Here is a 53,188-nt window from a genome sequence, read left to right on the forward strand (position 1 = left end):
CGGGGCCGCTCAGGCGCAGGGTCACCGCGCCGCCATGGTCGTCCTGCGTGCGCACCGGGCGGAGGAAGGACAGGCCGCCGTCGTCCGACACACCGAACACGGCCGGCTCCACCGCGAGCCCCCGGCTGCTCGCGGCCTCGGCGAGGAGCGAGTACCCCCACAGCCGCGTCTGGCCGCGCCCTGACAGGAGCTGGAAGGGAGCACCCAACCGGCGCTCGCGCACGGCGGACACGCCGAGGGTGGAGTCGCGCCAGCGCGCCCAGGCCTCACCGCCCACGGAGTCGCGCGGGTCGCCCGTGTGCAGCACGGCGTAGTCCACGACGAGCACCGGCTCCGGCGCCTGGGTGAGCGCGTCCGTGCGCAGGAGCGACGCGCCGGTGAGGAACGACAGCGGCCGCGCGAGGAGGATGCGGCCCGCGAGGTAGTCGATGTCGTAGTCGCGCCCCCGGATGAGGTGCTGTTCGCCCAGCGGCAGGCCGGTGATGCCGTCGCGCACCTCCACGCGCACCAGCTCGGAGCCCTCCGCCACGGAGCCGCCGCCCAGGGAGTAGAGGCTGCCGCCGGTGGCCCGCAGCTCCTCGTGCGCGGGCGTCGCGGCCAGGCCGCGCGTGGGGTCCACCAGCCCCCCGGCGAACGCGTCCAGGCCCACGCTCACGGAGCCCAGCTGCTCGCGCAGCTCCGCGTAGGGGCCGAAGAGGGGGTGGTGGTAGCGGCCCACCTCCCGGTCCTGAAGGAGCGCGCGGTAGGTGCCGAAGCCCGCGCGGCCGTACTGCTCGTGCCGCGCCTCCAGGCGCAGGCGTCCCTCCGCGGGGTTGGGCGTGAGGGACACGGAGGTGTCGCCCCACTCCGCCGGGGCGAGGTCGGGGTCCGCCCAGCGGTCGAAGCGCTCGGGCATCCGGGGACGCAGCCAGTCCGCGAGCGGCGCGTCGTCCAACTGGCGCAGGTCGGTGTCGGTCAGGTCCAGCTCACCCACCACCTGCACGGGTCCCAGCTGGGCCTCGCCGTGGACGGCGCCGCGCCCGCGCAGCCGGAGGCCCCCGCCGGCCGGAGCGAGGCTGGCCTCCACGTCGAGCAGGCCCACGACGAAGGGTTGGGCGCGCGCCTCGACGGTCACGGACACGCTGCTCCCGGGACGCCGTGGCGGGGCCAGCGAGAGGGGGACGGTGTTGCGCCCTGGCGCGAGCCGCACGGGCACGCGGACCTCGCCCTCGGGGCCCGCGACGAGCTGGGCCTCCGGGGTCGTCACCTGGGTGCCCGGGGCCACGTCCAGGCGCAGGAAGGTGTCTCCCGTGGGCAGGGGCGCGCCCGGGGCCAGCCCGCGCACGGCGCCCAGGCGCACCTTCGCGCGAGGGATGACGAGCCAGCCGTGCTCACCGCGGCGGACCACGTCGAAGGACTGCTGGGTGAACTCCACCGCGCCGTCGGGCGAGGTGGTGGTGATGCCGACGACGTTCTGGCCTGGATACAGCGGCACGGTCGCGAGCCACGCGCCGGAGTCCTCCACGGTGGCGTCCACGTCGCCCGCGCGGACCCGGTCTCCGGGAGTGGCCTGGCCGCTGATCAGGAAGCGCAGCTTCCCGGGATCGGCGGCGCGCGCTTCGGGGGGACGGCTGGCAGCGGGAGTGGGGGCCGCGTGGGGGAGCGTGGGCGGCGGGCGCACCGCGAAGTCCTGGAGGACGGCGGCGCCCCAGGGCACCTCCACGGTGGCGACGCGGGGGACCACCTGACTGGCGGATGGCAGGCTGCGCGGATCCACCTTCAGCGCATGGCGGCCGGGGCGCAGGTGCGGGCCGCCGGTGAGGTCCGGCACGCGCGAGTCGACGCCGGTGAGGTGGTAGCGGCCGAAGGCGTCGGTGCGCACCTCGCGGCCGGTGGCCAGCACCAGGCGCACGTCCGCGAGCCCGGGCTCGTCGGGTCCACAGCGCCCGTCTCCGTCCGCGTCCACGCAGACGCGCCCGGCGATGGTCGACGCCTGCGTCGCCGGATCCGACGACAGCGACTGCGCGGACGCCACGGACGCCAGCAGGAGCAGCGCGAGCAGGAGGCTCACGGTGACGCCGGAGCGCGCGACCCGACCCCGCGCGTGTCCTGTCCGGTCCGTCCCGGTCGCGTGCGCATCGCGATGCCCCGCGCGCACGTGCCTCAAGGGCTCACCTCTTCCACGGCCGTCACGCCGGTGCGCACGTCCGCCACGGACACGCTCACGGGGCCCTTCGCGCCGCGCACGGTGAAGCGGGTGAGCCCGTCCTGCACGGACAGGTCCCCCTTCTCGCCCTCGGACAGCGCGACGTGCACCGGGCGCTCCTTCAGCACCCGTCCGCTCGGGTCCTCCACCCAGCACGTCACCCGGGCGCCCTCCACGCGGACCCGCACGTTGACCGGCAGCGGCGGCGCCAGCGTCACCTGCTCCCGGATGCGCACGGGCACCAGCGGCGCGGACGCCGGGAACACCGGCCCCTGGGGGCCCAGCACGTGCACCGTGACGTCGAGCCCCGGCCATACGGCGTGCGACACGCGCACCTTGCCGGGCACCAGCTCCCCCACGGACAGCGTCCCGTCGTCCCCCGTCACCCGCTCCGCGCCGTTCACCCGCAGCGGCTGACGGGGCACCGGCCAGCCCGCCAGGTCCACCACGCCCGCGACGAGCCCCGCGTCCGCCCGCCACACCCCGAGCCGCGCGGGCTCCGTCCCGAGCGGACCATACGCACGCACCGTCACGCCCGTGTCCACCTGGGCGCTGTTCTCCGGCGCGGTCCAGGGGACGGTGAACGTCCCCGGCGGAGCCTCCACCGCCGGCCCCACGGTCCCCTCGGGCGAGGTCACCTCCACCTTCGCCTCCGGACGGGGCTGGCCCGCCGCGTCCCGCGCCGTCACCACCACGCGCGCCACCGAGCCCGCGTGCACCATCGGCTCGGACAGCGACACCGCCACGTCGCGCACCGCGCCCTGCACCAGCTGCATCGGCAGCGACTCGCGCGACCCCGGGCCCCGCTGCGGCCACGCCGCGTCGATGCGCTCATCCGCCGCGAGCGTCCGCGGCGCCGTGTAGCGCCACTCCAGCATCCCGTTCGTGTCGCGCACGGGCCCGTCCAGCCGGCCGTACTTCGCCTTCACCGTGACGCGCGCATCCGCCACGGGGAGCCCCTTCGGATCACTCGTCGCGCACAGCAGCCGCGCCTGGGACACGCCGTCCGCGGGCAGCCGCTGCGGGTTGAGCACGCACGCCAGGCCATCCGTGGGCGGCAGCTGGAGGTCGATGGCGATCCGCTCCACGTGGCCCGCTTCGTCCTTCACCTCGCCCCGCGCCAGCGGGTAGCCGGGCGGCACCACCAGCGGCAGCACGAAGCGCCCCGCCGCGTCCACCGGCACGGGCCCGAAGCGCGTCCCCGCCACCTCCAGCGACACCTGGCCTCCAGGCTCGCTCCGGCCGGGCAGGTTCACCGACGTCGCCAGCGGCACCAGGAGCCGCCCGTATGCGCCATGCACGGACTGGGGATGCGGCCACGGGGACAGCGCGACGAGGATGGCGGCCTCGGGCAGGCGCGTCGGGGGCAGCACGTAGCGCGCGGTGTACGTGCCCGGTCCCGCGCGCTGGAGCCCCTCCACCTGACCGGTGCTCGCGCGCAGCACCGGCGGCGCGCCGCTGTCATCCGGGGCGCCATCCGGCCGCAGCCGCCGCACCGTGAGCGTCGCCTCTCTGTCGCGCCCCTTCACGGGCAGCGCCGGGTCCAGCGACAGCTCCATGCGGCTCGCGGGCGGCCCCACCGCATAGCGGGCCTGCGCCTCCTCGCCGTCGCCCTTCACGCGCACCACCACCTCACGCGCCCGGGCCTGGGGGACCACGACGTAGGTGCGCAGCGGCGGGGACTCCGGTCCAGGCCGGAGCTCCGCGCCCTCCGCCGTCGCCGACGCCGGAGTGAACGCGACCGGCTGGCCCCTGGCGTCCCGGCGCACCACCGCGACCGTGAAGCCCTCGGGTGGCACGGGCGCGTCCGGGCCGAGCAGCTCCAGCGAAGCCGCCCAGACCGGGGCACAAATCAAGACGATCGCGGAGAGCAGGAGACGGTTCAGGGCTTCCCGACTCTACAAGGCCCTCCGCCGGGACTGCACCTCTTTGCTGCCACGCGCCGCGGCAGGAGGCCCCTCGACGGACCCGCGGACACGTCCGACCCGCCACCACACCCGCCAGGTGAGCCCCATCACGCACGACCCGGGAGCCGGTCCGGCGGATCAACGGGAGGGCCGCGACGTCCTACCAGAGGCCCCCGGTCTCAGGCTTGAAGATGATCTTCTCGTAGGTCAGGTCCCGCTGTTCGCTCTGGCTCGCACCGCCCACCCCCTGGGAGGTCACCCGGACGGTGTTGGTGCCCTCCTTGAGCGAGAGGTTGAGCGTGAACGCCCCCTTGTCATCCGTGGGCACGCTGACGCCATCCACCATGACCCGGCTGCCCGGCTCCGTGCGGCCGACGACGGTGACCTCGGGCTTGCGCTGCTTGCCCGTGGGCCACGCCATCTTCACGAACACGGTGCTGGGGATCGGCTCGGGCGCGGAGGGCTCCTGGCCGGGACGGACGATGGACCGCTGGCCGGCGCGGACGATGACGTACCGGCCCCGCTTGTCGGTCAGCTTCACGTCGCCCTCGCGCGTGCCCACGCTCACGGTGCCCTTCCCGTTGTTGCTCATGGTGAAGGTACCCTGGGACGTGCTGGCCTCCGCCTCCGTCTCCTGGCTCTCGATGTTCTTCGCCTTCAGGACGAAGGTGTGGCGCACGTTGGGGCGCCCCCGCACGGTGGCGGTGGCGAGGCCGCTGCCCAGGAGCACCTTCGACAGCTCGTCGGACAGCTCCTCCACGGAGATCTCCGTGTCGGCCTCCATCCGCAGCTCCACGGCCTCGCCGTTCAGCACCACGGCCCAGGACCCGCGCCCGGTGCGCACCATGTCCGTCGGCCGCAGCGGCATGCCCTTGCTGGCGGGCTCCCACGGCCCCTCGCCATGCTTCACGTCCACGGTGCCATCAAAGGTGCTCAGCACCAGCTCCACGACCTTCTTCGCCTCCTCCGCCTGGACGGCCGGGCGCGGAGGCTCGGGCGGCGGCAGCGGCGCGGGCGGCTCCCGCAGGAAGACGAACCAGCCCACCGGCAGCGCGGCCAGGATGAGCACGAGCCCGATGAGGAACGGCGCCTGTCGCCTGCGGGAGGGGGGAGCAGCCATGCGAAGGACCTAGCTACCACACGCGCCGGGCTTCATGCCCGGGGCAGCACCACCGTGAACCGGGCCCCCTGCCCTTCCTCCGAGCGGACCTCCAGGGTCCCTCCAGCCTCCGTGACGATCCGCCACGCGACGCTCAGCCCCAGGCCCACATTGGACCAGACGTCCTTGGTGGTGAAGAACGGCTCGAAGATGCGCGGCCGCAGGCTCTCCGCGATGCCCTTGCCGGTGTCCTCCACCTCCAGGGTGCACATCCCTTCGCGCTCCCCCGTGCGCAGGGTGAGCTTCTTCACCGGCGTCTTCAGCATCGCGGTGCGCGCGTTGGACAGCAGCGCCAGCACCACCTGCGACAGGTGCCCGGGGTCCGCCTTCACCCGAGGGAGCTCCCCGCTCAGCTCCGTCACCAGCTCGATGCCCTCCCCGCGCGTCTGGTTCTCCGTGAGGCTCAGCGCGTCACGCACCACCGCGTTCAGGTCCACGGGCCGCAGGTCCGGGTGCTCGCGCTGCTGGGAGAAGCGCAGCAGGTTCTGGGTGATGTCCTTGCAGCGCTTGGCGCTCTGCTCGATCTTGCGCAGCGTCTCGAAGTCCATGTCGTCCGGCGCCCGGTCCAGCAGCAGGAGCTGCACGTTGCCCAGGATGCCGGCCAGCGGGTTGTTGATCTCGTGCGCCACGCCCGCGCCCAGCTGGCCCACCGCCGCCAGCTTCTGCGCCTCCACCAGTTGAAGCTGCGCCGCCCGCAGCTCCGCGGTGGCCTCCTCCACCCGGACGCGCAGGTCGTCGTTCCAGCTCATCAGCCGCGCGCGGGCCGACTCCAGCTCCTCGCCCATGCGGTTGAAGGTGGTCGCCAGCTCGCTCAGCTCGTCCTGGCCCTCCACGCGCAGGCGGCGCTCCAGCTCTCCGCGGCCATAGGCCTCCGCGCCCTGCACCACCTCCGAGAGCCGCCGGTCCAGCCGCCGCGTGAAGAGCGCGCCCAGGGCCAGCAGCACCACCAGCGCGCCCGCCACGGACGCGAGCACCGTGGTGCGCAGCTCCCGCACGGGCGTCAGCGCCAGGGCCTCGTCCTCCGTGACGACGACGCCCATCTCCAGCGTGTTCACCCACGCCACGCTCACCCGGCGCGCGGGGTCCCTCAGCTGGAAGCTGCGCCCGCCGTCCGCGCCCAGGGAGGACTCCAGCGCCTCGCGCAGCTCCGGCTCCAGCTCCGCCATGCGCCGCGCGGGCTGCGAGCTGGCCACCACGCGCCCCTCGGCGTCCACCACGTCCAGCCGCTGCCCGTCGCTCGCGCGCCGCGCGAGCAGCGCCTCCAGCTGGGTGAAGACCAGCTCCGCGACGGCGTAGGGCGCGTCCTCCGCGGCCCCCAGCTTCACCGCCACCGCCACGGCGGCCACGCCCGAGCCCGGGTGCGCATACGCGCTGCCCAGCGCCGCCTGGCCCTTGCCGCCGTCCCGGAACTGCTCCACCGGCACCGCGTGCGCCAGCTGGGGGAGGTTCGCGGCGTCGAAGGCGGGGTGGCGCTCGAGCGGCTCCGCGCTCCGGAACACCGCGGGCCCCAGGGGCCGCCCGTTCGCGTCCGCCTGGATGACCGCGCTCACCGTGGTGGACTGACCGTAGAGGAGCAGCAGCATGCCGCGCACCTCGTCCGCCGTCGCGTGCTCCCAGGGCAGCAGCTCCGCGGAGCGGGCCAGGCCGTTGACGACCTCCATCAGGTTCGCCTCCACGGCCTCGGCGGTGGCGGTGGCGAGCGCGCGCTGCTGCTCGTCGATGCGCTGGGCCAGCGCGTGCTCCGAGCGCGACAGCAGCAGGAAGCCGACGATGGCCAGGGGCAGCACCGTCGCGGCGAGCATGAAGAGGATGAGCTGCTGGTAGAGCCTCATCCAGTGACGGGCCGGACCACGCGCTCCGGGTCGCTGCGCAGGTAGACGGAGCCGGGGATCGCCTTCGCGCGCTTCTTCATGTCCGCGGCGCGGCGGGCCAGCTCCGCGTGGTCATGCGCCACGCCGTCCGTCATCACCGCCACCACGGACACGCTCATGATGGGGAAGTGGCGCTTCTCCCCGAAGCGGTCCTCCGCCTCGATGTGGCCGCGCTCCCGGTCCCGCCGGTCGTAGTAGAGCGGGATGAGCCGGTCGAACGCCTCGATGGCCCGCTGGCACACCCGGTCCACGGACTCGACGGAGGTGATGAAGACGAAGTCGTCGCCGGCCACGTGGCCCAGGAAGTCCCCCGCGGCGCCCTCCTGCTGGAAGATCTCCCGCATCAGGTCGCCCGTCTGGCGCACCACGCCGTCCGCCTTCGCGAAGCCGTAGTAGTCGTTGTAGGCCTTGAGGTTGTCCAGGTCCAGGTAGCAGAACGCGAACGGCTGGCGCGCGGACAGCCGGCGCTGCACCTCGCGCTCGATGGCGGTGGAGCCCGGCAGCTGCGTGGTGGGCGACGAGGACAGCTCCTGCTCCTTGCGCCGCAGCATGCTCTCCACCCGCGCGCCCAGCTCCAGCGCGTCGAAGGGCTTGGTGATGTAGTCGTCCCCGCCCAGCTTCAGCGCGCGGACCTTGGACGACGTCTCCGTGCGCGCGGAGATGAAGATGACGGAGATGTGGCCGCTGGCGCGCTCGGCCTTGATCTCCTCCAGGAACGCGAACCCGTCGCCGTCCGGCAGCGTGACGTCCAGGAGCACCGCGTCTGGCCTGCGCTCGCGCAGGGAGCGCCGGCCCTCCTCCACGCCGTGCGCGACGCCGACCTCGAAGCCCAGCCCCTCCAGCACCTCGCGGCAGATGAAGGCGATCTTCACGTCGTCGTCCACCACCAGCACGCGCCCGTGACGTCCCCCGCCGCGGCCGCGCGCCAGCGAGTCCACCGTGGCCAGCAGCTTGTCGCCCGCCAGGGGGCGCACGAGGAACGCGTCCGCGCCGGCCCGGAAGGCGCGCTGGCGCTCGTCGAACGCGGAGGTGAGCAGCAGCGGCGCGCGGCGCGTCTCCGGATCATGCCGGAAGATCTCCGCCAGCCGCAGGCCGTCCACGCCGACGTCCGGCAGCCGCACGGACACCAGCACCACGTCCGGGTGCATGTTGCGCGCGGCGGAGAGCCCCTCCTCCGCGGAGGCCGCCAGGCGCACCCTGTAGCCCCGGGCGCTCAGCAGGGCCTTCATGATGTGGCCCACCTCGGGCTCGCCCTCGATGATGAGCACCTTGCCGCGCGAGTCCGCGCGGATGGGCTGCGGCGCCGGCAGCAGCGTGTCCACCGCCGCCTGGGACAGCATGTCCTGGGGCGGCTCGGTGGGGAGCACGGCGATGAAGCGCACGCCGTCGTGGGAGGGCTCGGACCAGATGCGGCCGCCGTGGGCCTCCACGATGTTGCGGCAGATGGGCAGGCCCAGGCCGGTGCCGCGCACGGTGCGGTTGGCCTGGGTGCGGGCCTGCTCGAAGCGGTCGAAGATGCGCTCCAGGCTCTCTTCCGGGATGGGGTCGCCGCTGTTCCAGCAGGACAGCACCACGTAGCCGGGCAGGCTGGACGTGGCGCGCAGCTCCACGCGCACCTCGCCGCCGTCCGGCGTGAACTTCACCGCGTTGTTGAGCAGGTTGTTGAGCACCTGGTTCACGCGGTTGGGGTCCACCGTGGCGCGCAGCGGGTGCTGCGGCAGCAGCGGCACCACGCGGACGCGCTTCTCCGCGAAGGCGGGGCCGTACTTCTCCACCACGCGCTGGACGAGCTCCTCCAGGTAGATGCGCTCGAAGCTCATCTTCAGCCGGCCCTGCGCGAACTTCGACAGGTCCAGCAGGTCGTCCACGATGCTGTTGAGCTTCTCCGCGGAGTCCTTGGCCAGGGTCAGGTAGCGGTGCTGCCGCTCGTTGATGTCCCCCGCCATCCGGTTGAGCACCAGGTCCAGCGCGCCGGTGATGGAGGTGAGCGGCGTGCGCAGCTCGTGGCTCACCATGGAGACGAAGGTGTCCTTGCGCTCCTCCAGCCGCTTCTGGTCGGTGATGTCGCGCAGCACCACGCACACGCCGCGCAGGGTGCCGCGCGCGTCGTTGACGGGCGTCACGGTGGTCTGCACGGTGCGGTCGAAGAGCTTCACGTCCTCGCGCAGGACCTGGTGGCCGCTGTACTCCAGGTTGCGGACCAGCTGGAACGGCTGGAAGCCCAGGCGCTCCTCCAGGAGCCGGTTCGAGGGCCCCTGCCCCTCGTCCCCCGCGCGCAGGATGCGGCGGGCCGCGGGGTTCATCACCACGATGTCGTTCTTCTCGTCGGTGAGCACCACGCCGTCCGCCATGGACGCGACCATGCGCTCCATGCGGTGGCGGGCCTCCTCCTCCGCCGAGCGCAGCGACTGGATGGCGTCCGCCGTCTGGTTGGCGAGCACGTCCAGCAAGAGCCCGTCGTCCTCCGTGAACGCGTCCGCGCGGTGGGAGAACAGCGACAGCATGCCCACGGGCTTGCCGGCGGCGGTGAGGTTCACCGTGAGCTGGTTGGGGTAGACGACGGGGGACGCGGAGTCCTTGGTGGTGGTGCCGGTGACGCGGGTGATGACCCGGTCCTCCGGGAGCGTCAGGCCGCTGCTCTTGCGGTACGCGCCGAGCATGGACTCCTTGACGCCCAGCAGCGCCTCCTCGCCCACGTTGCCCACGCAGCGCAGGCGCAGGGTGGCCCCGCGCTGCCCGTCCGGCGCGATGAGGGCCGCGCCGCAGTCGTATGGCAGCACGCGGGCCACGGCGGTGAGCACGCGGTCGATGATGGCGTCGTAGCTGGCCGGGTCGTTCGCGCTGGCGCGGCTGACCTCGTAGAGGACGAAGAGGGCCTCCACCCGCTGGTGCAGCTGGCGGATGAGCTTCTCCTTGTCCTTCTTGAGCTGGGCGAACTCCACCGCGTTCTTCACGGTGATGAGCAGGTCGTTCACGTCCCAGGGCTTGGTGACGTAGCGGTACACCTGCCCCTGGTTGATGGCCGCGATGATGTCCTGCGGATCCGTGTACGCCGTGAGCAGGAGCGTGGTGACGTCGATGCCCTCCGCGCGCGCCGCGTTGACCAGGTCGATGCCGGTCATCTCCGGCATGCGCTGGTCCGTGACGAGCACGTCCACGGACTCGGTTCGCAGGATTTCCAGGGCTGCCTTGCCGTGGGGGGCGGTGAGGACGCGATAGCGCCGCTGGAACATCCGGCTGAGGATGTCCAGGACGTCGGCCTCGTCATCGACGAAGAGCAGCGTGTGGCGGAGGTCGGACACGGCGGCGCCAAGTGTACGCCGAGATCATCGCGCGGCCTCAAGCCGCGAGAAAGACAGGTCCGGGGCCGCACGGCGGGTACGGGTGGGGGTACTGAACAGATTGACTCTACACGTATGTTCAGGGAGCATGGGCCACTGAAATTCTGTTGCCCACCCCGCCAGGGCAGGCGGGCGACCGAGCGAAGGAGTTGCGGCCATGGAAGAGCTCACGGAGCGCCAGCGGGAGATCCTGACCTTCATCGTGAAGGAGACGGAGGTCCGAGGCTTCCCCCCGACCATCCGGGAGATTGGGGAGCACATGGACATCCGCTCGACCAACGGGGTGAACGACCACCTGAAGGCCCTGGAGCGAAAGGGCTACCTGACGCGCGGCGAGCAGCAGAGCCGCTCGCTGGTGCCCACCAAGCGGGCGAGGCTGCTGTTGGGCCTGGGGATGAAGAGCCGGGAGTCCGGCATGGTGGAGATCCCCCTGCTGGGCAAGGTGGCGGCGGGCGCGCCGGCGCTGGCGCAGGAGCACATGGAGGACTCGGTCAAGATCGACAGCTTCCTGCTGGGCGGGGTGAACGGCCGGGAGGTGTTCGCGCTCCGGGTCAAGGGCCAGTCGATGATCGACGACGGCATCCACGACGGGGACTACCTCTTCGTGAAGAAGACGCCGTCGGCGCAGCCGGGAGAGATCGTGGTGGCGCTCATCGAGGACGAGGCGACGGTGAAGCGCTACTACCCGGAACCCGACCGGATCCGCTTCCAGCCGGCGAACGCGACGATGCAGCCCATCTACGTGAACCGCTCCGACTTCCGCTCCACGATGATCCTGGGGCAGGTGGTGGGCGTGTACCGCAAGCTGCAGGGCGGCCGGACGTAGGCAGCCGGTGGCGCGGTTCCGCCCGGGCGCGATGAGCCCGGGCGGAGAGGTCAGACGGGGATGAAGCGAACGCCGGTGGCGCGGATGCGCTCCAGGGCGAGCTTGATGTCCTCGGAGACGATGAGGGCGATGGACCCGCCCTGATCACGGGCGTACTGCATCCCGCCAGGGAGAAGCAGGCCATCCCCCCACGGCGCATACCTAGGGGCACTTCACCACGCCACCATCCGCCGCGGCCGCGGCCACGCGGGCACACGCGGCCTGCACGGTGGCCGTGTCCTTCAAATCACGCGCAAGCCTCGCGGTGGACAGCTGCAGGTCCACGTTCTTCGCGTGCCCCGGCTCCGCGCCCAGGCTCGTCAGGATGCGCAGGGCGTCCTGCTTGCGCCCCATCGCCGTGAGCAGCTCCGCCACCTCCTGCATCTCTCCCACGTCCGCGCCTGACACCGAGTCCAAAGCCTTCTGCAGCTCCCCCTCCGCCGCCACGCGGTCGTTCACCGACAGGTGCGCCCTCGCGAGCGCCACGTGCACGATGGCGCGGTCCTTCACCTTCAATGACTCTCCATAGGCCTTCAGCGCCTCCTCGCGCTTGCCCAGCTTGAGCTGGATCTCCGCCACCAGCTCCCACAGCGTGGGGTCCCTGGGCGACTTCTTCGCGGCCTCTTCGTAGGCCGCCGCCGCCTCCGGCAACCGGCCCGCGCGCACCTCCGCGTCGCCCAGGGACGTCAGCACCTCGGGCGTCCGCACGCCCTGCCCCGTCACCTTCCGCAACAGCCCGAGCACCTCGTCCTGCCGCCCCTGCGTCGTCAGCACGTCCACCGCCCGCACCAGCAGGTCGGACTTCGACGCGTCCGGCGCGGCCTCGGCCGCCTGCGTGAAGTCGCGCACCGCCTCGTCGTGGTCGCCGCGCTCCTCGGCCAGCTCGCCCAACTGCTCCAGCGCGTTGAAGTCCTTCGGATGCAGCGCCAGCGCCTTCTGCAGCGACTGCCGGGCTTCGTCCTTCTTGCCCAGCTGCGCCTGGATGAACCCCAGCCGGCTCCAGTTCGTGGAGCGCTTCGGATCCAACCGCAGCGCGACCTCGAACTCCTTCTCCGACTCCTCCAGCCGGCTCATCGACAGCAGCACCTCGCCCCTCGCGGCGGGCAGGCGCGGGTCGCTCGGCGTCAGGGCCTTCATCTCATCGAAGGACTTGAGCGCCGCGTCGAAGTTGCCCTTGAGGTACTCGGAGTTGCCCTGGAGATAGAGCCCCTCCGCCTGGTCCTTCGGATCGAGCTTCGGCGTTTCAGTGCAGGCCCCGGAGGCCAGCAGGGCGATGAGCGGAAGGGCACGCAGACGCGAGGACATGAGGGGCTCCAGACGACTCAGAAGTGGTACGCAATGCCGGCGTTGACATCCAGGTTGAGGCCGCTGCCCGCGCCGCCGTCCGCGAGCCCCAGCACCGCCTGCGCGATGTTCGTCCCCAGCTCCAGTTGGAAGGCCACGTGGCCCACCAGCAGGTACTCCAGCCCCACGAAGCCCACCACCGACGGCAGCGGGCCCGTGCTCTGGAAGATGCCGTAGTCACCGAACGACAGCTGCACGCCCAGGCCAAAGCCCCAGTACGGCCGCAGGGACTTCTCCAGGCGGTGGTAGTGCCTCGCGCCCACGATGCTGGGCAGCACGCTGAGCTCGCCCTCGTCGTCGCCCCCGGCGTGCACCCACGTGAAGCCGACCTGGACGAAGCCCTGCCACTCCGGGTGGAACCAATAGCCCACCTCCAGGTCCAGGCCCGGGTTCAAGGACGACAGCTTGTCGATGAAGCTGTTGTTGAAGCGCAGCCCCAACGTGAGCCCGCCTCCCGGCGACGACACGGCCGCACCGCCCAGGAGCGGCCGGGGTTTGATGGACGGACCGGGCGACTCCAGCGCGACCCCCAGCTCGTCGGACACGGCGACGACCGTGCGCACCAGCTCACCGTCGTTGGAGGCCTCGGCGCGCGGACGGCCGATGCTGTGGCCGTCCTTCGTGTCCATCAGGGTCGCGGAGAGCAGGTACTGGCTCCCGAACCGGTCCAGGCGGCCCGTGAGGATGTAGCGGGCGCCGGTCAGCGACGTCAGCACCTGGAGGCAGTCCGCCTCGTCGCAGGACGTGCTGCCCACGAGCTCCCGCTGGCGCTCAGGGTCGATCTTGGACTGCACCTCACGCTGGGACAGCACGCGCAGCCTGGGCGACTCCGCGAGCCGGCTCGCGATGAGCGACGTGATGCCGGGCGCGGCCTCCTCCGCCGCCGCGTTGGCCTGGAGGGGCAGCACCGCCACCGTGAGCGGCGCCGGGTCCATGGACAGCGTCGAGGTCTCCGGGGCGACAGCCGTCCGCTCCTGCGCGAGGACAGGCGACGCCAGCGACACGAGGCACGCGATGAGGAGCCGGGGGAGGCGAGACACGCCCGACACTCTACCCTCCTCCCCGCCCGCGCCCAGGCCTTCCATGGTCGCCTCCCCGCCCGCTCAGCCCCGCTGGTTGAGCTTCGCAGCGATGGAGCGCACCACGGCCCGGGGGCTGAGCCGCAACGAGAAGGCCGCCAGCCAGTTGAGCATCCCGTGGATGGCGACCACCCGCCCCTGCATCATCGCCGCGTAGGCATGGCCCGCGACCTCGGGGGCTTCCGCCACGCCCGGCCGCTGGAAGAGGCGCGACTCCGCGTTGCCGGCGCGCTCGGCGAACTCCGTGCGGGTGGCGCCCGGGCAGTGGCAGGTCGCCGTCACGCCCGTGCCCTTCAGCTCGACCGCGAGCGCCTCCGTGAACGACAGCACGAACGCCTTCGTCGCGTAGTACGTGGCCATGTACGGCCCCGGCTGGAAGCCCGCGGTGGACGCGATGTTGAGGATGCGCCCCTGCTTGCGCTCGCGCATGGGCCGCGCGAACAGGTGCGTGAGCTTCAGGAGCGCGGTGCAGTTGACCTCCACCATCTCCGCCTCGCGCGCGAGGTCCTGATCCAGGAACGCCCCGGAGGAGCCGAACCCCGCGTTGTTGACGAGGAAGTCCACCGCGAGCCCCAGCTCCTGGACACGCGCGAAGAGCTGCTCCGGCGCGGAGGGCTGTCCCAGGTCCGCCGGCAGCACGTGCGCCTTCACCCCGTGCGCCTGCTCCAGCCTGCGGGCCAGCTCCTCCAGCTTCGCCGCGCCGCGCGCCACGAGGATGACGTCGTGCCCGTCCTTCGCGAACCGCTCCGCGAACTGCACCCCGAGCCCCGCCGATGCACCGGTGATGAGCGCCACGCTCCGCGACATGGTGATGCCTCCCGGCTGGCCGGTATAGCAGAGCGCCGGGGAGCCGCGTGCCGGGCCCCCTTCGATGGAGGAGGTGCCTCCTGGAAGCAGCAGGCCCCGAGCCCGCGCACAAAGCGGTTGCCCGGGAGGATCCGCGGCCCTATTCGGAAGGGGACCCCCGGGGACGTGGAGGCCGACATGGAGCGGGTGGACACCCTCGAAGCGCTGCTCGCACGCGGACGGACGGAGGACGGAGCGCTCGGTGCGCCCGGCAGGCAGGGCATGACCTACGGCGCGCTGCGGGAGCACACCGCGCGCATCCGCGGACGGTTGAACGCGTGGGGGCTGGGCCAGGGAGACCGCGTCGCGCTGGTGCTCCCCAACGGCCCGGAGCTGGCGGCGGCGTTCCTCGCCGTGGCGAGCGCCGCGACGACCGCGCCGCTCAACCCCGCCTACCGCGCGGACGAGCTCACGTTCTACCTGGACGACCTCCAGGCCCGGGCGCTCGTCGTGCTCGAAGGAACGGAGGAGCCGGCCCGCGAGGTCGCGCGCGCACGCGGCATCCCCCTCATCGAGTTGAGCCCGACGGTGGACGGGCCCGCGGGGCACTTCACGCTCAAGGCCCGACAGCCCCCATCGAGCCAGGCGCACCGTCCCGGTCCTGCCCAAGGTGACGACGTCGCGCTGGTGCTGCACACGTCGGGCACGACCGCGCGGCCCAAGCAGGTGCCGCTGACGCACGCGAACCTCAGCGCCTCCGCGAATCACATCGCCACGCAGCTGGACCTCGGGCCCACGGACACGTGCCTCAACATCATGCCGCTGTTCCACATCCACGGGCTCGTGGCGGCGGTGTTGTCCAGCCTGGGCGCGGGAGGCCGCGTGGTCTGCCCCCCCGGCTTCAACGCCCTGCGGTTCTTCGCCTGGTTCGAGGAGGCCCGCCCCACCTGGTACACGGCCGTCCCCACCATGCACCAGGCGCTGCTGGAGCGCGCCCACCGCAACGAGGACGGCCTGAAGGACCACCGCCTGCGCTTCATCCGGTCCTCCTCCGCGTCGCTGCCGCCGCAGGTGATGGAGGAGCTGGAGCGCGTCTTCCGCGTGCCCGTCATCGAGAGCTACGGCATGACGGAGGCCGCGCACCAGATGGCCTCCAACCCGCTGCCGCCGCGTCCCCGCTGCGCGGGCTCGGTGGGGCTCGCCGCCGGGCCCGAGGTCGCCATCATGGACGACGCGGGCACGCTGCTGCCTCCGGGGGCGACTGGCGAGGTGGTCATCCGCGGCCCCAACGTCATGTCCGGCTACGTGAACAACCCCGAGGCCAACGCGCGCGCCTTCACGCACGGATGGTTCCGCACGGGCGACCAGGGCACGCTCGACGCGCAGGGCTACCTGCGGCTCACGGGCCGGCTGAAGGAGCTGATCAATCGCGGCGGGGAGAAGGTGAGCCCGCTGGAGGTGGACACCGTGTTGCTGGATCACCCCGCCGTGCGGCAGGCCGTGACGTTCGCCCTGCCCCACCCCAGGCTCGGGGAGGAGGTCGCCGCCGCCGTCATCCCGCGAGAAGGCCACCAGCCCACCGAGCGCGAGCTGCGCGACTTCGTGGCGGCGCGCGTGGCGGACTTCAAGGTGCCCCGCCGCATCGTCTTCCTCACGGAGCTGCCCAAGGGCCCCACCGGCAAGGTGCAGCGCATCGGGCTCGCGGCGCGGCTGGGGCTCACGTCATGAGGGTCGCCATCTTCGGCGCGGGCGCCATCGGCGGGTTCCTCGGCGTCAAGCTGCTCCAGGCCGGCGCGGACGTCACCTTCATCGCGCGAGGCGCCCACCTGGACGCCATGCGCGCCCACGGCGTCACGCTCACCAGCGGCGGCGAGACGGTCACCGTGCGGCCGCGCTGCACGGACTCGCCCGACGACGCGGGCCCGCAGGACTACGTCTTCCTCACGCTCAAGGCCCATGCCCTGCCCGCCGCCGCGCCTCAAATCGCCCGGCTGCTGGGCCCGGAGACGGCGCTCGTCACCGGCGTCAACGGCGTGCCCTACTGGTACTTCCATGGACTCGAAGGCCCCTACGCGGGCCGCCACATCGAGAGCGTGGACCCCGGCGGCGTGCTCCTGCGCACCCTGCCACCCGAGCGCGTCATCGCCACCGTGGTGTACCCGGCCGCGGAGGTCGTCTCGCCCGGCGTCATCGTGCACACGTACAACGACCGCGTGACGCTGGGCGAGCCCGACGGCAGCAAGAGCCCGCGCGTGCAGGCCCTCTCGCGGATGATGATGAAGGCCGGCCTCAAGTCCCCCGTGCGCCCCCGCATCCGCGATGAACTCTGGGTGAAGCTCTGGGGCAACCTCGCCTTCAACCCGCTGTCGGTGCTCACGGGCGCGACGCTCGACGTGCTCACCCGCCAGCCGGACCTGCGCGCCGTGGCGCGCACGATGATGCGGGAGGCCCAGGCCGTGGCGGAGGCCCTGGGCACGCGCTTCCTCATCGACGTGGACCAGCGCATCCAGGGCGCGGCCCAGGTCGGCGCGCACAAGACGTCCATGCTCCAGGACCTGGAGCGCGGGCGCCCCATGGAGATCGACGCGCTGCTGGGCGCCGTCGTGGAGCTGGGCCAGCTCACCGGCAAGCCCATGCCCACCTGCGAGAGCCTCCTCGCCCTGGTGCGCGAGCGCGCCCGTCACACCGGAGGCTATCCACCCCGCGAAACCCCGCCCGCCCCCGAAGCCACCTAGTCGGACGCGGACGGCATCACGCCCAGGTACTCCAGCGGATCCACCGGCTTGCCGTCCACGCGCACCTCGAAGTGCACGTGCGGGCCGGACGTGCGGCCGGACTCGCCCACCGTGGCGATGACCTGCCCGCGCCGGACCTTCTGCCCCGTCTTCACGCGCAGGTCGCGGTTGTGCGCGTAGAGCGTGATGAGCGGCGACGCGTGCTCCACGATGACGATGAGGCCGTAGCCCTTCTGCTCGCCCGCGTAGAGGACGGTGCCCTCCTGCGCCGTCTTGATGGGCGTGCCCGCGGGCGCCGCCAGGTCGATGCCGTCGTGCGGCTCCCGCCCCTTCTTGCCGAAGCGGCCATACAGCACCCCTCGCAGCGGCCAGTCGAGCATCCCCTGCGTCGCGAGCTTCGGGCGCGACGGCGCGCCCGGACGCCCCGACACCACGCGCGCTCGCGGCGGCTCCTCCCGGCGCGACACCGCGGGCACCGAGCGGCGCGGCGTGGACACCGGCGGCTGCCCCGGCTTCGAGAGCACCAGCTCCGGCTCCTCGTCGGACAGCGGCCCCGGGTCGCCGTACTTCGGCGGCTCACTGCCCGGGATCAGCAGCTCCTGGCCCACCGCCAGCTCGCGCGGGTCCTTGATGCCGTTGACCTGGGCCAGCTCCTCCACCGTGATGCCGTACGTCTTGGCGATGCGGTACATCGTCTCGCCCGGGGCCACGCGGTGGCGCACCGCCACCAGCTCCGGCTCCTCGTGCGTGGGCCGCAGCGCGAAGGACAGCGGCTTGCCGCTCCCCTCACTCTCGGACAGGGCGGAGGTCTCCAGGTTCGAGGAGGAGGCGGCCTGGGTGCTCGCGCAGCCGCCGCACAGCGCGGCCGCGAGCAACCCCCAGAGCGCCCTGCCCGCTCGGCTGGAGCCGCCCCGCCCCAACCTCAGGCACCGCCGCCCGGACCATGCTGCTTGAAGCCCTGCACGTTCCACCCCGAGAGCTCCGCGATGCGACCGTGGTCGGTCATCTCGAAGTGCAGCGGCGTCACCGACACGCGCCTCTCGTCGAAGACGGCGTTGCAGTCGCTGCCCGGGATGTTCTCGTGCGCGTACTCCGTGCCGCCAATCCAGTAGTACTTGCGGCCGCGGGGGTCCTCCTTCTCCACGACGTTGTAGCCGTAGGAGTGCCGCCCCTGCCGGGTGATGACGTAGCCGTCCGGCTCCACGCCCCCCGGGATGTTCACGTTGAGGAGCATCTTCGGCGGCAGGGGCCGCGACAGCGCTTCGGTGACCAGCGCCCGCGCGAAGCGGCCCGCCGGCCCGAAGTCGAACGGCCCCCGCGTCACCAGGCTGAACGCGATGGCCGGGATGCCCAGGAACGCCGCCTCCATGGCCGCCGCCACCGTCCCGGAGTACGTGACGTCGTCCGCCAGGTTCGCGCCGTGATTGATGCCGGAGACCATGAGCTGGGGACGATTGTCCTTCAGCAGGTGGTTCACCGCCAGATACGAGCAATCCGTCGGGGTGCCGTCCACGGCGAACCACCGCTCGCGCACCTCCTTGATGCGCAGCGGCCGGTGCAGGCTGATGGCATGGGAGGCGGCGCTCTGCTCGCGGTCAGGCGCCACCACCCACACCTCGCCCAGGGGGCTGACCGCCTCCACCAGCGTCTGCAGCCCTTCGGAGAAGTAGCCGTCGTCGTTGGAGACGAGGATGCGGGGACGCGAAGTGCTCACGGTCACTGCTTCTTCGCGAGCGAGCGGAAGGCGGTCCGGCCCGCGTACCGCGCCCCGGCCCCCAGCTCCTCCTCGATGCGCAGGAGCTGGTTGTACTTGGCCACGCGGTCCGAGCGCGACGCCGAGCCCGTCTTGATCTGCCCGCAGTCCAGCGCCACCGCCAGGTCCGCGATGGTGGTGTCCTCGGACTCGCCGGAGCGGTGGCTCATGATGGACGTCATGCCCGCCTTGTGCGCCATGCGCACCGCGTCGAACGTCTCCGTGAGCGAGCCAATCTGGTTCACCTTCACCAGGATGGAGTTCGCCGTGCCCGTCTCGATGCCCCTGGACAGGCGCTCCACGTTGGTGACGAAGAGGTCGTCGCCCACGAGCTGCACCTTGTCACCCAGCGCGTCGGTCAGCTTCTTCCAACCCTCCCAGTCATCCTCCGCCATGCCGTCCTCGATGGAGATGATGGGGTACTTCTGGGTGAGGCCCCGGTAGTACTCCAGCAGGCCCTGCGAGTCGTACTCCTTGCCCTCGCCCTTGAGCTTGTACTTCTTGGAGCCCTTGTCGAAGAACTCGCTCGCGGCCACGTCCAGCGCGAGGAACAGCTGCTCGCCCGCCTTGAAGCCCGCGGCGTCGATGGCCTCCATGATGAGCTTGAGCGCCTCCTCGTTGGCCGGCAGGTCCGGGGCGTAGCCGCCCTCGTCGCCCACGCCCGTGGCCAGCTTGCGGCCCTTGAGGATCTTCTTGAGCGCGTGGAACACCTCCGCGCCCCAGCGCAGGCCCTCCGCGAACGTCTTCGCGCCGGCGGGCACCACCATGAACTCCTGCACGTCCACGCGGGTGTCCGCGTGCGCGCCGCCGTTGAGGATGTTCATCAGCGGCACGGGCAGCGTGCGCGCCTGCAGGCCGCCCACGTAGCGGTACAGCGGCAGGCCGTGCGCGTCCGCCGCGGCGCGCGCGGTGGCCATGGAGACGGCGAGGATGGCGTTGGCGCCCAGCTTGGACTTGGTGGACGTGCCGTCCAGCTCGATCATCCGCTGGTCCACGGCGACCTGCTCCACGGCGTCCATGCCGATGAGCGCCGGCCCGATGGTGTCGCGCACGTGGTCCACGGCCTTCTGCACGCCCTTGCCCAGGTAGCGGCCCTTGTCGCCGTCGCGCAGCTCGTGCGCCTCGTGCTCGCCGGTGGAGGCGCCGGAGGGCACCGTCGCGCGGCCACGCGAGCCACCCACGAGCAGCACTTCGGCCTCCACGGTCGGGTTGCCACGGGAATCGAGCACTTCACGCGCCAGGATTTGAGCGATCTCGGTCATAGGCCGCCGTTTCTACGAGGCACGGCCAGAACGGGCAAGCACGCTCGCAAGGGCCGCCTGCTACAGTGTCCAGCCGCCGAATGCCTCCTCCTCCCAAGCGACGCACCCCGGGCCCCGACCCGTTGCCCGGCCAGCGCGCCCGAGGGGCCCTCCTGGGCCTCGCCATCGGCAACGCGCTCGCCGTTCCCACCGCAGGGAGGCCCTTCTACGCGCCGGCCTTCCCCCAGCTCGCCGAGGGGCCGTACCAGGGCATGCACGGAGGCGGCCCGCACGCGCTGCGCAAGGGCCAGGTGACGGAGCCCACGCAGCTGGCGGTGGCGCTGGCGCTGAGCCTGCGCGACATGAAGCGCTACGACGCGACGGACGCCCTCAAGCGCTACCGGGCCTGGCAGTCGCACGCCATCGCCGTCAGCGAGCCCATGAAGGAGCTGTTCCAGGAGTGTGACGCCAGCCCCCCGCCCCTGGTGAAGGACTCCGGCAAGCGCGTCTGGTTGAAGAACTTCCGGCGCCTCGCTCCCGCGGGCGCCCTGCCGCGCGTCGTCCCCCTCGGCATCCACCTGGCGAAGGACGCCTTCGCCCTGGCGAAGGCGGCGCTGGAGGACACCGCCCTCACCCACTTCGACCCGCGCAGCCAGCTGGCCAGCGCGGGGCTGTGCGCCGCCATCGCCAAGGCGGTGACGGGCGGCCCGAACCTGAAGGCCGCGGACCTCGTCCCCGCCGCGGAGGTGGGCATCTCCCTGGCGGGCGCAGCCCTGGGGAAGCAGGAGAAGGACTACGTCCAGGAGGTGGCCAGGGCCGCGGAGCTGCTGCGCGAGGACCTGGCCCTGGCGGCCAAGGACGACCCGCAGCTCTACGGGCCGGAGCTGCACATGCACCGGCCCGGCAACAACGCGGTGCGCGCCGCGTTCCGGCTGGCCTTCTGGGAGCTGCTCCACGTCCCCACGGCCGAGGCCGCGCTCCTGGACGTCGTCCACCGGGGCGGCGACACGGAGGTCCACGCCGCCGTCACCGGGGCCCTGGTGGGCGCCTTCCACGGCGAGGGGGCCCTGCCAGAGGAGTGGCGCCAGAAGGTCCTCCTGGCCCTCCAGCCCTACAACCCCCTCCAGAAGGGGCCGGTGCTGTGGGAGGTGTACCACCCCCGGCACCTCCTGCTCCTGGCGCCGGCGTAGGGGAGCCCGCAACGACGAAGCCCGCGGGAGCCGTCCGGCGAGGGACGGCCCGTCCGCGGGCTCGAAGACACGCCGTGGCTTCGGGGCCACGGGTGGGATGGGTCATCAGGCGCGAAGGTCGATGACGACAACGCCTCGCGACGGCTTCTCGTCCTCGGTGTCCGTCCGCCGGTGGGGACGGTCATCGGGTGCTGGCAGTGGGAGCTCCACCACCGGCCGCTCGTAATCCTCGCGGCGGAGCCGCTCGCGGCGCTTGATTTCTTCAATGATGAACGCGTCGAGCATGGGTTCGGTTTCTCCCTCAGCCTACGTACCCCAATGTACGCCCGCCGTCCCGCCCCCTTACCACTTCCACATCTCTTTGATGCAAATTAAGAACCCCGGTTTCTTTCTGGGGATGGCACCCGGATTCTGCATGGCTGCTCGTCCAGCGCCCGACATCCGGGACAGGGCCACCGTGCCACGGATGTCAGGGCGGGGCCCGTGGACGTTCAAAATTCGCCTGATCCTAATGCGCCCACCGCGCGCCGCAACACGACTCATTTCAGGTGGCCCCCCTGCCCTCGCACGGCACGGCTCCGGCCGAAAAGGGCCCGCCCGCCCTCCTGCTCCCTTGCACGGCGTGGGCCGGTGGGGAGGACAGGCAGGCGGGCGGCGTTTCAACGCGGCACGTCAGGGGTGAGGGGCGCCGTCAGGGCGCTTCCGCGCGGCGCTTGAAGGCGTCCAGCATCTTGGGGAGCTGGGTCTCCGTCAGGGTGTTGATGATGGCCTTGGGGATGAGGGCGCCCAGGGCCATCTCCACGTTGTAGGTCGCGCGCGTCTTGCCCTCGCCCTCGGGTTCGAGGGTCCAGCTGCCCTTGTTGTCCTTCATCACCTCGCCCTCGACGAAGGACCAGGACATGCGCTTGGGGCGCTCCTCGGTGACGCGGATGGTGTAGCGGATGCGCTTCACCACATCGACCTCGTAGTGCACCTGGACGGTGTTCCCCTGGCGCTGGGAGGTGGAGATCTTCTTCACCTCCGGGAGGAAGTCCGGGTAGCGATCGTAGTTGGTGATGACGTCGAAGACCTTTTCGACGGGGGCGTTGATGGTGATGGTGCGCGTGGCGCCGGCCATGGCGGTGTCTCCGGGAGGCGTGGGGAACGAAGGCTGCGGGACAGCTTACGGCGCGTAGCCCGGCTTCTTGTCGAACTTGTGGATGGACTGGATGAAGCGGACGGTGCCCGTCTTGCTGCGCATGACGACGGAGTGCGTCTCGCAGCCGCCGCCGAAGAAGCGCACGCCCTTGAGGAAGTCTCCGCTGGTGACGCCGGTGGCCGCGAACATCACCTCGCCCCGGGCGAGCTCCTCCGCGGTGTAGATCTTGTGGATGTCGGTGATGCCCATCTTCTTGGCGCGCTCGATCTCGCCCTGGTTGCGGGGCACGAGCCGGCCCTGCAGGTCGCCGCCGGTGGCGCGGATGGCGGCCGCGGCGATGACGCCTTCCGGCGCGCCGCCGATGCCCATGAGCACGTCCACGCCGGAGCCCTCGAAGCAGGTGGCGATGGCGCCCGCCACGTCACCGTCCTCGATGAGGCGCACGCGGGCGCCCGCGGCGCGGACCTCCTTGATGAGGTCGGCGTGGCGCTCGCGGTCGAGGATCATGACCGTGAGGTCCTCCACGTAGAGCTTCATCTGCTCCGCGATGGAGCGCAGGTTCTCCGTGGGGGACTTGCGCAGGTCGATGGCGCCCCTGGCGCGCGGGCCCACGGCGAGCTTCTCCATGTACGTGTCGGGCGCGTTGAGCAGGCCGCCCTGGCTGGACATGGCCACGACGGAGATGGAGCCCGGGCGGCCGTAGGCGCACAGGTTGGTGCCCTCCAGCGGGTCCAGGGCGATGTCCACCGGGGGGGCGCCGTCCTCGCGGCGGCCCACCTTCTCACCGATGTAGAGCATGGGCGCCTCGTCGCGCTCGCCCTCGCCGATGACGACCGTGCCGTCGATGTGCAGCGCGTCGAAGGCGCGGCGCATCGCGTCCACGGCGGCCTGGTCGGACTCGTCCTTGTTGCCGCGGCCCATGAGCCGGGCGGAGGCGATGGCCGCCATCTCGGTGACGCGCACGACCTCCATTGCCAGGTTGCGATCCATTGTCGGGTGCTCCTCGTTCGGGAATACGGGAAGGGAAACAGGTCAGGTGTCGGTGTCGTCCGCGGCCTTCAGGCGGGCGATGGCTTCGGGGAGCCGCTGGGGTCTGCCGTCACGCCCCACGCAGGCGTGCATCGTGCGGCCGGTGCACAGCAGCGCGGGCGAGTCCCCGTCGCGCAGCAGCTCGTAGGTGAACACGAGTGACGCGCGGCGCAACTCGCTCAGGGTGGTGCGGATGAGGAGCAGGTCGTCATAGCGCGCGGAGGCCTTGTACTGGGCGCTGGCCTCCACCACGGGCAGCAGGAGCCCGGTGCTCTCCAGCTCCCGGTAGCTGCCGCCATGGGCCCGGAAGAACTCACTGCGAGCGAACTCGAAGTAGCGGAAGTAGTTCGCGTAGTAGACGACCCCCATCTGATCCGTGTCGCCGTAGATGACGCGCAGCCGTGCCTCGACCATTGAGGCGCCCATATCAGGGCGGGGTGACGTGTCCAAGCGGCGGGCGCGCATGTTGGTTGCTTCTGTTCATCCGGCCGGAGAGGCTGCCGCACCATGTCGCGTCTGCTCGCCGCCCTCCTCGTCCTGTTCGCCCTGCCCGCCGCAGCCAAGGCCCCGAGGCTCACGCTGTTCATCAGCGTGGACGCCATGGGCAGCGACCTGCTGCTCCGAAGCCGTCCCCGCCTCACGGGGGGGCTGGGGAGGCTGCTCTCCACGGGCGCCTACTACCCCTACGCCCGGTACGCCTACGCGGAGGCCCGGACGGCCCAGGGCCACGCGACGCTGGCCACGGGCGCGAACCCCTGGCGCCACGGCATCGTGGACAACGACATCTACGACCGCGCGGCCGGACAGGCGGTGCAGGTCTACACGGACCCGACGCATCCGGTGTTGAACGCGGAGACGCCTCCGGGGTCGGACACCAGTCCGGTGAACCTGATGGCGGAGACGCTGGCGGACCGGCTGCGCGTGGCGACGCAGGGCCGGGGCAAGGTGGTGGCGCTGTCGTACAAGTCGCGCGCGGCCATCCCGCTGGCTGGGAGGCAGGGGCAGGCCTGGTGGTTCGACGAGGCGACGGGGCGGATGGTGACGAGCACCTGGTACGCGAAGGAGGAGCCCGCGTGGATCAAGGCGTTCAACGCGCGCAAGCTGGCGGACGCGGGGTTCAGCAAGACGTGGGAGCTGTTGCGTCCGCGCGCCGAGTACGTGGGCAACGACGATCGCCCCATGGAGCCGGAGGCCTACGGCATGGGGCGCGTGTTCCCGCATGCGCTGAAGGGCGGGCTCCAGGCCCCCGGGCCGGCGTCGTACCGGGCGTTCACGGTGTCGGGATACTCGCATGACCTGCTGGTGCAGGCGGCGAAGGCGGCGCTGGAGGGCGAGGGCCTGGGCAAGGACGACGTGCCGGACATCCTCGCGGTGAGCTTCAGCGGGACGGACGCGGTGTTCCACGCGTTCGGGCCGTACTCGTGGGAGATGCAGGACACGATGCTGCGGCTGGACCAGGCGATGGGAGCGCTCATCGCCGCCGCCGAGCGCGCGGCGGGGGGCAAGGCGAACCTGGTCATCGCGCTGTCGGCGGACCATGGCGGCGCGGAGATTCCGGAGGCGTGGGCGCAGGCGGGCGTGCCCGCGGCGCGGCTCAACCCGGTGGAGGCGGCGAAGGGCCTGGCGCAGGAGCTGAAGGCGAGGTTCGGCGTGGACGTGACCGTGAAGCTGCTGGAGCTGGACGTGTACCTGGGCGGAAAGGCGCTGGAGTCCGGCCAGGTGGACGCGGTGGCGGTGCGGCGCGCAGCGGCGGCGTGGCTGGCGAAGCAGCCCTACACGGAGTGGGCGGTGGCGAAGGACGACCTGGACACGGCGTCCAACGCGGGAGGACTGATGGCGGCGATGCGCCGTGGCTACTACCCGGTGCGCAGCGGTGACGTGGTGTTCATGGCGAAGCCGTTCCAGGTCGTCAGCGACTACCCGCGCGGCACGAACCACGGCACGCCGTACTCGTATGACACGCAGGTGCCGGTGGTGTTCGCCGGCAAGGGCGTGAAGCCGGGGCTGTACCTGGAGGAGATCGACCCCGTGGACGTGGCCCCCACGCTGTCCGCGCTGTTGGAGATGGGGATGCCCGCGTCGGCGGAGGGCAAGCCGCGCGCGGAGGCGCTCACCGGGGCGCGGTGAGCCCTCTTCACGGATGAAAGCAGAGGGCAGGTCGAGTCGGCCTCCACCGACCCGCCCTGCCCTTCGAGCGACACGGACTGAAAGCCGTGCCTCAGCCCTGCGCAGTTCGGGGCTTGCGCGCGGCCTTCTTCGTCGTCTGGATCTCCAGCGACAGGTCCATGGCCCGCGCCGAGTGCGTCAGCGCGCCCATCGACACGAAGTCCACGCCCAGCTTCGCCAGCCGCGGCAGGCGGTCCAGCGTGACGCCGCCCGACACCTCGATGGGGACTCGGTTCGCCGTCAGCTTCACGGCCTCGCGGATCTGCGCGTCGTCCATGTTGTCCAACATGATGACGTCCGCGCCCGCCGCGAGCGCCTCCTCCAGTTGCTTGAAGTTGGTGACCTCCACCTCGATCTTCACCAGCCGGGGACCGTTCAGCTTCGCGCGGCGCACCGCTTCGGTGATGTCGCCACCCACCGCCGCGATGTGGTTGTCCTTGATGAGGATGCCGTCGAAGAGGCCGAAGCGGTGGTTGGACGCGCCGCCCATGCGCACCGCGTGCTTCGCCAGGCCACGCATGCCCGGCGGCGTCTTGCGCGTGTCCAGCACCCGCAGCTTCGATCCGCGCACGGCCGTCATCGCCTGCTGGGCCAGCGTCGCGATGCCCGCGGCGCGCTGCACCAGGTTGAGCGCGGTGCGCTCCGCGGCCAGCAGCGAGCGCAGCTTGCCATGGACCTTCGCGGCGACGACCTTCGGCTTGATCTCCTCGCCATCGCTCTTGAGGACCTGCACGTCCACCTCCACGTCCACCATGTGGAAGACGCGGACGAAGGCGTCCAGGCCGGCGATGATCATCTGCTCCTTCGCGACCAGCTCACCGCTGCCCTCCGCATCGGCGGGGACCACCGCCAGCGAGGTGACATCCCCCGCCGCGCCCAGGTCCTCGTCGAGGGACAGCGCGATGAGCCGATCGAGATAATCCTGCTGCACCTTCCGCCTCCTACCGGCGCGCCTTGCGAGCCGGCTTGCCCCGAGTGGACTTCTTCGCCGCAGCCTTCTTCGCGGAAGCCTTCTTCCCCGCCAACTTCTTCGCGGAGGCCTTCTTCGCAGGGGCCTTCTTACCCGCGGCCTTCTTCGTCGCCGCCTTCTTCGCGGAGGCCTTCTTCGCAGGGGGCTTCTTACCCGCGGCCTTCTTCGTCGCCGCCTTCTTCGCGGAGGCCTTCTTCGCAGGGGGCTTCTTGCCCGCAGCCTTCTTCGCGGCGGTCTTCTTGCCCGCAGCATTCTTCGCCGGAGCCTTCTTCGCGGCTGGCTTCTTACCCGCAGCCTTCTTCGCCGGAGCCTTCTTCGCGGGGGCCTTCACCGACTCCGCCGCGCCCTCGGGCGCCTCGCGGGCGTCGCCCCCCTCCTTGGCCCGGTCGAACTCGCGCATCGCGTCGTCCACGAGCCCCATGCTCATGTACGCGACGCCCAGGTCGTGGTGGTCCGCCGCGGACAGCCCTTCCTTGGTGCCCTCGCGCAGCTTGTTGAGGGCCTCCTCCACCACCGGATCCGCCGCCTGGGGCGCCTGCGAGGCCTCTTCCGCCTCGATCTCACCCTTCAGCTCCTGGCCCAGGTTCACCTCTTCGTCCTTCGGCGCCCGCGGCTCGGTGGACACCTTCACCTGCGCGCTCCCGGGCGCGGGGGCTTCGGACGCTTCAAGAGCTTCAGGGGCTTCGGACTCGGTGCTGCCCGGCAACGGCGACGGCGTCTCGGACATGGGGGGCTCCGGGGCGATGCGCTGGAGGTGATCCTGCAGCTTGACCGTGCGCTCCTGGAGCTCCGCCACCCGGGCCTTGTCCTTCTCCACCACGTCGGGCGGAGCGCGGGCCACGAAGTTCGGGTTGTCCAGCTTGCGCTGCAAACCGGCGAGCTCCTGCTCGGCGCGGGCGATCTCCTTCTTCAGGCGGTCGCGCTCCGCGTCCAGGTCCACCAGGCCCGCCAGGGGCACGTAGATCTCCAGGTTGCCGCTCACGAACGCCGCCGCCTGCGGAGGCTTGGCGCCCGGGGGGCCCACCACCACCTCGGACAGCCCCGCGAGCGGCATCAGGTACGCGCGCCAGCGCTCCAACAGCTCGCGCGTCGTCGCGTCCGGGCTCTGAACCACCGCCTTCACCTTCGCGGACGGCGGCAGGTTGCTCTCGCCGCGCAGCGTGCGCACGCCCTCGATGGCCGCGATGACCGGCGCCATCTCCGCCTCCGCGGACGCGTCCACCCGCGCCGCCTCCGGCTCCGGGTACGCCGCGATGCAGATGCTCTCCGTGGGCCGGGACATCGGCAGCTTCTGCCAGATCTCCTCGGTGATGAACGGCATGAACGGGTGCATCAGCCGCAGGATGCGGTCCAGGCACGTCACCAGCACCGCGCGCGTGGTGTCCTTGGCCTCCGCGTCGTCGCCGTACAGCGAGCCCTTGGCCAGCTCGATGTACCAGTCGCAGAACTCCGCCCACAGGAACTGGTACAGCGTGGACGCCGCCTCCGCGAAGCCGAACGCCTCCAGCGAGGCGCGCGTCTCCGTCGTGGCCTTCTGCAGCCGCGAGAGGATCCACCGGTCCGCCAGCGTCAGCGCGCGGCCCTCCAGCGGCGTCGTGTCCAGGCTGAAGTCGCCCATGTTCATCAGGGCGAAGCGGCTGGCGTTCCACAGCTTGTTGCAGAACGCCTTGTAGCCACCCAGCCGGTCCATGGACAGCTTGATGTCCCGGCCCTGCTGCGTGAGCGACGCGAGCGTGAAGCGCAGCGCGTCCGCGCCGAACGCGGGCATGCCCTGCGGGAAGCGGTTGCGCAACGACGGCTGGAGCGACTCCGCCTTCGCGCCGAGGATGACGTCCAGGGGATCGATCACGTTCCCCTTCGTCTTGGACATCTTCTCGCCCTTCTCGTCGCGCACCATCGCGTGCAGGTACACGGTGCGGAAGGGCACGTCGTTCATGAAGTGCAGGCCCATCATCATCATCCGGGCGACCCAGAAGAAGATGATGTCGTGGCCCGTCTCCATCACGGACGTCGGGTAGAAGGTCTGGAGGTCCGCCGTCTGCTTCGGCCAGCCCAGCGTGGAGAACGGCCACAGCGCGGACGAGAACCAGGTGTCCAGCACGTCCGGGTCCTGCGTCAGCTCCTTGCCGCCGCACTTCGGGCAGGACTCCGGCGCCGTGCGCGACACGATGACGTCCGCCGTGTCCTTCGAGCGCTCCTCCGCCGGCGTGCACGCCGTGCAGTACCACGCGGGGATCTGGTGGCCCCACCACAGCTGGCGGCTCACGCACCAGTCGTGGATGTTGCGCATCCAGTGGAAGTACGTGTTCGTCCACGACTCGGGGACGAACTTCGTGCGGCCCTGCTCCACCGCCTCGATGGCCGGCTTCGCCAGCGGCTCGATCTTGATGAACCACTGCGGCGACAGGCGCGGCTCCACCACCGTGGCGCAGCGCTGGCAGGTGCCCACGTTCAGCTTGTGCGGCTCCTCCTTCTCCAACAGCCCCTGCTCCGTCAGGTCCGCCAGCACTTGCTTGCGCGCCTCCGCGCGATCCAGGCCCGCGTACTTGCCGGTGTCCTTCGTCATCCGCGCCGCTTCGTCCAGGATGGACAGCATCGGCAGCTTGTGGCGCAGGCCCGTCTGGTAGTCGTTGAAGTCGTGCGCGGGCGTGACCTTCACCACGCCGGTGCCGAACTCCATGTTCACCAGCTCGCCGTCCGCGATGACCGGGATCTCCCGGTCGGTGAGCGGCAGCGCCACGCTCTTGCCGATGAGGTCCTGGTAGCGCGGATCCTCCGGGTGCACGGCGACGGCCGTGTCGCCCAGCAGCGTCTCCGGGCGCGTCGTCGCCACGGTGAGGAAGCGCTCCGTGCCCTTCACCGGGTAGCGGATGTGCCAGAGCGAGCCGTTCTTCTCCTCGTGCTCCACCTCCAGGTCGGAGAGGGCCGTGCGGCAGGACGGGCACCAGTTGATGAGCTTCTGGGCCCGGTACATCAGGCCCTCTTCGTACAGCCGGACGAACACCTCGCGCACCGCGGCCGAGGACTGCTCGTCCATGGTGAAGCGCTCGCGGCTCCAGTCCAGGGACGCGCCCAGGTAGCGGTGCTGCTCGCCGATGCGTGCGCCGAACTTGCCCTTCCACGTCCAGACGCGCTCGAGGAACGCCTCGCGGCCCAGGTCGTGGCGGCTCTTGCCCTCCGCCTTCTTGAGCTCCTTCTCCACGACCATCTGCGTGGCGATGCCCGCGTGATCCGTGCCGGGCAGCCAGAGCGCGTTGAAGCCGCTCATCCGCTTCCAGCGCGTGAGGATGTCCTGGATGGTCGCGGTGAGCGCGTGGCCGATGTGCAGGCTGCCCGTCACGTTCGGCGGCGGCAGCACGATGCTGAACGGCGGCTTGGCGGAAGGGGCCTCGGCGCGGAAGTAATCACGCTCCAGCCAGTGGTTGTACCACCGCGCCTCCACCTCGGAGGGCTCGTAGGCCTTGGACAGTTCAGTCGTGTCAGTCATTGCAAGCGGCCGGCCCCCGACGGGGCCGGCGGGGAATCAGAGGGGACTGCGAATCAATGCTGGGTCTCGCGGTCCTTGATGAGCCGCTCCAGCTCCTCCCGGATGATGGTCTCCGCCAGCTGCGGGACGACCTCCCAGGCGATCTTCTCGATGACCTCGCGCGACGCCTTCGAGAGGGCCTCGCGAAGCAGCGCCTCGCCGCCATCCGCGGCCGGACGGGCCCGCGCCGCGGGCGGGGCGGCCGGCGCCGGGGGCCCGCCGATGTCCAGGGAGATCTCCTCCGCGCCGCTGGGTTCGGGCAGCGAGTCCTCGATGCGGATGCTCTCCGGCCGGGCCTGCGCCGCAGGCGGGGCGGTCGGAGCGCCCAGCCCGAACGGGTCCCGGGCCCGGGCAGCCGGCGGCACCGCGGCCGGAGGCGGCGCGGACGGCAGCGGAGCGGCGCCCGGAGGACGCGGGAAGCCGCCCGGAATGTTCGGGGCGCCAGGACCCGGAGGACGCGCGGCCATGCCCGGCGGCGGCGCACCCGGCGGACGCGCGCCCGGCGGCACGGCACCCGGCGGAGGACGCGCACCCGGCGGCATCGCGCCCGGCGCACCCGGAGGACGCGCACCCGGCGGCATCGCGCCCGGCGGAGGACGCGCGCCCGGCGGCATCGCGCCCGGCGCACCCGGAGGACGCGCGCCCGGCGGCATCGCGCCCGGCAGCGGACGCGCCGCGCCCGGCGGCGGGGGCACACCGGCGCCCGGAGGACGCACGCCCGGCGGCACGGCGCCCGGCGGAGGACGCGCGCCCGGCGGCATGGCACCCGGAGGCGGCGCACCCGGCGGACGCGCGCCCGGCGGCGCGGCGGCGGGCGGAGCACCAACCGGAGCGCTCGGAGCGGCGGTCTGGGGCAGCACGCGCGTCGCGGCGGACGCGGGCATCGTGTTGGACTTCTGGCCCACCAGGGCCTTCACCTTGTCCAGGAGGATCTGGCTCTCGAAGGGCTTGGTGATGTGGTCATCCGCCCGGGCGGCCTTCGCGCGGTTCTCGTCGAACGCCTCGAAGGTGCCGGCCAGCAGCAGCACCGGGATGCCCTGCGTGGCGGGGTCGCTCTTGAGGGCCTCGCAGACCTCGTAGCCGCTCTTGCCCGGCATCATCACGTCGGCGAGCACCACGTCCGGACGCAGCTCGCGCGTGCGGGAGATGGCGTCCAGCCCGTTGTCCACCGCGGTCACCTGGAAGTCTTCCGTCGCGAAGATCATCCCGATCACCTTGCGGATGGTGAGCGAGTCGTCGGCGATCAGCAGATTCTTGGGCATCGGCTCCGGCCTCGGGGGGCGCATACCCCCCTGAATTCGTTTGAGATTTCGGGCGAGCAAGCCTGCCTGCACGCCCTGTGTCAATCGGAGAAGCTTAGGATTCGCGCTTTGGGCCGATCAAGAAAACATGCGCTGCAGGTCCAGTAACATCACCGGATCCGGCAGCCCTGGCGCCCGGAATGTTCCGGGCAGCTCGGCCGGCTTGAATTTCTGCAGCACGCCAAGCACCCGGGTGGCCGCCAGCCCCACGTTCCGGCCTGACAGCTCCGTGAGGACGAACAGCTCCTCCGCCCGGGCCGGGGCCCCCAGGAGCGCTGGAACCGAACAGATGGGCCACAGCGCCTGCGCGTGCGGATAGACGCCCGCCACCGGCCCGCTCTGCACCGGCAGCACGCTGAAGGCCTCCCCCCGGGGCACCACCTGGGAGACGCAACCCAGCGGCACCCCGAAGAGCACCCCCTGCGACTCCAGCACCAGCGCCCGCTCCGGGGGCGCGTCCACCCAGTGCACGGGCCGGGGCTCCGGCGGGGTCGCCCGGGGGCCCGCCCGGTGCGGCAGCGCCTCCACGATGAGCTCCAGGTACAGCCGGTCCTTGTGCAGCACCGCGCCCCGGCTCAGGGGCGCCAGCGAGTCCGCCAGGCCCGGGGGCAGCAGGAAGAACGGATCCCTCGCGACATCCCCGACCTCCACCACGGAGCGCACCCGCACCGCGAGCGTGGGGCTCACGTCGAGGACCACGACCATGCCCGGCACGTCCTCAGGCGGGCCGCCGAGCAGCGCGGAGAGGTCCTTCACCTCCAGTACGCCGCGCAGGCTGGCGCCGCGAGCGCCCGGCATCGCGACCTCGATGACGGAGGTGGCCTCCACCGCGTAGCGAGTCTCACCGGCCTCCACCAGCAGGCAGAGTCGCCGTCCGCTTTCAAAGGGCACGGAGCGGGACCCTAGCAGCGTTCCGGCGTTGGGTGCTAAGCCGTGAACAGTCATGGCGCGACTGCTCCTCGTCGACGACGAAAAGATCGCCCGCAACCTCTACGGCGACTACCTCACGGCCGCGGGACACTTGGTCACGGCCGTCCCTGGCGTGGCGGACGCGAAGGCCGCCCTCTCCGCGGAGCGGTTCGACGCGGTGGTGACCGACCTCATCCTCCCCGGCGGCGACGGCATGGAGGTCTTGCGCCACGTGCGCGAGCGCTACCCCGGCGTGGAGGTGGTGGTCATCACCGGCCTGGACAAGGTGGCCCCCGCGGTGCGCGCCATCAAGAGCGGCGCGGCGGAGTACCTCGTCAAGCCCGTGGCGCCCGAGGCCCTGGAGCACGCGCTGCGCCGCGCGCTCACCACGCGCGACCTGATGCGCGAGAACGCCTCCCTGCGCCAGCACGTCGCGCTCCTGGAGGCGGGCCAGCGCATCGCCACCACGCTCGACCGCGAGCGGCTGGCCAACGCCACCTCCGACGCGCTGGAGTCCATGGCCAACGCCTCCGCGGTGATGCTCCTGGAGCGCGACCCCAACGGCGCGGGCTTCCGCTCGCACGGCATGCGCGGGCTGCCGGTGGACCTGCACGAAGCGCTCGTCCCGCAGCTCATCGAGCGGCTCTCGGGCACGCGCGCGCCGCTGGCGCTCGACGGCCTGCAGGTGCCGTGGCCGCGCACCCTCTCCTTCCCCGCCGTGGACGGCGAGCTGGTGCTGGGCCACGCGGTGCTCTTCCACGACAGCGCGCCCGCCGAGCACCACGCGGAGACGGTGGGCTTCCTCGTGCGCAACTGGGCGCTGGCCCTGCGCAACCTGGGCCGCTTCGCCGCCGTGGAGGACCTGGCCTACGTCGACGACCTCACCCGCCTGTTCAACACGCGCTACCTGCACCTGGTGCTGGACCGCGAGGTGAACGAGGCCCTCCAGACGGAGCGGCCCTTCTCCCTGCTGTTCCTGGACCTGGACCGCTTCAAGGCCATCAACGACACGCACGGCCACCTGGTGGGCTCGCGCGTGCTGGTGGAGGCCGCGCGCGTGCTCAAGGGCTGCGTGCGCGACCCGGACGTGGTGGCGCGCTTCGGCGGCGACGAGTACGTGGTGCTCCTGCGCGGCACGGACTCGGGCGGAGCCCTCAAGGTCGCCGAGCGCATCCGCCGCACCATGGAGACCCACCAGTTCCTGGGGCGCGAGGGGCTGGCGCTCAAGCTCACCACCTGCATCGGCGTGGCCAGCTTCCCGGAGCACGCCCAGGACAAGGACCACCTGCTGGACCTGTCCGACCGGGCCATGTACCGGGGCAAGCGCGGCACCCGGAACGTCGTCTACATGGCGGCGCAGGACCTGGAGGCCACCCCGGCCGAGCGGCGGCAGAACCCGCCTCCTCAGGGCCAGGGCTGAAGCGCGGGCCCCGCGCTACTTGCGCAGGCTGCCCACGGTGAGGTGCTTGGGCAGGTCCACCTCCACGGGCTCGGCGCCCTCGCCCACCGCCTCCACCTCTTCGTGAGAGGCGCCGGTGGTGATGAGGCGGTACTTCTGCGACGCCTCGCGGTCGTGCTGGGCCTGGGCCGGATCCAACCGCGCGATGAGCTGCCAGAACAGGGCGGCGTGCTCGCGCTCCTCGTCCATGACGTGCCGGAGGATGGCCTTCGCCTCCTCGTTGTCCGTCGCGTCCAGGTGCGCGGCGTAGAGGTTGATGGCGTCCAGCTCCGCCTCGATGTTGAGCCGGATGGAGCGGGCCAGTTCGGAGTCCGTCAGCTTCCGGGGCACCAGCGAGTGGAACGGGTTCGTCTGCGGCATGAGGGGCCTCTGCGACAGGGAGGGTCCCCAGCAGGCGGGCGGGCACGGCGCGTCCCGTCGGGCCCGGCTGGAGGGCGCTCGCGAGCATCCGTGCGGCCGCGAGCGCGGTCAACCGAATCCCGCCGGGGGTGCGTTGCGCGTGAACACCCGCCTCCGCCATGCTCCCTCGCATGGAGACCCCCTCGCCGCTCACGCAGCTGCTCCAGGCCCTGGACGCGGGGGACTTGGAGAAGGCACGGCTCGCGGCCGTGGCGCTGCAACGCGCGAACGCCCACACCCACCAGGTGGCCGCGGAGGTCCTCCACGAGCTGCGCCAGCCGCTGCTGGGCGCCAAGGCCTACGCGCAGCTCCTCGCCGAGGAGGGCGGCGCCAGCGGCCCGCTGAAGCTGCTGCTCGCGCAGGTGGAGCGGATGGAGCAGATCGTCTCCGACTTCATCCGCCTGGCCAGCGAGCGGCCGGCCCCGCAGCAGCGGCTGTCCCTGGCCGCGCCCATCTGGGCGGCGGCGAAGGTGTTCAGCGTCAACCCGGACTCGGCGCGCATCTCACTGGAGGTGGAGGCCCCCGAGGACCTCACCGTCCAGGGCAACGCGCGGCTCATCGAGCAGCTCACGCTCAACCTGCTCAACAACGCGCGCGACGCCATGTCCGGCCGGGGGCGCGTGAAGGTGACGCTCGCGCGCGAGGGCGCGTCCGCGGCCCTCTACGTGTCCGACTGGGGACCGGGCATCCCGGACGACCTGCGCACGCGCATCTTCGAGCCCTACGTCTCCGCCAGCAAGCGCGGCACGGGCCTGGGGCTCGCCGTCTGCCGGCGCATCGCGCAGGAGCACCAGGCGCAGATCGCCCTGGTGCCGCCCACGACACTGCGCGAGGTGCCGCCCCCGGCCACGGTGTTCCGCGTGCTCTTCCCGCCCACGGACGCGCCGCGCCCGCCGCGCAAGCGCCTGCTGGTGGTGGACGACGAGGCCATCATCCGGATGGTCTTCAAGGACCTGATGGACAAGGAGTGCGAGGTCATCGAAGCGGCCACGGGCGAGGCCGCGCTGGAGCTCCTCCGCGCGTCGCGCGTGGACCTCATCATCACGGACAAGAACCTGCCCGGGCTGTCCGGCCTGGAGCTGGCCCAGCACGCGCGCAAGCTGGACCCCACCTCGCGCGTCATCCTGATGACGGGCTACCCCTCGCTGGTGACGACGCAGCAGGCCCTGCAACTGGGCGTGGTGGACTACCTGCTCAAGCCCTTCGACGACATCCGCCAGGTGCGCGCGCTCCTGCGTCAGGCGCTCTACACGCCGGCCGCGCCGCCCGCCCCGGTCACGGCCGCCGCCGGGCGCCGGGTGGACGTGCTGGAGGACAACCCGGCCACAGCGCGGCTCATCTCGGAGGCGCTGGGCCAGCTGGGCCTGGAGGCGCGCATCGTCTCCGGCCCGGAGGCGCCCACGCTGGAGCCGCCCGTGGGCGTGGTGGTGTCGTGGGACTTCGCGCCGGCCTACGGCAAGAAGGCGCTGGAGCTGGCGCGGGGCATGAGCCAGGGCGCGCCCTTCGTCGTCCTGGCCGAGCACCTCACCATGGAGACCGCGCTGGCGTCGCTGCGCGCCGGGGCCGCCGCGTGCCTGCCCAAGCTGCTCTCCGACACCGCGGCGCTCAGCCGCGAGCTGGCCCTGGCCTTCAAGAAGACCGCGCCCTGAAAAGACTCCGGCCCCGGGCGCCCCGCGTCGCGCGGAGCCCACCGGGGCCGGAAACCCTACGGCGCTACGGAGCCTTCAGCGCGGCTCAGTAGTCCATGTCGTCGCCGCCGTACTCCGGCATGGCGCCGCCGGCCGCGCCCTTGGCCTTCTTCTTCGGGCGCTCGGCGATCATCGCCTCGGTGGTGAGCAGCAGGGACGCCACGGAGGCGGCGTTCTGCAGCGCGGTGCGCTCGACCTTCGTCGGGTCGATGACGCCGGCCTTCTCCAGGTCCTCGTAGACCTCCGTGCGCGCGTTGAAGCCGAACGCGCCCGTGCCTTCCCTCACCTTGTTGATGACGACGGCGCCCTCGATGCCGGCGTTGCTGGAGATCTTGCGCAGCGGCTCCTGCAGCGCCTTGCGGATGATCTCCACGCCGAAGTCCTGCTCGCCGCCCAGCTTCAGCGTCTCCAGGGCCTTGAGGCTGCGGATGTAGGCCACGCCGCCGCCGGGGACGATGCCCTCCTCGACGGCCGCGCGGGTCGCGTGCAGCGCGTCCTCCACGCGGGCCTTCTTCTCCTTCATCTCCACTTCGGTCGCCGCGCCGACGTTGATGACCGCCACGCCGCCCACGAGCTTCGCCATGCGCTCCTGGAGCTTCTCGCGGTCGTAGTCGCTGGTGACCGTCTCGATCTGCGTGCGGATGAGCTTGATGCGGCCCTCGATGTCCGCCTTCTGGCCGGCACCGTCCACGATGGTGGTGTTGTCCTTGTCCACCGTGACGCGCTTGGCGCGGCCCAGGTCGTTGAGGGTCAGGTTCTCGTACTTGTGACCCAGCTCCTCGCTCACCACCATGCCGCCCGTCAGCGTGGCGATGTCCTTGAGCATCTCCTTGCGGCGGTCGCCGAAGCCCGGCGCCTTCACCGCGGCCACGTTCAGCACGCCGCGGATCTTGTTCACCACCAGGGTGGCCAGGGCCTCGCCCTCGATGTCGTCCGCGATGATGAGCAGCGGCTTGCCCGCGCGCGCCACCTGCTCCAGCAGGGGGATCATGTCCTGCATCGACGAGACCTTCTTCTCGCTGATGAGCAGGTAGGGGTCGTCCAGGACGACCTCCATGCGGTCGCGGTTCGTGACGAAGTACGGCGACACGTAGCCGCGGTCGAACTGCATGCCCTCCACCACGTCGAGCGTCGTCTCCAGGCCCTTGGCCTCCTCGACGGTGATGACGCCCTCCTTGCCCACCTTCTCCATCGCGTCCGCGATGATCTTGCCGATGGTCTCGTCGCCGTTGGCGGAGATGGTGCCCACCTGCGCGATGGACTGCTTGTCGGACGTGGGCTTGGAGAGCTTCTTCAGCTCCGCCACCACCACCTCCACCGCCTTGTCGATGCCGCGCTTGAGGTCCATGGGGCTGTGGCCGGCGGCCACCAGCTTCAGGCCCTCCTCATAGATGGCGCGCGCGAGCACGGTCGCCGTGGTGGTGCCGTCGCCGGCCTTGTCGGAGGTCTTCGACGCGACCTCCTTCACCATCTGCGCGCCCATGTTCTCGAAGCGGTTCTCGAGATCGATCTCCTTGGCGACGGTGACGCCGTCCTTGGTGATGGTGGGCGAGCCGAAGCTCTTCTCGATGACCACGTTGCGGCCCTTGGGGCCGAGCGTCACCGCGACCGCGTCCGCCAGGACCCGGACGCCGCGCAGGATGGAGTCGCGCGCGGACTGATGGAAGAAGATTTCCTTGGCTGCCATCGTAACCTCCGAAAATACTTGGGGAATTTCTACGAATGGGGATGGCCGTTAGCACTCGGCCATGTCGAGCGCCAACATAAGGGCCGCGTCGACGATGTCAACGGAAAGGGGCAGGCGTGTGGGCCTGAGGACGCCTCCCGGCCCGCCCGGGTGGGGGGCCGGGCGACCTGGGAGGGGCCCTACTCCGCGAAGCGCACGAGGTTGAGCAGCTGCCCCATGTCCAACGGCTTCTGCAGGGTGATGGCGACGCCCTTGCGCAGGCCCCTGTCGGAGATGTTGGCGTCCGTGCTGGCGGTCATCATCAGGACGGAGATGTTCTGGAAGCGGGGGTCCGCCTTCAGCATCTCCGTGAAGTGGATGCCATCCAGGTGGGGCATCAGGTAGTCGGTGATGACCAGCCCCACGGGGTGACGCTCCATGATGTCCAGGGCCTGGAGCGCGTCCGACGCCGAGAACACGGTGTAGCCATGCATCTCCAGGTAGCGAGAGAGCATGGTGCACAGCTCGTAATCGTCGTCGACGACCAGGATGTTCACGGAGGTTCGGGCCGAAACGGGGCGCTGGAAGGTAACAGCGACGCCGGTCGTTGACAACGCGAAGGGCGGCTTCTTAGCTGCCTGCCCGTATGGCGAAGCGCATGGCCAAGCAAGGGGAGCCACGGGGCGTGGACGCACGGCTGGAGGGGGTGGCGGACGCCTTCGAGGCGCGGGACTTCGAGGCCGCGCTCGCCCGCGTGGACGCCCTGTTGCGGGACGTCCCGGATTCACCAGAAGCCCTGCACTACCGGGCCGCCGCGCTGGTGGAGGTGGGCCGCCTGGAGGACGCGGGCAGGGCCTACGGCGCCGCCCTGAAGGTCGCCCCGGAAGACCTGGAGATCCTCTTCAGCGCGGCGGAGTTCCTCGTCTGTCGCACGGGCGAGGACCGCGAGGCGGTGGAGGAAGGGCTGGAGTGGTGCGGCCGCGGTCGGAAGCTGGCGCAGAAGGCGGACGACGTGGAGCTGGTCTACGAGTTCCTCCTGCTGGAGGGCATGGGGCTCAACCAGTTGGGGGAATGCGAGTCCGCGCTCAAGGTGCTCGACCAGGCGCTGGCGCACATGCCGCGCTCGCCGGACGCCCAGCTGGAGCGGGGCATCGCCCTGTTCGAGCTGTGCCGCTTCGCGCCCGCGCAGGAGGCCTTCGAGCGGGTGCTGAAGGACGCGCCGGACGAGGCGTGGGCGCACCACTACCTGGGGCTCATCGCGGAGCGGCGCGGGGACGCGAGGGAGTCGAAGAAGCGCTTCGCGCGGGCGCAGGCGCTGGCGCCGGAGGAGCTGCCGCCGCCGGTGGCGCTGGAGGAGGCGGCGTTCGACCGCGCGGTGGAGGACGCGATGGGCGCCCTGCCCTCGCAGGTGAAGCAGTACATGGACAACGTGACGCTGGCGGTGGAGGACCTGCCGTCGGACGAGGACCTCCTGGGTCAGCAGCCGCCGCTGTCGCCGTGCATCCTGGGGGTGTTCCGGGGCACGCCGGTGGGCGAGCGCAGCGTGATGGACGCGGCGGATCACTTCCCGCCCTCCATCGTGCTGTACCAGAAGAACCTGGAGCGCTTCGCGCGCACGCGCGAGGAGCTCATCGAGCAGATTGGCATCACGGTGATGCACGAGGTCGGTCACCTGATGGGTCTGGATGAAGACGACCTGTGGGAGCGGGGGCTGGACTAGCGCCGCCCTCCCCTGCCCTGATGCGCGCCATGCAAGCATGGACGAGGCTGGGGCTGATGGCGGTGCTGGGCCTGACGGGCTGCTCGGGCGACGAGGACGAGGACCCGCGCGTGTGTCCGCAGGTAGTGGTGTTCGCGCGCTCGGACAGCGGGACGTGTCAGTCCTACCCGACGCCGTGCGACGTGCCGCAGGGGTACGTCGAGTGCTGTGGCGGGCTCTTCGGCGGCTGCACGGCGGGCGTGTCCGGGACGAGCTGCGTGGATGATCCGAGCGACACGTGCGACCCCGGGCGCAGCGCGGACTGCCCGGGCATCTGCCAGTAGGCGCCGCGGCTCAGGCGGCGCGCGAGCCCTTGTCCTCGAAGTAGGCGCGGCGGGCGCAGGTGGGGCACTGCCACTGCACCAGCGTGAGGTGGCGCTCGCCCAGGACGACGGCCTCGTGGCGGAGCGAGTCGCGCGGGGCTGCGCTGCTGCCCCCGCAGGCGCAGCGCAGCCGGCCCAGCGTGGAGAGCAGCTCCTGGGGGCTGGAGATGGGGATGGCGGACCCGGCGCTGTCGCCCTGGTGGTCCGCGTCGAACTTGCGCGCGAAGGCGCGGCGCCGGCCCCACGCGCGCCCCTTGCGCCAGAGCTCCACCGGGCCGCCCTGCGCGATGACGAACCACAGCACGAGGCACGTCGCGAGGACGCCTAGGAGGATGGCGCCCGCCTCGCCGGACGGGCCGGACGAGGCGTGGCGGCGGTCGGCACGGCTCCGGAGCTGGATGTAGTAGCCGCGCTGGTCCTCGGTGGCGCGCACGGCCTTGACGAACTCGGCGATGCGCTCGGGCGGGACCGAGTCCGCGGTGCTGCGGTAGGTGTAGTCGAGCAGCAGCGTCTTGCCTTCGGAGCGGGTGTCGGCCTCGAAGCGGAAGGCCGGGCCCTCCACGACCTCGTCCTCTGTCTTGACCAGGGGCAGGTCGCGGCCCTTCAGCGTGATGCGGTGGCGGGCGAAGACGGGGTGCTCCACCTCCAGCGGGAAGGCGCGGTGGGAGTAGCTCGGCTCGGCGAGGTGCTGGCGCAGGGCGTGCGCGCGGAACTCCCGGCGACCGTCCGAGGACCAGAAGTCCTCGATGCGGTAGTGCTCGCGCAGGACGAGCACGTTCTTCACGGCGTCGTCGTCCACCGTCATGGGCTTCGCGATGGAGAGCTTCGCGTCCGTCTTCGCGTAGAAGTTGAAGTAGTAGCGGGACACCTCGGACAGGGACGTGCGCGCGAGCGCGCGGCGCATGGAGTTGGCGGACTCCCCCGTGCGCGTGGTGACGACGTCGAGGGTCGCGGCCCCGTCGCGGTCCATCGCGACGTAGGTCTCGTCCACGAAGACGGAGGGCTCCGCCAGCGTGGGCGCGGGGATGACGGAGAGCGCCGTGGTGCCGGGGGTGACGAGGAGGGCCCGGCCGTAGGAGGGCGGCGCGTAGCTGTCGAGCCCGCCGCGCTCCAGCGTCGCCGTGGGATCCACCCACAGCTCGCGGCCGGCCACGGTGGCGTGGACGATGGCGTGGTTGAACGCGGTGGCGGTGGGGCGCATGCCATCCAGCAGCTGCGTGAGCTCCGTGTTCACGAGCGCCGGCTGCGCGTCGATGCCCAGGCCCTTGAGGAGCGACACCAGCAGGAGCGACTTGTCCTTGCAGTCGCCGAAGCGGCGCTGGAGGACCTCATCGGGAGGATGGGGCTGGTGGGAGTTGGGGCCCATCTCGATGCCCAGGTAGCGCACCTCGTCCTGGACGAAGCGGAGCGCGGCGAGGAAGCGCGCCTCCGGGGTGGGCTCCTTCGAGAGCCGGAGGACCTCCTGCTCCAGCGCCTTCGAGCGCTGGGGCACCTGGAACAGCGTGGAGGCCCAGCGCGCGACATCGTTCCAGTCCTTGTACTCGCTGAACTGGATCCACGGGTAGACGGGCTGCCAGCCGGGGACGTTGTCCTCGTGGCGGACGGCGGGCACGTGGCGGCGCTCCAGGAGGATTTCGCGCTCGCCGTTCAGCATCGACTCCGAGCGCGACAGGCCCGGCGCGGCGAAGTCCCGGACGAAGAGCGTGCGCCCCCGCCCCTCCGGCCAGAGCAGCCGGTAGGCGAAGTGGACCACGGGATAGGGGCGGCCCACGCCGACGCTGTCGGAGAAGCGGCCCTTGAAGACGGGGTTGGCGCCCTCGAAGGAGTAGGCGAGCTCCACGGTGTCGCCCACGCGCACGTCGCGGAGGAAGGGCACCACGGAGAGGGCGCCGTTGTAGAGCCGGTTCTGGAGCTCGGATTCCTGCTGGATGACGCGGGCTTCGGAGGGCCGGAAGACGTCCTCGCGGCGGCCGTCGCGGATGCGCCAGATGCCGTGGACGGTGAGCTTCTGGTAGCTCGGATCGAAGCGGAGCTGGATGTCCGTGACGCGGTCGATGCCCTGCGGCGAGAGGACCTTCTGGGCCGAGTGCAGGTAATGCTCGCGCGAAGGGCCCGACACGCGCACCTGCTCCTCGATCAGCAACTGGGAGACGCTGGTCTCCTCCCCGCCCTCGGGCGTCGGGCCTGGGTCCGAAGGAATGGGGAGCGGCTTCACCCACGCGGCGGGAGGCCCGACGCGAAACGGCATGGCGTTCGTCGCCGCCCGCGCGGTCCCAGCGCTCAAGGACAGACACAGACACAGCAGCAGGAGGGACGCCGGCAGGAAGCCCGGTGCCAGGAGGACGGGACGGAAGGTTCGGCGCATGGCGGAGAGGGCGCTCATCATGGAGCCCGGATGACGCGCCGGGCAAGGCACCCCCTGGGACGGAGGGCGGCGTCCCTATCCATTCTCTTACCAGCGAAAGCCGGCTTGCAGGCCAGGTCTGGAATCACCATGACACCGTGACCTGGGGGGCGGGGATGCCAGCGCTGCGGAACGGCCAGATGACGATGGACCGGGAGCCCGTCTGGAGCGACCTGGGCTGCATGAGAGCACGTGGAGCAGGTGGACGACCCGAACGTGAAGCGCGGGCAGGAGCTGTTCCTTTCCGCCCAGGGGAGTTGGTTGGTGCATCAGGTGAGCGCGGACATGCACAAGGCAATGCGGATGACACGGGAGCAGTTCGAGTGGCTCGCGCTGTTCCACTGCGACGTAAGCCCGGGTCTCCGCGCGCAAGCTGTGGCCGTGGTTGACGTGCTGGCGCGGAGCGGCGGTAATCGCCTGCGGTAGGGCCTCCGGACCTGGTGGCCGGCTTGGTCTTCAAAACCAATGTGAGGCGCTGAGAGGCGTCTCTGGCGAGTTCGATTCTCGTGCCCTACCGCCATTCTCCGTGGGTGTCACCTGAACGCGCCTGGGGTCGGACGTCAGGACTGGACGCTGTTCGCCGCGCGCGTCTGCTCGACCCAACGGCGCCAGGCCGCCGGAGCTCCCCCAGGTCCCGCCCCGCCAGGACTCGGACAGTTCTCGATTCGAGCGAGAACATTCGCAAGCCACTCGAAGGCGAGGCGCTGGTTGGCGCCCCCGGGCCCGTCTTGAACAACGCTGGGTGCTAGCCGTTGCGCTTCGCGAAGTCGTCCATGAAGGACACCAGCGTCTTCACGTGGTCCACGGTCACCGCGTTGTACAGAGACACACGGATGCCGCCCGTGATGCGGTGGCCCTTCATTCCCACCATGCCAGCCTTGGCGCCTTCGGCCACGAACGCCTCTTCCAGCTTTTCGTCCCGCAGGCGGAAGACGACGTTCATGTACGAGCGCGAGGCATTCTCCACCGGCGCCCGGTAGAAGCCCGCGTTGCGGTCGATGGCCGCGTACAGCAGGTCTCCCTTCTCGCGGTTCCAGGCCTCCACCTGCTTCAGGCCTCCCACGCCCTTGATCCACGCGAGCACGTTGCGGCAGAGGTAGATGGAGAAGGTCGGGGGCGTGTTGTAGAGCGAGTTGTTCTCCGCGTAGGTCGCGTAGCGGAAGATCTTCGGGATGTCCTTGCGGCCCTTCGCCATGAACTCCTTGTGCACCAACACCAGGACGATGCCCGAGGGCCCGATGTTCTTCTGCGCACCCGCGTAGATGAGCGCGAAGCGGCTCACGTCGATGGGCTTCCACAGGATGTCGGAGCTCATGTCCGCCACCAGCGGCACCTGCCCCACTTCCGGGAACGTGTGCCACTGCGTCCCGAAGAGCGTGTTGTTGCTCGTCATGTGGACGTAGGTGGCCTTCGGGTCCAGTTGGAGCTCGGCCTGGGTGGGGATGCGCGTGAAGCGCTTGTCCGGGCCCACCGTGTTCGCGGCGATGCGCGGCGTGCCGTAGTAGCGCGCCTCCTCCACCGCCTTCTCACTCCACCCCCCCGTCACCACGTAGTCCGCGGAGGCGCCCTGGGTGAGGAAGTTCATGGGCACCTGCGCGAACTGCTGCGAGGCGCCTCCCTGGAGGAAGAGCACCTCGTGGGTGTCCGGGACGGCCAGCAGCTCCTTCACCAGCGCGAGGGCCTCGTTGTGGACGGCCTCGAAGGCCTTGCCCCGGTGGCTGTGCTCGATGATCGACATGCCCGTGCCCTGGAAGTCGAGCAGTTCGTCCCGGGCCCGCTCCAGCGCCGCCGTGGGGAGGCCCGCGGGGCCGGGGTTGAAGTTGATGACGCGCATGGCCGTGTCCTCTGGAAGGTGAACCGCGCCGGCATTCTCGCTCGCGGGACTCCGAGGGTCATCAGCAACTTGGGCTCCGCCCCTGAGCATGAACGGCGGGTCGCGCTCCAGGCGTGTCCACGGCAGGGCGGGACAGCAGGGCCCGGCGCTTCCGAGAACCGCGCCGCTCCGGACCGTGCCGAGCCGGGCCGCGCGGTTCCCGTCACTTCACTTCGTCACATCAAGGGTTCTTGAAGTTCTGCGCCACGAAGTCCCAGTTCACGAGGCTGTTGAGGAAGGTCTCGATGAACTTGGGACGCGCGTTGCGGTAGTCGATGTAGTAGGCGTGCTCCCACACGTCGATGGTGAGCAGGGCCTTCTTGCCGTGCTTCAGCGGCAGGTCCGCGTTGGCCGTCTTCATGACGGCCAGCTTGCTGCCGTCCTTCACCAGCCAGGCCCAGCCGGAGCCGAACTGCGTGGCGGCCGCGTCGGAGAACTGCTTCTTGAACTCGTCGAAGGAGCCGAAGTCGCGCTTGATGGCGTCCGCCAGCTCACCCGTCGGCTCGCCGCCACCCTTCGGCTTCATGCAGTTCCAGAAGAACGTGTGGTTCCACACCTGGGCCGCGTTGTTGAACACGGGACCGTCGCTGCTGAGGATGACGTCCTCCAGCGACTTGCTGGCCTCGGGCTTGCCCGCCGTGAGCTCATTCAGCTTGTTCACGTACGTCGCGTGGTGCTTGTCGTGGTGGTACTCCAGCGTCTCCGCGCTCATGTGAGGGGCCAGCGCGTCCTTCTTGTAGGGAAGCTCGGGCAGCGTGAAGGGCATCGGGTGCGTCCTTTCTGGGTACAGTGAGGTTCGTCTTCGTTCGCTACTTCGGGGCGGGCCCTGGCTCCGGGTGCGCCGACAGCGCGCGATACGCCCGGTTCCAGTAGAGCAGCGGTTCTCCGTCCACTCCCCGCTGGATGCGCTCCACGCGGCCCACCAGCAACAGGTGATCGCCGTAACGGTGCACATCCAACAGAGCGCACGCCAGACCCATCAGGCTGTCCCGCACGAAGGCCTCTTCGTCGAACACCAGGCCCTCGGCCTCCCCCTTCGCGCACCGGACGGACACGTCGCGTTGGGTGGCGGACAGCACGCTCACACTGAAGCGACGGGCAGCCTCCACCCGCTTGAGCGTGCGGGAGGTCTGCTGCAACGCCACGACAATCAGCGGAGGCGTCAGGGAGAGCGAACTGAAGGAGCTGACCGTCGTCGCCGCGACCCCGTCTGCGTCACGGACGGAGACCACCGCCACCCCGCTCGCCCACCGGGACATCGCCTCCCGGAAGTCCGGGGCCGACACCCCTTCAGTGCCGCTCTGAGTCATGTGGCGGTCTCTACCACCTGGCCCGCCACACGGTCAGCACTTCCTCCAATCCATTGGCGGAATACCAATGGGGTGGCAGCGAGCCGCCCCAGCCCCGGTGAACGGTGCGTCGACTCTCCGACACCCCGGACCCGGGCTCAGGTGACCGGACGCGCCTTACCGAACTTCTTGCTGAGCCGGTTGTTGATGACGAAGTCCTCCGCCACCAGTCCCAACAGCGCCAGCGTCAGCGCGTGGGGCGAGCGCAGCTCCCCGTCCACTTCCGGCGACGGGAGGATGGAGCGAAGGAACTCCGAGTGCGCGATCTTCGCGATGGCGACCTCCTCGTAGACGCCGAGGACCTCCGTCTCCACCTCGCTCGCGAAATGATCCGGATACTGCGCCTGATGGTGCGCGATCTGCTTCAGCAGGACGGGATGCTCCACGTTCAAGAGCACGACCCCGTTGGGGCACTCGGGGTCGCGGGGTGACCAGACCGCGAGGTAGCCCGGCCGCTCCACCTCGTCCTTCTTCACCCGCCGACACTGGCCGCCATGGCAGGTTCGCGCCTGGACCCATTCATTAGCGCACCTCCTCGGCGATGCCTCTCCCCCGAAGGAGGTACCTCCATGAAACCTGGATCCGAGCCCACTGCGCCGCTGACGGAAGGATCGCCCTACGGGGAGAGAGGCAAGGGGTGGTGAGGCGCGACATCGCGCCGCACCTTCTGGGGAAGGGAGTAGCGGATGCGATTCGCGGACTTCGTGGGCTTGGCCGCCCAGCTCTTCGAGGACTCGGGCGTGAGCGTGATGGTGGTGGGGGCGGTGGTCTCCGTGGCGCTCGTCCTCCGCGACGCACGGGGGCCACGGCAGGGAAACACCTACCGCCAACTGCGCCAGTACCTGGGTCGTTCCATCCTGCTGGGGCTGGAGCTGCTCGTCGCGGCGGACATCATCCGCACGGTGGCGGAGTCCCCCACGCTCCGGCAGGTGCTCATCCTGGGCCTCATCGTCCTCATCCGGACCTTCCTCAGCTTCACGCTGGAGATGGAGATCGACAGGCGGTGGCCCTGGCAGCCGCGGCCACGCGACGAGGATGGAGCCGGCCCCCCGCGCGGCTGACGGCGTGGAAGGCGAGCGCCGCCGGAGAGGGCCCACCCCGCCGCTCCTCCTGTCATCGGGTGCCGGCCAATCAGCGGCCGCGCCTCCGGGCGGGCGCGGGCTGCCCGCGTGAGCCAGGAATGCACACCCTTCAGGTCAGGCCACTTCCATGGTGGAAAGCGGCGTCACGAGGCCCTGCCTCCAAGCTCGCCGGGAAGGGCCGGGGCCAGAGGAGGCGCGCGTGGAGAGTCCCAGCGCAAGCTTCGACCGGGAGGCCTCCGAGGCGCTCAACGACGCGCACTCCCGGCTGCTCCTCGAGACGCTGGTGTCCAGCACGCCCGTGGGGCTCGCGGTGGTGGATCTGGAGCCGCGCTTCGTCCAGGTCAACGACGCGCTGGCGGACATCAACGGCATCCCCCGCGCCGCCCACCTGGGCCGCAAGGTGCAGGAGATCGTCCCGGAGATGTGGCCCACGCTGCGTCCCCAGTACCAGCGCATCATGGAGGGCGGGGCCGCGCAGACGGTGGAGGTCCGCGGCGTCACCTCCAAGGAGCTGGGCGTCGAGCGCCACTTCCTCGTCAGCTACTACCCGGTGCGCACGGGCACGGGGGTGCTGCTGGGCATCGGCGTCATCGTGGTGGAGGTCACCGAGCAGCGGAAGGCCCACGACGCGCTCGTGGCCAGCGAGCAGCGCTACCGCTCGCTGGTGGAGGCCATGGCGCAGCCGGTGTGGACCACCAACGCCCGCGGCGAGGTGGTGGAGCCCGCGCCGCGCTGGATGGAGTTCACCGGCCAGACGCAGGCGGAGCACCTGGGGCTGGGCTGGCTCGCCGCCATTCACCCGGATGACCGCAAGCGCGTGGTGCGCGGCTGGGTGGAGTCGCTGCGCACGAAGACGTCCTATCGGGGCGAGTTCCGCCTGCGCTTCCACGCGGGGGGCTGGAGGGACGTGGTGGGCCGGGCGGTGCCCGTGTTCAGTGACGAGGGCACCATCCGCGAGTGGGTCTCCACGGCGGAGGACATCACCGAGCGCAAGCAGGCGGAGGCCCTGGCGGAGAACGAGCGCGCGAGGCTGCGCTCCGTGCTGACGAGCGCCCCTGCCTCCATCGCCATCCTCTCTGGCGAGCGCCAGGTCTTCACGCTGGTGAATCCCCTCTACAAGAAGCTGTCCGGAGGCGCGGAGCTGATGGGCGTCTCCATGAAGGACTTCGAGAGCGAACGGGCGATCGAGCACTCACGACTGCTGGACGAGGCCTACACCCGCGGAGAGTCGTTCGTGGAGAAGGAGGTCCCCATCACCATCAACGTCGGCGGTGCCGGCGAGAAGGCGACGCGGCGGTTCGACGTGGCCTACCAGCCGCTGCGCGACGTGAGTGGTCATGTGGACTCCGTGCTGTCGTTCGCCATCGACGTGACAGAGCGGGTGGAGGCGCGGGAGAAGCTGGAGGAGTGGGCCGCGTCGCTCCGCAACCAGCAGCAGTGGCTGGAGGCGGTGCTGGACCGGACACCGGTGGCGATGATCCTGGTGGAGCCCGGGACCGGCCGCATCCTCTTCGCGAACCAGGTGGCCCGGAAGCTGGCCGGGGGCGAGATCCCCGAAGGCCTGAGCGAGGAGGCCTACAATGAAGGGGAGCACCGCTTCACGGATGAAGCGGGCCGCGAGCTGCGGGTGGACGAGATCCCCGGCATCCGCGCCGTGAAGGGAGCCCCCGTGCACGGCGAGCCGGTCGTCTGGCACACCCCCACCGGGCGCTACTCCCTGCTGGTGGAGGCGGCCCCCCTGCCCGCCCAGCACGGCCATGAGGAGGCGGTCCTCCTGGCGCTCCAGGACGTCACGGAGCTGCGAAAGACGCAGGCCCAGCTCCAGCACGCGGTGTCGCTCCGGGACGAGTTCCTGACGGTGGCGTCACATGAATTGAAGACGCCGCTGACACCGTTGCAGCTCAAGCTCCAATCCCTGGTACGGGACGCGCAGACGGAGCAGACGCTGGAGGCGCTGCGGGAGCGGGTGGTGAGGACCTCGGAGACCATCTCCGGGCAGATCCGGAAGATGACCACGCTCATCAATGACCTGCTGGAGGTGACGCAGCTCACGGGCCCTTCCGCGCCGCTGCAACTGGAGGACGTGGACCTGGCGGACGTGGTGCGCGCCGTGGTGGAGCGCTTCCAGCCCCAGGCGGCGAAGGCGGGCTGCGAGCTCATCGTCGAAGCGGCACCGGGCATCGTGGGCCGCTGGGACCGCCACCGGCTGGAGCAGGTGGCGACCAGCCTGGTGTCCAACGCGGTGAAGTACGGCGCCGGGCACCCGGTGATGATCCGGGTGGGGCGTCACCGGGGCCGGGCCCGGCTGAGCGTGAGGGACGAAGGCATCGGCATCGCGCCAGCAAACCTCCAGGCCATCTTCGAGAAGTTCACCCGCGCCGTGTCCACCCGGCACTACGGGGGCTTGGGCTTGGGCCTCTTCATCACGAGACAGATTGTCGAAGCCCACCACGGCACCCTGCGCGTGGACAGCCAACCCGGACAGGGTGCGACGTTCATCGTGGAGCTTCCTCTCGCATGAGCGCCTTCAAGAAGCTGCACCGCTTCCGAGTAGTCGCTTCAGTACCGCCGCAGGCACCACAAATCTCGGCCCCTCATGGTCCCATCGGGAGAACGACGCTGATTCGTGGCGCTCAAACTCAAGACAAATCCGACCAGACTCGCCGCTGGCGCATCCCCCAGGCGAAGACCTTGTTGGACCAGAAGCTCGCCATCGTGAAGGTGCGCCTGGACCCCGTCATGGGCCGCGTAGAACCTTCGAACGTTCGAGGGGAATGTCACCCGCAGGTGCCGCGCACACGCGTCGAGGGCTTCCCGCGTCGCACCAGGATTGAAGCGGACCTCCATCCCGACCTTCCTCGTCCCCTGAAGGCTTCACGAGCGCCTCCAGGGGACGGGGATGAAGCCGGGTGCTACCGGCGCGCCTGGGGCACGCCGTCCTCGCCGTACAGGTAGCCCTGCAACGGCTTCACCGCGAGCTCCGAGCGCTTCAGCGACTCCAGCGCGCCCACCGCCATGCGCGCCGCCTGCACCGTCGTGTAGTACGGCACCGAGTGCATCAGCGACTCGCGCCGGATGGAGAAGCTGTCCGCGATCTCCTGCTTGCCGAAGGTGGTGTTGATGACCAGCACGATCTCCCCGTCGACGATCTTGTCGACGATGTTCGGCCGCCCCTCCTTCACCTTCTGCACCCGCTGCGACTCGATGCCCTTCGTCGCCAGGTAGGCGTGCGTGCCCGACGTCGCCGTCAGGCTGAAGCCCAGCGACCGCAGGCGCCGCGCCAGGTCCACCACCGCCGGCTTGTCCTCGTCCTTCACGGAGATGAACACCCGGCCGCCCTTGGGCAGCTTCACCCCCGCCGCCAGCTGGCTCTTCGCGAACGCGGACGCGTAGTCCTCCGCCAGGCCCATGACCTCGCCCGTGGACTTCATCTCCGGGCCCAGGATCACGTCCACCCCGGCGAAGCGCGCGAACGGGAAGACGCTCTCCTTCACCGCCACGTGCCGGAACTCCGGCTCCTCCGTGCGGCCCAGCTCCTTCAGCGTCTTGCCCACCATGCAGAGCGCCGCGATCTTCGCCATCGGCACGCCCGTCGCCTTGGAGATGAACGGCACCGTGCGGCTGGCGCGCGGGTTCACCTCCAGGATGTAGATGTTCTTCCCCTGGATGGCGAACTGCACGTTCATCAGCCCCACCACCCCCAGCTCGCGCGCCATCGCGATGGCCTGGTCCTTCATCCGCTCCACCAGGTCCGGCGACAGCGAGTGCGGCGGCAGCGTCGCCGCCGCGTCACCCGAGTGCACCCCCGCCTCCTGGATGTGCTCCAGCACGCCGCCAATCAGCACCTGCCCCGTGCGGTCCGCCACCAGGTCCAGGTCCACCTCGATGGCGTCCTTCAGGAAGCGGTCAATCAGCACCGGGTGCTCCGGCGACGCGCTCACCGCCTCGCGCATGTAGCGCTCCAGGCTGGCCGCGTCGTAGACCGTCTCCATCGCCCGCCCGCCCAGCACGTACGACGGACGCACCATCACCGGGTAGCCGATCCGCTCGGCCACCTTGAAGGCCTCCGCGTGGCTGCGCGCGACGCCGTTCTCCGGCTGCCGCAGCCCCAGCTTCTCGATCAGCTTCGCGAACTTCTCGCGGTCCTCCGCCCGGTCGATGGCGTCCGGCGACGTGCCCAGGATGGGCAGCCCCGCCTGCTCCAGCGGCACGCTCAGGCGCAGCGGCGTCTGCCCGCCGAACTGCACGATGGCGCCCACCGGCTTCTCACGCTGCGACACCTCCAGCACGTCCTCGATCGTCAGCGGCTCGAAGTAGAGGCGGTCGGACGTGTCGTAGTCCGTGGACACCGTCTCCGGGTTGCAGTTGACCATCACCGTCTCGTACCCGGCCTCGCGCAGCGCGAAGGCCGCGTGCACGCACGCGTAGTCGAACTCGATGCCCTGGCCGATGCGGATGGGGCCGCTGCCCAGGATCAGCACCTTCTGCCGGTCCGTGGGGGGCGCCTCGTCCTCCTCCTCGTAGGTGGAGTACAGGTACGGCGTGTACGCCTCGAACTCCGCGGCGCAGGTGTCCACCCGCTTGAACACCGGCCGGATGCCGCGCGCGTGCCGGTGCGCCCGCACCTCCGCCTCCGTGGCGCCCATCAGCGCGCCCAGGTACTTGTCGGAGAAGCCGTGCGACTTCGCCTGCCGGAGCACGCCGTCCGACAGCCTCTCCAGCCGGCCGAGGTCCGACAGCGCCTGCGCCTCGCGCACCAGCGCCTCGATGTGCCGCAGGAACCACGGGTCGATGGCGGAGAGCTGGTACACCTGCTCCACCGTCATGCCCTCGCGGAACGCCTGCGCCACGAACCACGGGCGCTCGGGGCGCGGCACGCGCAGCGCCTCGTGCAGCACCTTCTCCCGCTCCTCCTTCTCCGCGGGCAGCTCCGGCGACTCCAGGCCCACCCGCCCCAGCTCCATGGAGCGCAGCGCCTTCATGTACGCCTCGGGGAAGGTGCGGCCAATGGCCATCACCTCGCCCACCGAGCGCATGCTCGTGGTCAGCGTCCGGTCCGCCTTGGGGAACTTCTCGAAGTTGAAGCGCGGCACCTTCACCACCACGTAGTCCAGCGTCGGCTCGAAGGAGGCCGGCGTGTCGCGGGTGATGTCGTTGCGCAGCTCGTCCAGCGTGTAGCCCAGCGCCAGCTTCGCGGCGACCTTCGCGATGGGGTAGCCCGTCGCCTTGGACGCCAGCGCGCTGGAGCGCGACACGCGCGGGTTCATCTCAATGACGACCATGCGGCCGTCGCGCGGGTGGATGCCGAACTGGATGTTGGACCCGCCCGTGTCCACGCCGATCTCACGGATGATGGCCAGCGAGGCCTGCCGCATGCGCTGGTACTCGCGGTCCGTCAGCGTCTGCGCCGGCGCCACGGTGATGGAGTCGCCGGTGTGCACGCCCATCGGGTCCAGGTTCTCGATGGAGCAGATGATGATGACGTTGTCCGCGGAGTCGCGGACCACCTCCAGCTCGTACTCCTTCCAGCCAAGCACGCTCTCCTCCACCAGGATGGTGGAGGTGGGGCTCGCCTTGAGGCCCGAGCGGCAGATGGTCTCGAACTCCTCGCGGTTGTACGCGATGCCGCCGCCGGTGCCGCCCAGCGTGAAGGACGGACGGATGATGGCCGGGAAGCCGATGTCCTCCACCAGCGCCATGGCCTCCGTGAGCGTCGTCGCGTAGCCGCTCTTGGGCAGCGCCACGCCAATCTTCTGCATGGCCGCCTTGAAGAGCTGGCGGTCCTCTGCCTTGTTGATGGCCTCCAGCGACGCGCCGATGAGCCGCACCCCGTACTTCTCCAGGATGCCCCGCTCCGCGAGCGCCTTCGCCAGGTTCAGCGCCGTCTGCCCGCCCATCGTGGGCAGGAGCGAGTCCGGGCGCTCGGCGGCCAGGATCTTCTCCGCCGCCTCCACGGTGATGGGCTCGATGTAGGTGCGGTGGGCGAACTCGGGGTCCGTCATCACCGTGGCGGGGTTGCTGTTGAGCAACACCACCTCCACGCCCTCGTCCCGAAGCGCCTTGATCGCCTGGGTGCCTGAGTAGTCGAACTCGACGGCCTGCCCGATGACAATCGGGCCCGAGCCAATCACGAGAACCTTCCGGATATCGGTACGCTTGGGCATCGGGCGCCCCCCATACCAACGTCCGCCCCCACATGCACGCGGTGCGTTGTGAGAGGCCGAGGGACCGTCAGTGCCCGCCCGCTCGGAGGACTCCCGCTCGGCGTCCTCTGCTACGCTGCCGCGCTTCCCTCCGGAGGTTCCATGCGTCGCTGGCCCCTGGCCCTGCTCGTTCTCCTCTCCGCGCCCGCCCTCGCCCAGGACACGGCTCCCGCCGCCACGCCCGCCCCCGCCGAGCCCACTCCGGCCCCGGCGGCCGCCACTCCGGAGCCGACGCCCGCTCCCGCGGCGGCCACGCCCCAGGCGCAAGCGCCCGCCCCCCAGGCTCCGGCGACGGCCGAGCCCACGCCGGCCCCCGCGGCCGAGCCCCAGGCTCCGGCGGCGCCTCCCACGCCGGCCCCCCCCAGGCCCGCACCGGCGCCCGCCAGGGCCACGCCAGCCCCCCCCAGGCCCACGCCGGCCCCCACTCCACCTCCGGCCGCGCCCATGTCCCCCACGGCGCGCCCGCCGACGCCGCCCACGCCCTCCAC

41 protein-coding genes and 1 tRNA gene (1 of these 42 cut by a window edge) are annotated in these 53,188 nt (G+C 71.0%); 14 read left to right on the forward strand and 28 right to left on the reverse strand.

Annotated features, from left to right (window positions below):
* The 5 genes from U8525_RS14900 to U8525_RS14920 all read right to left on the reverse strand — a co-directional run.
* Positions 1 to 2,050: the 5' portion of a flagellar motor protein gene (locus U8525_RS14900; RefSeq protein ID WP_374266059.1), read on the reverse strand. The gene continues 1,538 nt to the left of window position 1, outside the view; 2,050 of the gene's 3,588 nt are visible here — the first part of the coding sequence; it begins with the start codon at positions 2,048 to 2,050; its stop codon lies beyond the left edge, outside the window.
* A 92-nt stretch (positions 2,051 to 2,142) separates the two neighbouring features.
* Complete coding sequence (locus U8525_RS14905; RefSeq protein WP_374266144.1) at positions 2,143 to 4,047, reverse strand: hypothetical protein; 1,905 nt, start codon at positions 4,045 to 4,047, stop codon at positions 2,143 to 2,145.
* 205 nt (positions 4,048 to 4,252) lie between these two features.
* Positions 4,253 to 5,212: a hypothetical protein gene (locus U8525_RS14910; protein WP_374266061.1), complete on the reverse strand. Its 960-nt coding sequence runs from the start codon at positions 5,210 to 5,212 to the stop codon at positions 4,253 to 4,255.
* 32 nt (positions 5,213 to 5,244) lie between these two features.
* Positions 5,245 to 7,083, reverse strand: a complete 1,839-nt coding sequence (locus U8525_RS14915) for an ATP-binding protein (protein ID WP_374266063.1) — start codon at positions 7,081 to 7,083, stop codon at positions 5,245 to 5,247.
* Positions 7,080 to 10,424, reverse strand: coding sequence for a response regulator (locus U8525_RS14920; RefSeq protein WP_374266065.1), 3,345 nt, complete (start codon positions 10,422 to 10,424; stop codon positions 7,080 to 7,082). Before U8525_RS14920 ends, U8525_RS14915 begins: the two co-directional genes overlap by 4 nt.
* A 196-nt stretch (positions 10,425 to 10,620) precedes the next feature.
* On the opposite strand from U8525_RS14920, the gene lexA reads away from it, so the two are divergent.
* Positions 10,621 to 11,289 carry a transcriptional repressor LexA gene (lexA, locus tag U8525_RS14925; RefSeq protein WP_374266068.1) on the forward strand — a complete coding sequence of 223 codons (669 nt, stop codon included), beginning with the start codon at positions 10,621 to 10,623 and terminating at the stop codon, positions 11,287 to 11,289.
* 201 nt (positions 11,290 to 11,490) lie between these two features.
* Here lexA and U8525_RS14930 read toward each other — a convergent pair whose 3' ends face one another.
* The 3 genes from U8525_RS14930 to U8525_RS14940 form a co-directional block, all read right to left on the reverse strand.
* Positions 11,491 to 12,633, reverse strand: coding sequence for a tetratricopeptide repeat protein (locus U8525_RS14930; RefSeq protein WP_374266070.1), 1,143 nt, complete (start codon positions 12,631 to 12,633; stop codon positions 11,491 to 11,493).
* 17 nt (positions 12,634 to 12,650) lie between these two features.
* Positions 12,651 to 13,712, reverse strand: coding sequence for a hypothetical protein (locus U8525_RS14935; RefSeq protein ID WP_374266072.1), 1,062 nt, complete (start codon positions 13,710 to 13,712; stop codon positions 12,651 to 12,653).
* 63 nt (positions 13,713 to 13,775) lie between these two features.
* Complete coding sequence (locus U8525_RS14940; RefSeq protein ID WP_374266074.1) at positions 13,776 to 14,558, reverse strand: SDR family NAD(P)-dependent oxidoreductase; 783 nt, start codon at positions 14,556 to 14,558, stop codon at positions 13,776 to 13,778.
* A 177-nt stretch (positions 14,559 to 14,735) separates the two neighbouring features.
* Between U8525_RS14940 and U8525_RS14945 the strand changes: the two genes are divergently transcribed.
* The gene (locus U8525_RS14945) at positions 14,736 to 16,265 is read left to right on the forward strand and encodes an acyl--CoA ligase (protein WP_374266076.1); all 1,530 of its coding nucleotides are present in this window, start codon (positions 14,736 to 14,738) and stop codon (positions 16,263 to 16,265) included.
* Positions 16,262 to 17,272, forward strand: a complete 1,011-nt coding sequence (locus U8525_RS14950) for a 2-dehydropantoate 2-reductase (protein WP_374266078.1) — start codon at positions 16,262 to 16,264, stop codon at positions 17,270 to 17,272. The genes U8525_RS14945 and U8525_RS14950 overlap by 4 nt, the downstream gene beginning before the upstream one ends.
* Here the strand turns inward: U8525_RS14950 and U8525_RS14955 are convergent.
* The 3 genes from U8525_RS14955 to eno form a co-directional block, all read right to left on the reverse strand.
* On the reverse strand, positions 17,269 to 18,087 hold the full coding sequence (locus tag U8525_RS14955) for a peptidoglycan DD-metalloendopeptidase family protein (RefSeq protein WP_374266145.1): 819 nt from the start codon (positions 18,085 to 18,087) through the stop codon (positions 17,269 to 17,271). The two genes, U8525_RS14950 and U8525_RS14955, sit on opposite strands and share 4 nt — an antisense overlap.
* Positions 18,088 to 18,194: 107 nt before the next feature.
* A complete protein-coding gene (surE, locus tag U8525_RS14960) occupies positions 18,195 to 18,986 on the reverse strand; it encodes a 5'/3'-nucleotidase SurE (RefSeq protein ID WP_374266080.1) in 792 nt (263 codons plus the stop codon).
* A 2-nt stretch (positions 18,987 to 18,988) separates the two neighbouring features.
* A complete protein-coding gene (eno, locus tag U8525_RS14965) occupies positions 18,989 to 20,287 on the reverse strand; it encodes a phosphopyruvate hydratase (RefSeq protein WP_374266082.1) in 1,299 nt (432 codons plus the stop codon).
* An 80-nt stretch (positions 20,288 to 20,367) separates the two neighbouring features.
* Between eno and U8525_RS14970 the strand changes: the two genes are divergently transcribed.
* Positions 20,368 to 21,456 (forward strand): ADP-ribosylglycohydrolase family protein, encoded by a 1,089-nt coding sequence (locus U8525_RS14970; RefSeq protein ID WP_374266084.1) that lies wholly within the window; start codon positions 20,368 to 20,370, stop codon positions 21,454 to 21,456.
* A 105-nt stretch (positions 21,457 to 21,561) separates the two neighbouring features.
* Here U8525_RS14970 and U8525_RS14975 read toward each other — a convergent pair whose 3' ends face one another.
* The 4 genes from U8525_RS14975 to U8525_RS14990 all read right to left on the reverse strand — a co-directional run bounded on the left by U8525_RS14975 (position 21,562) and on the right by U8525_RS14990 (position 24,037).
* Complete coding sequence (locus U8525_RS14975) at positions 21,562 to 21,741, reverse strand: hypothetical protein (protein WP_223645585.1); 180 nt, start codon at positions 21,739 to 21,741, stop codon at positions 21,562 to 21,564.
* 406 nt (positions 21,742 to 22,147) lie between these two features.
* On the reverse strand, positions 22,148 to 22,573 hold the full coding sequence (locus tag U8525_RS14980; protein ID WP_374266087.1) for a type II toxin-antitoxin system RatA family toxin: 426 nt from the start codon (positions 22,571 to 22,573) through the stop codon (positions 22,148 to 22,150).
* A 45-nt stretch (positions 22,574 to 22,618) separates the two neighbouring features.
* Positions 22,619 to 23,584: a class II fructose-bisphosphatase gene (gene glpX / locus U8525_RS14985; protein WP_374266089.1), complete on the reverse strand. Its 966-nt coding sequence runs from the start codon at positions 23,582 to 23,584 to the stop codon at positions 22,619 to 22,621.
* Between the two features lie 42 nt (positions 23,585 to 23,626).
* Positions 23,627 to 24,037 carry an acyl-CoA thioesterase gene (locus tag U8525_RS14990; RefSeq protein ID WP_374266091.1) on the reverse strand — a complete coding sequence of 137 codons (411 nt, stop codon included), beginning with the start codon at positions 24,035 to 24,037 and terminating at the stop codon, positions 23,627 to 23,629.
* Positions 24,038 to 24,130: 93 nt separating this feature from the next.
* Here U8525_RS14990 and U8525_RS14995 point away from each other — a divergent pair, with 93 nt between their 5' ends.
* On the forward strand, positions 24,131 to 25,750 hold the full coding sequence (locus U8525_RS14995; RefSeq protein ID WP_374266093.1) for an alkaline phosphatase family protein: 1,620 nt from the start codon (positions 24,131 to 24,133) through the stop codon (positions 25,748 to 25,750).
* 91 nt (positions 25,751 to 25,841) lie between these two features.
* Here the strand turns inward: U8525_RS14995 and nadC are convergent, their stop codons facing one another.
* The 4 genes from nadC to U8525_RS15015 all read right to left on the reverse strand — a co-directional run bounded on the left by nadC (position 25,842) and on the right by U8525_RS15015 (position 32,477).
* Complete coding sequence (gene nadC, locus U8525_RS15000; RefSeq protein ID WP_374266096.1) at positions 25,842 to 26,720, reverse strand: carboxylating nicotinate-nucleotide diphosphorylase; 879 nt, start codon at positions 26,718 to 26,720, stop codon at positions 25,842 to 25,844.
* Positions 26,721 to 26,730: 10 nt separating this feature from the next.
* Complete coding sequence (locus U8525_RS15005) at positions 26,731 to 30,246, reverse strand: valine--tRNA ligase (RefSeq protein ID WP_374266098.1); 3,516 nt, start codon at positions 30,244 to 30,246, stop codon at positions 26,731 to 26,733.
* Positions 30,247 to 30,299: 53 nt separating this feature from the next.
* Entirely contained in the window at positions 30,300 to 31,547 is a 1,248-nt protein-coding gene (locus tag U8525_RS15010) for a PleD family two-component system response regulator (protein ID WP_374266100.1), read from the reverse strand.
* Positions 31,548 to 31,664: 117 nt separating this feature from the next.
* Positions 31,665 to 32,477, reverse strand: a complete 813-nt coding sequence (locus tag U8525_RS15015) for a chemotaxis protein CheW (RefSeq protein WP_374266102.1) — start codon at positions 32,475 to 32,477, stop codon at positions 31,665 to 31,667.
* Between the two features lie 52 nt (positions 32,478 to 32,529).
* On the opposite strand from U8525_RS15015, the gene U8525_RS15020 reads away from it, so the two are divergent.
* Positions 32,530 to 33,915 (forward strand): diguanylate cyclase, encoded by a 1,386-nt coding sequence (locus U8525_RS15020; RefSeq protein WP_374266104.1) that lies wholly within the window; start codon positions 32,530 to 32,532, stop codon positions 33,913 to 33,915.
* A 15-nt stretch (positions 33,916 to 33,930) separates the two neighbouring features.
* Here U8525_RS15020 and U8525_RS15025 read toward each other — a convergent pair whose 3' ends face one another.
* Entirely contained in the window at positions 33,931 to 34,314 is a 384-nt protein-coding gene (locus U8525_RS15025) for a demethoxyubiquinone hydroxylase family protein (RefSeq protein WP_374266106.1), read from the reverse strand.
* Between the two features lie 170 nt (positions 34,315 to 34,484).
* On the opposite strand from U8525_RS15025, the gene sinK reads away from it, so the two are divergent.
* The gene (gene sinK / locus U8525_RS15030; protein WP_374266108.1) at positions 34,485 to 36,002 is read left to right on the forward strand and encodes a hybrid histidine protein kinase/response regulator SinK; all 1,518 of its coding nucleotides are present in this window, start codon (positions 34,485 to 34,487) and stop codon (positions 36,000 to 36,002) included.
* A gap of 85 nt (positions 36,003 to 36,087) precedes the next feature.
* Here sinK and groL read toward each other — a convergent pair whose 3' ends face one another.
* Positions 36,088 to 37,728 (reverse strand): chaperonin GroEL, encoded by a 1,641-nt coding sequence (gene groL, locus U8525_RS15035; protein ID WP_374266110.1) that lies wholly within the window; start codon positions 37,726 to 37,728, stop codon positions 36,088 to 36,090.
* Between the two features lie 179 nt (positions 37,729 to 37,907).
* On the reverse strand, positions 37,908 to 38,264 hold the full coding sequence (locus U8525_RS15040) for a response regulator (RefSeq protein WP_120546639.1): 357 nt from the start codon (positions 38,262 to 38,264) through the stop codon (positions 37,908 to 37,910).
* An 89-nt stretch (positions 38,265 to 38,353) separates the two neighbouring features.
* Between U8525_RS15040 and U8525_RS15045 the strand changes: the two genes are divergently transcribed.
* Positions 38,354 to 39,427 (forward strand): metallopeptidase family protein, encoded by a 1,074-nt coding sequence (locus U8525_RS15045; RefSeq protein ID WP_374266112.1) that lies wholly within the window; start codon positions 38,354 to 38,356, stop codon positions 39,425 to 39,427.
* Between the two features lie 29 nt (positions 39,428 to 39,456).
* Positions 39,457 to 39,750, forward strand: a complete 294-nt coding sequence (locus U8525_RS15050) for a hypothetical protein (RefSeq protein ID WP_374266114.1) — start codon at positions 39,457 to 39,459, stop codon at positions 39,748 to 39,750.
* Positions 39,751 to 39,760: 10 nt separating this feature from the next.
* On the opposite strand, the gene U8525_RS15055 is transcribed toward U8525_RS15050, so the two are convergent.
* Complete coding sequence (locus U8525_RS15055) at positions 39,761 to 42,154, reverse strand: DUF3857 domain-containing protein (RefSeq protein WP_374266116.1); 2,394 nt, start codon at positions 42,152 to 42,154, stop codon at positions 39,761 to 39,763.
* 231 nt (positions 42,155 to 42,385) lie between these two features.
* On the opposite strand from U8525_RS15055, the gene U8525_RS15060 reads away from it, so the two are divergent.
* Both U8525_RS15060 and U8525_RS15065 read left to right on the forward strand, forming a co-directional pair.
* A complete protein-coding gene (locus tag U8525_RS15060; RefSeq protein ID WP_374266118.1) occupies positions 42,386 to 42,619 on the forward strand; it encodes a hypothetical protein in 234 nt (77 codons plus the stop codon).
* Positions 42,615 to 42,713: transfer RNA gene (locus U8525_RS15065), tRNA-Sec, on the forward strand. Before U8525_RS15060 ends, U8525_RS15065 begins: the two co-directional genes overlap by 5 nt.
* A gap of 225 nt (positions 42,714 to 42,938) precedes the next feature.
* On the opposite strand, the gene serC is transcribed toward U8525_RS15065, so the two are convergent.
* The 4 genes from serC to U8525_RS15085 all read right to left on the reverse strand — a co-directional run bounded on the left by serC (position 42,939) and on the right by U8525_RS15085 (position 45,891).
* Positions 42,939 to 44,027: a 3-phosphoserine/phosphohydroxythreonine transaminase gene (gene serC / locus U8525_RS15070; RefSeq protein ID WP_374266120.1), complete on the reverse strand. Its 1,089-nt coding sequence runs from the start codon at positions 44,025 to 44,027 to the stop codon at positions 42,939 to 42,941.
* A 220-nt stretch (positions 44,028 to 44,247) separates the two neighbouring features.
* On the reverse strand, positions 44,248 to 44,832 hold the full coding sequence (locus U8525_RS15075; RefSeq protein WP_374266122.1) for a superoxide dismutase: 585 nt from the start codon (positions 44,830 to 44,832) through the stop codon (positions 44,248 to 44,250).
* A gap of 43 nt (positions 44,833 to 44,875) precedes the next feature.
* Entirely contained in the window at positions 44,876 to 45,376 is a 501-nt protein-coding gene (locus U8525_RS15080) for a flavin reductase family protein (RefSeq protein ID WP_374266124.1), read from the reverse strand.
* A 137-nt stretch (positions 45,377 to 45,513) separates the two neighbouring features.
* The gene (locus U8525_RS15085) at positions 45,514 to 45,891 is read right to left on the reverse strand and encodes a hypothetical protein (RefSeq protein WP_374266126.1); all 378 of its coding nucleotides are present in this window, start codon (positions 45,889 to 45,891) and stop codon (positions 45,514 to 45,516) included.
* A 210-nt stretch (positions 45,892 to 46,101) separates the two neighbouring features.
* On the opposite strand from U8525_RS15085, the gene U8525_RS15090 reads away from it, so the two are divergent.
* Positions 46,102 to 46,476 (forward strand): DUF1622 domain-containing protein, encoded by a 375-nt coding sequence (locus U8525_RS15090; protein WP_374266128.1) that lies wholly within the window; start codon positions 46,102 to 46,104, stop codon positions 46,474 to 46,476.
* A 220-nt stretch (positions 46,477 to 46,696) separates the two neighbouring features.
* A complete protein-coding gene (locus U8525_RS15095; protein ID WP_374266130.1) occupies positions 46,697 to 49,018 on the forward strand; it encodes a PAS domain S-box protein in 2,322 nt (773 codons plus the stop codon).
* A gap of 391 nt (positions 49,019 to 49,409) precedes the next feature.
* Here U8525_RS15095 and carB read toward each other — a convergent pair whose 3' ends face one another.
* Positions 49,410 to 52,661 (reverse strand): carbamoyl-phosphate synthase large subunit, encoded by a 3,252-nt coding sequence (gene carB, locus U8525_RS15100; RefSeq protein ID WP_374266132.1) that lies wholly within the window; start codon positions 52,659 to 52,661, stop codon positions 49,410 to 49,412.
* A 141-nt stretch (positions 52,662 to 52,802) separates the two neighbouring features.
* Between carB and U8525_RS15105 the strand changes: the two genes are divergently transcribed.
* On the forward strand, positions 52,803 to 53,188 hold a 386-nt coding region (locus U8525_RS15105; RefSeq protein ID WP_374266134.1), incomplete at its 3' end, for a hypothetical protein.

It is taken from the genome of Corallococcus sp. RDP092CA (genome assembly GCF_041903675.1).
In the GTDB taxonomy this organism is placed as follows: domain Bacteria; phylum Myxococcota; class Myxococcia; order Myxococcales; family Myxococcaceae; genus Corallococcus.

What these genes read in the sequence shown, in the direction of transcription:
- U8525_RS14910 (WP_374266061.1), bottom strand. Translation starts at nt 5,212, where the DNA reads ATGGCTGCTCCCCCCTCCCGCAGGCGACAGGCGCCGTTCCTCATCGGG.
- U8525_RS14915 (WP_374266063.1), bottom strand. Translation starts at nt 7,083, where the DNA reads ATGAGGCTCTACCAGCAGCTCATCCTCTTCATGCTCGCCGCGACGGTG.
- lexA (WP_374266068.1), top strand. Translation starts at nt 10,621, where the DNA reads ATGGAAGAGCTCACGGAGCGCCAGCGGGAGATCCTGACCTTCATCGTG.
- U8525_RS14930 (WP_374266070.1), bottom strand. Translation starts at nt 12,633, where the DNA reads ATGTCCTCGCGTCTGCGTGCCCTTCCGCTCATCGCCCTGCTGGCCTCC.
- U8525_RS14940 (WP_374266074.1), bottom strand. Translation starts at nt 14,558, where the DNA reads ATGTCGCGGAGCGTGGCGCTCATCACCGGTGCATCGGCGGGGCTCGGG.
- U8525_RS14945 (WP_374266076.1), top strand. Translation starts at nt 14,736, where the DNA reads ATGGAGCGGGTGGACACCCTCGAAGCGCTGCTCGCACGCGGACGGACG.
- U8525_RS14950 (WP_374266078.1), top strand. Translation starts at nt 16,262, where the DNA reads ATGAGGGTCGCCATCTTCGGCGCGGGCGCCATCGGCGGGTTCCTCGGC.
- eno (WP_374266082.1), bottom strand. Translation starts at nt 20,287, where the DNA reads ATGACCGAGATCGCTCAAATCCTGGCGCGTGAAGTGCTCGATTCCCGT.
- U8525_RS14970 (WP_374266084.1), top strand. Translation starts at nt 20,368, where the DNA reads ATGCCTCCTCCTCCCAAGCGACGCACCCCGGGCCCCGACCCGTTGCCC.
- U8525_RS14975 (WP_223645585.1), bottom strand. Translation starts at nt 21,741, where the DNA reads ATGCTCGACGCGTTCATCATTGAAGAAATCAAGCGCCGCGAGCGGCTC.
- U8525_RS14980 (WP_374266087.1), bottom strand. Translation starts at nt 22,573, where the DNA reads ATGGCCGGCGCCACGCGCACCATCACCATCAACGCCCCCGTCGAAAAG.
- glpX (WP_374266089.1), bottom strand. Translation starts at nt 23,584, where the DNA reads ATGGATCGCAACCTGGCAATGGAGGTCGTGCGCGTCACCGAGATGGCG.
- U8525_RS14990 (WP_374266091.1), bottom strand. Translation starts at nt 24,037, where the DNA reads ATGGTCGAGGCACGGCTGCGCGTCATCTACGGCGACACGGATCAGATG.
- U8525_RS14995 (WP_374266093.1), top strand. Translation starts at nt 24,131, where the DNA reads ATGTCGCGTCTGCTCGCCGCCCTCCTCGTCCTGTTCGCCCTGCCCGCC.
- U8525_RS15005 (WP_374266098.1), bottom strand. Translation starts at nt 30,246, where the DNA reads ATGACTGACACGACTGAACTGTCCAAGGCCTACGAGCCCTCCGAGGTG.
- U8525_RS15010 (WP_374266100.1), bottom strand. Translation starts at nt 31,547, where the DNA reads ATGCCCAAGAATCTGCTGATCGCCGACGACTCGCTCACCATCCGCAAG.
- U8525_RS15020 (WP_374266104.1), top strand. Translation starts at nt 32,530, where the DNA reads ATGGCGCGACTGCTCCTCGTCGACGACGAAAAGATCGCCCGCAACCTC.
- U8525_RS15025 (WP_374266106.1), bottom strand. Translation starts at nt 34,314, where the DNA reads ATGCCGCAGACGAACCCGTTCCACTCGCTGGTGCCCCGGAAGCTGACG.
- sinK (WP_374266108.1), top strand. Translation starts at nt 34,485, where the DNA reads ATGGAGACCCCCTCGCCGCTCACGCAGCTGCTCCAGGCCCTGGACGCG.
- groL (WP_374266110.1), bottom strand. Translation starts at nt 37,728, where the DNA reads ATGGCAGCCAAGGAAATCTTCTTCCATCAGTCCGCGCGCGACTCCATC.
- U8525_RS15045 (WP_374266112.1), top strand. Translation starts at nt 38,354, where the DNA reads ATGGCGAAGCGCATGGCCAAGCAAGGGGAGCCACGGGGCGTGGACGCA.
- U8525_RS15050 (WP_374266114.1), top strand. Translation starts at nt 39,457, where the DNA reads ATGCAAGCATGGACGAGGCTGGGGCTGATGGCGGTGCTGGGCCTGACG.
- U8525_RS15055 (WP_374266116.1), bottom strand. Translation starts at nt 42,154, where the DNA reads ATGCGCCGAACCTTCCGTCCCGTCCTCCTGGCACCGGGCTTCCTGCCG.
- serC (WP_374266120.1), bottom strand. Translation starts at nt 44,027, where the DNA reads ATGCGCGTCATCAACTTCAACCCCGGCCCCGCGGGCCTCCCCACGGCG.
- U8525_RS15075 (WP_374266122.1), bottom strand. Translation starts at nt 44,832, where the DNA reads ATGCCCTTCACGCTGCCCGAGCTTCCCTACAAGAAGGACGCGCTGGCC.
- U8525_RS15080 (WP_374266124.1), bottom strand. Translation starts at nt 45,376, where the DNA reads ATGACTCAGAGCGGCACTGAAGGGGTGTCGGCCCCGGACTTCCGGGAG.
- U8525_RS15090 (WP_374266128.1), top strand. Translation starts at nt 46,102, where the DNA reads ATGCGATTCGCGGACTTCGTGGGCTTGGCCGCCCAGCTCTTCGAGGAC.
- carB (WP_374266132.1), bottom strand. Translation starts at nt 52,661, where the DNA reads ATGCCCAAGCGTACCGATATCCGGAAGGTTCTCGTGATTGGCTCGGGC.